We start from the raw sequence: 55,470 nt of genomic DNA on the forward strand, positions 1-55,470 counted from the left end.
CCCGGTTCGAGGCGCTCGACCTCGGCGACGATGCCGTGCGCGCCGACCTGCTCGCGCTATGCGCGCGCTGGTGCGACCGGCGGCGGCATGCGAGGGACGAGGCCGCGGACTATGACCGCGACGCGCTCGGCCGCTGCCTCGCAAGCTTCTCCCGGCACCTCTCGGCGTTCGGGCTCTACGTCGGGGACGAGCTCGCGGCGTTCTCGCTCACCGAGGACCTCGGCGACGGATACGCGATCCACCACTTCGAGAAGGCCGCGCATTGGAGCTACGCGGGCATCGTCCCGTTCTTCGATCGCGGCGTCGCGCGCCTCCTTCTTGCGCGCGGCTTCCGTTATCTCAATCTGGAGGAAGACTTAGGGCTCCTCGGGCTGCGGCAAGCCAAGCGCGCGCGCCGGCCCGTTTCGTATCTGCGAAAGTTCGAGGTCGTCCGGGCTCGCGGGCCGGGAACGCCGCCGCTCGCGTGAGGATGCCATGCAGCGCGCGCCGTTCCCGTTTCTCGCCGGCCTCGTCCTCGCCGTCGCCATGGCGACGCCCGCCGGCGCCGGCTGGCTCGCCGCGACGGCGACCGTCGCCACTGACTACCGGTTCCGCGGCGTCTCGCAGAGCGACGGTCATCCGGTGGCGCAGCTCACGCTCGAAGCCGACCTTGGCGGAGATCTCGCCGCCGGCGCGTTCGTTTCGCCCGTGGACTTCGACGACGGCAGCACCTCCTTCGAGACCGACCTCTACCTGATGAAGGGCTTTTCCATCGGCCGCACCGACCTCTCGCTCGCCGCCATCTACTACGCGTATCCCGACCATCGCCTGCGGGCCGGCGAAAGCCGGTACAGCGCGGCCGAGATCACGCTCGACGCAAGCCGAAGCTGGGGGCCGGCAACCGCTCATGCCTCGCTCGCATGGTCCCCCGCATATACAAGCGGCAAGGGAGAGGAGCTCTACGCAAGCGCCGGCCTCTCGCTCCGCCTCGCGCGAGAGGTCGTGGCGGACGCGAACGCCGGCTATCAGTGGACGGCGCGCATCGACCGCTTCACCCCCGCGAGCTCCGGCTACGAGCACTGGGACGCGGGCCTCCGGGCGGATTGGAATCCGTTTGCGGCGGACCTCCGCATCTTCGGAACGAGCCTCTCGGGGCCCGCATGCGCGGCGACACAGGGCGACGCGCGATGGTGCGGGACGACGGTTGTTCTTTCCGTTTCCTATGATCTGGCATCGCTCGCGCGGTAGCCGCCTGCGGTTCGGTCGAACCTCACGAGCAGGCGGAGTGTCCGCGCCACTCGCAACTACCACCCCCTAGAGGCTGGACTCTCGCTCTATCTGTTCTCTAAATGCTCTCACCGCCTTTGAGCAGGAGTTGGCCGTGTATGTGGCGTCTTTCAAAGCTGAGCAAAAGAAACCGGCCCCGCAGGGCCGGTTAGGTCAGGACTGATCGGTTCTCATCGCCAGATAGGCTAGGTGCTCGAACGCGTCCTGCGCCTTGCTCGCCGCTGTGAAGATCGCCTTGGGGTCGCGCTTCAGGACGGTGAGCCAGGACGAGACGTAGGCGGCATGATCCGGGCGGGGCTCGCTTTCGATCCCGAGCGCAGAGCACGCGAAGGCTGCTCCGATCTCGGCCACCAGCTCTTCCATGGCGTATCCGTCGTCTCCGAAGCGTTTGCCCATCGTGCGGGCGAGGCGGTGCGGCGCGCCCGTCCAGTGGGTGAGCTCGTGGAGGAGGACGCCGTAGTAGCTTTCGAGCGGCGAGCGGGTGTCCGTGCCGACGAACCAGGACCGGAGCGGCATCTCTATGTTGTCGAGATCGCGCCGGTAGCGGGCTTCTTGGAAGCCGTGCTCTATCCGGGCGCCTATGGCCCCGATGAATGCCTCGGCCTCCTGGTGCGCATGGAAAGCATTTGGCCGCTCGGGCGGAGCGGCCGCGAAGCCGTCCACCTGCGCCGCATTGAAGACGTGCGAGGCTCGCGCGACGTGCCGGAGACGGTTCTCGGTGTGGTCCTCGGGTTCGGTCGTCTCCTCCTCGATGCGCTTGTAGAAGACGATGAGGGTGCCGCGCTCGCCTTTGCGGACTTGGGCGCCGAGGTCTTGCCATTGCTTGTAGCTCGCCCATTCGCTCGTCGGATAGCTGCGATCCATTGCTTCTATCCAGAGCGCGAGCACATTCACGCCCCGATATAAGGCATCCGTGTTAGCGTTTCTCGGAGGGAGAAGGCCGGGCGCATGCCAGGGCCGTCTCGCTTCAATCGCGCCGGCTTCGACGGCGGCGACGATCTTGTCCGTGATGGATTGATAGAGGTCTTTCTGGTGGGAAGGTACATCGTGCTGCATTACTGCTCCTGCGCATGGGGAGCGTCGGACCATTCCGGCGCTCCGGGATGCGCGGGAGACGGTGAAGTGAGCGAAGCAGAGCGCAGCCCTCGCTATGGCCCGGCGCCGAAATACGTGAGCGCGCAAGCTGCGGCGCAGAACAGGGCCGCCGCCGAACGCTCGCCGACCCAAATCTGTTTGGGCTTAGGAAGACGGGGCCTGAGCACGCTCAAACAGTCAGCAACGGCAACAGCGACTTCATCCCGCGTGCGCGCCCCTTTGAGATATCGCGAGCTCGAAATCTCGGCGCGTGTGTAGCACCACACCCGGACATTTCTAATCTCCGCACACTTCATCACCGCGAGGTACAATCGACGTATCCGTTGGGAGCGCCGGACAGCTATGTCGTCGTGCCGCTCCATCGCGAGAACCTTTGGTCGATGCTTGTCGAGCAGCGACTCGATGCGGCTGAGCGCGATGGCGTTCTTATCTCGGCGGATGTCTACCGTTCCCCAATCGAGGAGTGAGAGGGTGTCCTCGAAGAGAGCCCACCCGAAACCTCGCGACGATGGATGCAAACCAAGAACAATCGTCCTCTTTGGCATCATTCGAGCGTGCTAGAACCTCCGATGCGGCTGATAACATCGGCAATGTGTGAAACCGCCGACTCTCGGTTCTGGCTTCCCGCCAGCTCCACCTTCAGCTTCCGGGCGCGTGCCAGCACGTCGCGCTCGATGAATTCGGTGAGATTGGGAAACAAATCGTGCAGGGACGCATCGAACAGGATGCAGCACGCAAGCGCCGTTCCGAGCGCCGGCCGCTTGAGGCCGAGCTCCACGTCCGAGTACGCGCGCTGCGACGCATACCCCACAAGCGTCGCTACCTCTCGCTGCGTGAGGTGAGCGGACTTTCTGAATTTGCGTAAGCGGAGGGAATTCATACGGCGCGGTAGGTCCATTCTCTCAATCGCGAGCGATACTGCTATGCCCGGAATTATCGCCGTAGGAGATATTGATTTTCTAAAGCGCAGTTCAAAAAAAGCTAAAGCCACCCGTGAGGGTGGCTTTAGCTTCTCCATTCATCGCTTCGATCCGACAGAGTTCTTTGCTGGTAATTCCCGAGAACGAACGCCAATAGGCGTTGCCCACGGGGTGCCCTAAAGCGAGTGAATGGGTCTTCGACCTTAGCGCTCCTGACTACAATTTTGTGATGCTGTGTTTCCTTTCTACCTCAGTGTTTCTGCCAATACATCCCGCACCCGCTTGCTTTTTGTCGAAGTTAGTCCGTTCGCACGCGCTGGTTCGATCCCTAGCGCGCGCACTAACATTCACGCCCCAAGCATCTGCCCGTCTTGCCAATATGATGGCCTAGATGGTTGGTTTTCTTGGGGTCCGCTGTCGAGGATAGGGTTTTGCAATCGCCGTTCTTGCCACCTGTTGCCCGCCGGTTGCCCAACATTCGCTGTACGGGCCGTCCGGGGGTTCGCGAGCTCGATTGCCGTCCGCAGCGCGGACGGCGCCACATGCGCGTAGCGCATCGTCGTGGTGATGCTCGCATGCCCAAGCAGGGCCTGCACGATGTTGAGAGGCGTGCCGTTCATCGAGAGGTGCGTCGCGAACGTGTGGCGCAACACATGCCAACCGATCTTGCGGAGCCCTGCACGGCGGCATGCTTCGGCAAGGGCCGCACTCACCTTTTTGTGGGTGAAGGGCTGTCCGCTCTCGTCCAAGAAGACGTAGCCCTCGGCTTGCTTGCGGGCGCCCAGCGCTTCGAAGAGGTCTATGTCGAGGGGGACGTGGCGTTCCCGGTTGCCTTTCGGTGTGCCCAGGGACTTAGTGATGTCGGACTGCGAATGGCGGATCGCCACACTGTTATTGTGCCAGTCGATTGACGTCCATTGCAGGCCCTTGATTTCACCTTGGCGCATTCCCGTTCGAAGGGCGGCGAGGATCATCTCCCGAATGACGCCGCTGGAATGCCGCAAGAGCAGCTCGCACTCCTCCGGCGTGAGGTAATCGGTGCGGGGCGAAGGGCACTTCAGCCATACGATCTTCGGCGGCGTGCCTTTGATGTCGAGCCATTCGTATGCCGTGTGGAGGCACTTCCGAAGCATCGTGAGGTGGTTATTGATCGTTTTGTGCGACTTTCCCTCCCGAACGAGTTTTGCCTTGAACTGCTCCACATCGCGCACTCCTATTGCGGAGATCGTCATGCGCCCGAAGAACGGCACCAGTGAGGCCGCGAAGGTATACCTCTTTATGCTTTGCTCTGACGGCTTGTTGTTGGGGACGACGTACTCCTCGAACCACTTTGGCACGAATGCCGCGAAGCTTAGCTGTTCCGCCAGTCGCTTCTTTCCGGCGATATCCTCGCCTTGAGCGAGGCGGTGCCTGAGCACGGCTTCGTATGCGTTCGCGCCGGCGCGCGTGTTTTCCGGACTTCGGATTCGATATCGCTTGTGATCGAAGCGAAAATCGACCCACCACGACTTTCGGATAAGTCGTGCTGACATTATGTTTTGTCTAGCCGATGGATTCGACACGCCGCTGCGCCAGGTATGCGGCGAGGTCGCTCTTGGCGAAACGCACGCAGCGTCCCACCTTGAAGAACGGCACCCGCCGCTCTTGTTGCAGACGCCGCATGCCTGACGCGGAAACGCCGAGCAGCTTTGCTGCTTCGGCGACCGTCAACAGCTCGATCGAGCCCGTCGGCTGTTTGTCAAAGAACCTGCCCGGATCGGGCGACGCCATTTTATCACGGCTAGGACTGGTCCCGCGAATCTATGCCGCGTCGTCCTCGCTTCGGGCGAGTTGCGCGTTGATGTCATCGAGGCGTTCGCCGATGCGGATGAGCTCGTTCGACGATATGTCGATGACATCGTGGATGTCGATGAGATGAGGCTCCAGCGCGCCGGTAAGAAGCGGAATGAGAACCTGCTCGCACAGTTCACGGAATTTTTGGGTATTCATATGGCGCCAGTGTGCGGCCGCGACGCTTCGGATTCTATGCCCTGAAATATCGCCCAGCGCGATGGACGAGATATTTCCGTGCATATTCGTCGGCACGTGCATGCGCCACACTGCAACGGATGAACTCCACTGGGATCTCATACTTCGCCCGCACCAACCACCGGAACTCCAACGTCCCCTTCGGCATCAAGCAGGCGGACCGCCTCTCGCACCTATACATCATCGGCAAGACAGGCACCGGCAAGTCCACGCTCATCGAGACCTTGGCGAAGCAAGACCTGGAAGCGGGGCGCGGCTTCGCCCTCATCGATCCCCATGGAGACCTCGTGGAGAGGGTCTCCGAGTATGCGCGCGATGAAGACCGCGTCGCATACCTCAATGCGCCAGATGGCGCGTGTCCCTTCGGCTATAACCCGCTGCGCCGCGTGCGGGACGATAAGATACCCTTGGCCGTCTCGGGCTTCATCGAGACGCTACGGAAGCTCTGGCCGGACGCCTGGGGCGTGCGCATGGAGCATGTGCTCCGTAACACCCTCTATGCCCTCTTGGAGCAGGACGACGCCCGCCTGCCGGACATCCTCAAGCTCTATTCCAACGAGACCTATAGGAAGGGCATCGCGCGGAAGATCAGGAACGAGACCGTCCGCCGGTTCTGGCGGCACGAGTTCGAGCAGTACCACTACCGCCAGAAGGCGGATGCCGTGGCCCCTATCCAGAACAAGCTCGGGGCCTTGCTTTCAGACCCCACGCTCTATCGCATCCTTGTTGAGCCGAAGATCGATCTGAAGTTTCGTTCCATGATGGACGAGGGGAAGGTGCTTCTGGTGAACGTCTCGAAGGGACGGCTCGGGGCCGATAGCTCCCTTATGCTCGGCGCCCTTGTCGTCTCGACGCTTTCGCTCGCCGCGCTCTCCCGCGCCGATAGCGATGCGCGCCGCCCCTTCTTCGTCTATGTGGACGAATTCCAGTCCTTCACCACCCTCATGCTCGCCACCATGCTCCCGGAGCTTCGGAAGTACGGCGTGGGGATGACCCTAGCGAACCAGCACCTCCACCAGCTCGATCCGGCCATCCGCTCGGCCGTGCTCGGCAATGCAGGGACGCTCATATCGTTCAGGGTGGGGGCCGAGGACGCGCCGTATCTGGCCCGCGAATTCCAGCCGACGTTCGACGAACCGGACCTACTTAACCTGCCGAACCACTCGATCTATCTGAAGCTGATGATCGATGGGGCACCGGGGAGGGGGTTTAGCGCGGCTGCAACGACGAAGGCGCTTCTGACGACCGCCCGACCGGCTGCAACAACTCGCTGAACTTCAAGTTCGAGAGATACGGCGCGTAGATTTTGTCCAGCGACGCGACGAGGCGACCGTGAATCCTGTCGCTCTCTCGCGGTGTTCCCTCCGCGTTGTCGCGCAACAAGCTGATAAACTCGATGACGATATGCTGGGCGGTATTCTCGCGCACGCCCTCGTCCGATTTCATGTCGCGCCACGTCTTCGCGGTCGTCTTGAGGACGACGCACAAATCCTTCTGGGACTTGAACAGCAACTCCATGTGCTCGGCGAGCTCGGGGGCCAGCTTGAACCGCGGCTGGCTAGGGCCGAATTCCTGCGCCAACGCGTCCTGCGCCTGCTGTACGACGCTCAGATGCTTTTGTTTCGCCAACTGCAACCTACCAGATATTGTGTTCATCTTGCGCCACGATACAATAATTTATTCCAGAATCTTTAACAAGATACTAATAGGCGCCACAAGGCTCTATCAGAATCTATTCCCTATACAGTCTACGTGATTTCTTGTGGGTGCTATTGGTTCCCTGTGTTATTGTAGTTGCAACGGTAGATGCCTTCTCTCCGATGTCTCCGAATCAGCCAACGACGCGAGGTCTTGGTGAACAGGGCGAGGAACTAGCAAAAATGAGGTGGGCCTCGCGATCGCCATCGCGAGGCCCTTCTCCAGCACATCGAGGTCAGAGACATGCTGAAGAATCCCTATGTGGTGCCCAATCTCCTGGTCGTGAACTTGCGCTACGCGGCCGATACCGCACATGCGGGTGGCTTGGCTCATGGTCTCGCGGTCGCAGCCCTAGCGTTCATGCAGACGGGCGAGGTCGCCTATGCGCTCTGGCTCGCCTCGCTGGGAGTCTTGTTCGCGACGGCCTTGCTCCGGGCGATATACGACGCATGGCGCGAGACTGTGCGCGAGTTCGCGGAGCCGCCGGTTGCTCCGGCGGTCCGCCGTAGGCGCACCGTAAAGCCGCCGACGCCCCCGCCGCCGAAAAGAAAGAGCAGGAAGGCCAAGGCGAGCCGCCGCTAAGCGTGGCTCCGCCAAGGCCGCCGATAAGCTGCTCGCAGCTTAGCACCCCCTTGGCAAAATCGAACAGCGCCGCAGAGGCGTCACCGCGAGCGTGCATTGTCAATTTCCGGCGAGGCATCTGACTTTGCATTCCCATTTCCCGATGGCCTCTCGCATCTCCGGCATGAAGTCATACCGCTGGTAGACGCCCACGATGCCGCCAAAGCTTCCAGAGACATGATTGAGCAGGCGTTCTATCACCGGCAACGCCACGCCTTCGGCCGCGAGGCCCGAGGCGAACGTCCGCCGCAGGTCATGGAGCGTCCAGCCTGAGACGCCGGCGCGCTTCGCGAGCTTGGGCGAGCATTTGGAGAAGCCGTTGAAGGGCGTCGCGAGGCCGAGGGCCGGAAAGTAGCAGGCGTCGGGATCGGCGGGAGGGCGGCCGAGGATGCTTTTCGCAAACGTCCCGAGCGGCACGACATGCTCGCGGCCGTTCTTCGCGAGCCACGCCGGGATGGTGATAACGTCATCGCCCACCATGCTCCCGGTGAGGCTCGTGATCTCGCCGCGCCGCTGTCCGGTGAGGATGAGGAGCTTCACGATGCGGCCGAAGGTGTCTTCCTCGCATGCGCGCCAGACCTTCTTGAGCTCGTCGTCCGTGAGGATACGGGCGCGGGCGACGTATGAGTGCGGGGCGCGCATGCGCTCCATGGGGCTCCTGTCCAGATAGTGCTTGCGGTGCGCCCAGCGGATGAACGCGCGGACCACCACGAACGCCCGCTGCTGCTCGGCGGGCGTCTCGCAGAGGCGGCCGAGGCTCTTTTGAAGGTCGTGCGGGGACACGTCCGCGAGCTTCGTCTCACCGTACTTGAAGTGACGCTTGAGGACATAGCCGTAGTTCTCGTGGGTGCGCCACTTGCACTCGCGCTTGACCTCCGAGAGGTATTCGTCGAGCGCGACCGTCCAGGCGACAGGCTTCGGCTTGTCCTTGCCGAGCGTGTACTCGGCAAGCCGCCGCTTGGCCTCTATGCGGGCGTCGTGCAGGCTCACGACGCCGACGCGACCCAAGGTCTCTCTTTGTCGGCGCGGGCCGTGCGTGAGGACGAAGCTCTTGGTGCCGCCTTCGCTCACGCGGACGCCGAAGCCCGGGATGAGGTCATCGGGGAAAATGACGGCGCCCTCGGAGGGCGCCTTGAGGGAACGGATGGTCGGATCGGTCAGTCGCATTTGTCTCGCCATTGTCTCGCGCGAGGGCCGCGATGCGGCGATCACGCATGATGCGCCGCGATACTCCGCCCGACCGGAATAGCAACGGCTCCAATGGCTTAGGTGCAGGTATGAGACGCTATGCGCCGCAATCAAATCTGCTTCGTAATGATGGGGTCGCGTGTTCGAGTCACGCAGGCGGCACCATTTTTTCTCGGCGCTACGCGCGGCGGCGCGGATCGTGAAAACGCCGTTGCTCCGGTGAAACGGTTCACGCACCGGTTGCCGAAGAAAACATTACGAGACCCCTTCCTTTTCGAAATGTTTTGTGGGACGCTGTAAGCGGATGGGGCGCGTTGTTTCCAACGCGTGGGGATTTTTGTGAAAAACTATCGCGTGCTGTGGCCGCTTGCGGCCGTGGGCATAGTTTTGCTCATTCTGCTGCTGTCCTATTGCACCCTCATTCGGCATCCGACGCCTCCCGAAAAGAGCGCCGTGCCGCTTTCGCTGGATGGCGGTCAGCTTCTGGCGCTCAACGATGCCGTCGTCACCGGTTTCGCCGGCACCGCGATCCGGACCGCGGAGCTGGCGTCCGCTCCGACCGGGCCGCAGGCCATCGAACAGACCTTTATCGATGTCGGCGGTCCCGCGGCCCGCTTCCTCAATGCGCGCGAACCGCGCCAGGTGTGGAACGGGACCATGTGGGTCGCGCCGCAGACCCGCGCGATCCCCGCCGCGCAAATCGGACAGGTCTTCGGTGTCGCGATCGACGACGCGTCCCATCCCAATGTCTATCTCGCGGCGACATCCGTGTACGGATTGAACCTGGTCGCGCGGCCCGAACGCGACGACGATGACGACGACAAGGACAAAGCCAAGGACGATGACGACGACGCGGTGCCGCATCGCCTCCACACCGGCGGTCCCGACGCGGCGTGGATGGCCGGCCAGTTCGGCCCCGGCGGCGGCCCCACGAGCATCTGGCGGGTCGACGGCCGCGGCGGTCAGGTCACCTTGTTCGCGACGCTCGATGGCGGCGGCCCGGCGGCGCTCGGCAACCTCGCTTACGATTCGGTGCACCGTCAGCTCTTCGTCTCCGATCTGTCGACGGGCCTGATCCACCGGCTCGATCTGGCCGGGCGCGACCTTGGCCGTTTCGACCACGGCGCCGACGGCCGCCGCGCCGCCGGCCTCGACGCGGTCGCCCACGATTCGTCGGGCGGCGTGCGCATGACCGACGCCGCGTTCGATCCGCAGAAGCCCGCCAGTTGGGGCTTCGCGCCCGCCGCGCGCCGCGTCTGGGGTTTGGCGGTGCATGCGAGCCGGCTCTATTACGCCACCGCCGACGGCCATGTCTGGTCGGTCGGCCTCAAGGACGACGGCGACTTCGCCGACGACGCGCGCAAGGAGATCGATCTTCCGGCCGGCGATCCGCCGGTCTCCGACATCGTGTTCAGCCATGAAGGCGCGATGATCGTGGCCGAGCGCGCCGTGATCGGCACGCATTTCGACTACAGCCCGCTGCCGCCGGCCGGTGTCGCCCATGTCTATCGCTTCTGGCCCGAAAAGCCGGACGATCCGAACACCGCCAGCGCTTGGTACCAGCAGCCCGAGGAATATGCGGTGGGCTATGCGAACGGCAACCGTGCCAGCGGCGGCGGCGTCGATCTCGGCTATGGCTACCGGATCGACGACAAGGGCGTCGTCAGCTTCGATATCGACGGCTGCGAGGACGCGATCCTCTTCACCGGCGACGATTTGCGCAGCTTCCACAAGACGGCGGACGGCTTCGCGCCCGACGGCGCGCTCCGGCTCAGCGGCCTGCAGATCAGCCCGGCGCGGCCGGTGCGCGGCTTCAACACGCCGCCGTCGATCAGCTATTTCGTCAATTACCTCGGCCAGATGGACAGCCGCGACCACCGCGGCGCCATCGGCGGGGTGCGCGTCTATCGGCTGCCCTGCACCGGCGCGTGCCCCATCCCGCGCGGCGAGGATTTCGCGGTCAACAGCGCTCCGCCGGCCCCGCCCGGTGCGCCGCCGCCGCCTCCGCCGCCGCCAAACCCGGCCGGCTGCACCGGCGCGGATTGCACGCCGCCCTGCACCGGTCCCGATTGCGGACCGCCCTGCACGGGACCCGATTGCGGGCCGCCTTGCACCGGACCCGATTGCACCGGCCCGAAGATCTGCATGGCGGTCCAGGGACGCGCGGTTTGCGATCCCGCCTCCGGCGGCTGGGTCTACAAGCTGACCGCGACCGATCCGCTCGGCCTCGGCATCGATATGGTGAGCGCCTATTCGCGCGTGCCGGGCGTGACGGTGTCGAACGGTCCGCAGATTTCGCTCAATCCGCCGCCGGGCGTGATCCAGCTCAGCGGCGCCTCGCCGGGACAGGTCGTGACGGTCGATATCTGCGGCTTCAACAGCGCCGATCCGAACTACAAGGCCGGCAAGCCTTATGATTGCTGCCGCCAGACGCTGCATGTGCGCGTGCCGCGCGGCGTGTGCAAGCCGAACGAAGGGGCTGCACAATGACCGGCTGGATGAAAGCGCTCCTGATCGCCGGCGGCACGGCCGCCGGCGCCGCCGTCATCGCCGCCGCGGTCTATTTCGGCCTGCCTTATCTTCAGCAGAAGGCACCGCCCGCGGCCCACGCCCCGGTGACATCGTCGACTTCGCCCGACTTCACCAAGACCGCCTATCAGGTGGATTCGAGCGGCAATCTGGTTCTCGATTCGAACGGCAATCCCGTTCCCTTCACGGGTTCGGTCCATGTCGGCGACGAGGTCGAATATGTGCTGACATATAAGGTGCCCACCACGGGCGCGACCGGGCCTGTCACCATCACCGACACGCTGAGCGCCAACCAGACCTATGTCGACCCCTCCATCCAGGCGCCGCCGGGATGGACCTACCCGACGAGCCCGGGTTATCCCGGCAACGCCGAAACCTACAGCAATCCCGGCATGGGGCCGGGCACCGGCTTCACGATGACCGTGGTGCCGATCGGCCCGGCCGTCGGTCTGGCCGGCAATTCCACCGGCGACGGCTTCCAGCCGATTCCGGTCGCCGCCGCCGGACATATCTACAGCGTGTGGCACCACATGCCCAATCCTCAGCCCGGTTCTTACGCGGGCGTGATGTGCTGGAACGCGTCCGATCTCAGCCCCTGCGTCGGCTATTCGAAGCTGATCAGCGCGGCCGGAGGCGGCAATATGATCACGCCCCATTGGCCGCATGCCGTGGTCGTGGGCACCAAGTTCTATTTCCCGGCCAGCCGCGAGCAGGCCAACAACACGACCGCCGATCTCGGCATCGGCTGCTGGGACACCGTGACCGAGGCGGCGTGTCCCTTTATCACGCTCCCCGGCAGCCCGACGTTCCCGTTCGTCTGGTCGTCGATCACGACGAGCCAGTATGGCGCCCACTCCACCAGCTATCTGGCCGGCGTGGTGACCGATCCGGCGCAGCCGACGCATCTGATCGTCAACGTGAACAACCAGCTCTATTGCATCGATGCGACGACGTCGGCGCCCTGTGCGGCTTGGGCGAGTTCGCCGCCGCTGGCCGGCGCCACGATGGCCGGCCAGTTTCGCGACATGATCGCGGAAGACTCCGGAGGCAGTCCGCGGGTGTTTGTCGAATACAATGGCGGCACGGCGTCGGCCCGCATTGCTTGCCGCGTTCTGGCGACGGGTGCGAACTGTCCGGGATGGGCCTTGGTCGGCGGATCGTCGGAAACCGTTCTGCCGCTCAAGACCGGAAACTACATGACGATATCGCCTGTTCCGGACGCCGGTCCGGGCTGGCTCGCGGTCTGCGCGCACCAGGCGCTGCAGGGTCCGCCGGCGTGCCTGAAGACGGCCGATGGGACGACCTATACGATGCCGGCGATCTTCGGCACGGCCGCCGGACCGTTCAACGGGACGGACAATAATTATGCGCCGGGCGGCAACGGCCGCTATGTGATCGCGGCGTTCCGTATCCCGGGCACACGGCAGGTTCTCTATCCCTATTATATCTCGCGGACGCAGCCCTTCTGTTTCGACTTCGCGACCTCGGCACCTTGCGCCGGCTTCAACGCCGCCTGGAATTCCGACAACGTCACGCCAAATTCCACGCTCGGCGCCGCCCGCGACTACGGCTACGCCGCCGATCCGACCGATCCCGAGCACTGCCTGCTGGGCCTCGGCGACCACGAGATTCTCTGGCGCTTCCGCCGTGACGGCGCGATGGGGCGCGGCGTGTGCAGCCAGCAGCACATGCAGCAGACGTTCAACATCGACGATCAGTTCTGCGCCAAGAAGCCGAAAGAGGCCAACTGGACGAATGTGGAGATCGTCGGGCGTCCACCGGAGCTCGTCGGCGGCACGATCACGATCACCAACTCCGCCGGCACGGTGGTGCAGACCATCGCGGTGACGAGCGCCAATTCCTATCCCGTCAATCTCGCGGCGACCGGAACGGACGCCACGCTCACGGTCGCCTTCACGCCGAATTACGGCACCAACACCCCGCCGACGGCCGCTTACCAGGTCAAGCTCGACTACACCGCCGATGTCGATCCGCAGATCTGCTACAAGGTGAAAGTCCTGGATTGCACCGAGGGCGCGCCGCAGATCGACGCCAGCAACCACGCCGTCTACACCGACGCGCTCGGCACCAAGGCCGCCGATGTCAATCTCGGCAAGGTCGTGGGCGGCCATTGCGGCCCGCCGCCCTGCCTGCTCGACCTGCAATCGTCGATCACGGTGAATCCGGACGGCACCGGAACGCTCGCGATCACCGGATCGGGGCCACCCGGATTCAATCCGACGATCCTCAACGTCCATACGACCACGGCCGGTGTCGGCATCGCGCCGCCGACGCGCACCGTGCCGCCGGGGCCGATCAACACGACCTTCGTCCTTACCGGCATCACGCCGGGCCAGAGTGTCGACATCCAGATCGACGCGGTCGATCCGGGCGCCGGCACCAACGGCAGCGACAAATGCTGCTCTTCCACGATCACCGTCATCGTGCCGCGCGACGACCATCATCATCACACCGATGTCGCAATCCAGAAGAGCGCCACGTCCGAAGGCCAGGGACCGGCCAATGGCAGCGGCTATATCTATACGCTGGCCGTATCCAACATCAGCGATCCGGTTCCCGGCAGCGCCATCGTCGTCACCGACGTGGTGCCCGCGGGCTTGAGCTTCGCCAGCGCGACCGGCACGAGCTGGAACTGCCAGGGACCGTTCCCCATCGCGGCCGGCGGCACGCTCACCTGCACCTATACCGGCGGGGGAATGATCGCGACGGGGCAGAACCTGCCGCCGATCACCATTGTCTCGACCAATGCGATCCCCGGCGCGCAGCTTCCGCAGGTGACGAACTGCGCCCGCATCGCCCTGGTGCCGGCAGCCGGACTGACCGACTACAATCCGTCGAACGACCAGAGCTGCGTCACCGGCGGAACGCAGGCCGGGACGCAGGACGATCTTGGCATCCACAAGACCGTCGCGACCCACGGCCATGGTCCCGACATTCTGGGCTACACCTACACGCTGGCGGTCACCAATCTCGGCGCGCCGGTCAACGGCCAGAACACGGTGACGGTCACCGATGTCGTCCCCGCCGGGATCAGCTTCGCCAGCGCCACCGGCACGAACTGGAACTGCCCCGGTCCCTTCCCCATCGCGGCCGGCGGCACGCTCACCTGCACCTATGCCGGCAGCGGCGCGCTGACGACCGGACAGCCCCTGCCGACCATCGCCGTGACCACCGGCAGTTTCGTGGCGGGCGCGGTGGCTCCGCCGATCACCAACTGCGCCGATGTGGCGTTCGCGGCGGGCAGCGGCCTCACCGACGGCAATGCATCGAACAACCATAGCTGCGCCAGCACCGGAACGGTGACGGTCATCAAGGTGGTCAAGCCCGCCCAGGGCCATGATGTTTCGACGGCGGAGTTCTATGCCAACGTGTCCTGCGCCCTGCCGGACGGAACCACCACCGCCTCGGGTTACGCCCTCAGCCCGGCCGACAACTACACGCAGGTGGTTTCGAACGTGCCCGCGAGCTCGGTCTGCACGATCTCCGAGACGACGCCGCTGCCCGCGACCGACGATCCGGCGAACTGCCATTGGGACACGACCTATCCCGACGGGCAGCAGGCGACCGTGACGGCCGGCAACGTCACCGCGCATATCGTCAACACCGAAACCTGCGGCACCAAGGGCGCGGAAGCCGTCCCCACCACCACCGTCACGATCGCGAAGGCGGTGGTGATCGACGGAAAGATCAGCCATGCGCCGCACGAGGCGTTCCCGATCCGGGCAAGCTGCGTCCAGCCGGACGGCAAGACGGTGAGCCTGAACTACACCGCGTCCGCGGCGCTGGGCTTCGACTCGGTCAAGCAGACCGTGCCGGCGGGGACCAAGTGCACGGTCCGCGAGCCTCCACCGCCGCCGCCGCCGGGCCGCCGCCTATGCCATTGGGAGACGACCTATCAGTTCAACGGCAAGCCGGTGCGCGCCTTCCCGGTGACGCTCGGCGGGCGCGCGGGCAACGTCATCGCGGTGCGCAACGAGCTTGTCTGCGAGGACCAGCCGACCGACGAATCCTGCGCCGGCACCGGCCATTGGAACGGCCGGCGCTGCGTGACGTGCGAGCGGGGCGAGACCTGGGACGACGCGAAACGGATCTGCACCGTGCCGCGCCTGATATGCCACGCCCCCATGGTCCTCAACGACGAGGGCACGGCGTGCGAATGCCCGGAAGGAACGACGCTGAAGAACGGCACCTGCCGCAAGCGCGGCTCGTTCCTCGACGACGTGCTCGGCCACACCCATTTCGGGATCGGCGGCGGCACGGGCGGGCATCGCGGCGGCGGCGACACCCAGCCGCCCGGAAAATAGCGCGCCGGGCGGTTCGGTCAGACGCGTTCGAGCAGCGCGACGGTGCCCTGGCCGCCATCGGCGCAGACCGAGACGATGCCGCGCGTGCCCGGCGGCATCGCCGTCATCTCCTTGGCCGCCTGGCTCAGGATGCGCGCCCCGGTCGCGGCGAAAGGATGGCCCAGCGCCAGCGAGCCGCCATGCGGATTGACGCGCTGCCAGGGAAACGCGCCGAGGTCGGCATCGACGCCCGCTCTGGTCCGGCGATAGTCGCCATCGGACGCCGCGCGGATATTCGCGATCACCTGCGCCGCGAACGCCTCATGGATGTTCCAGGAGCCGATATCCTCGAAGACCAGGCCGTGGCGCGCCAACAGCCGCGGGATCGCCCGCGCCGGCGACATCAGGATGCCTTCCGCCTCGTGGCGGAAATCCATCGCCGCCAGTTCCCAATCGACCAGCTTGACGCTCGGCGCGACGCCGAGCCGCGCGATGCCGTCGCGGTCGCCGACCCACAGCGACGCCGCGCCGTCGGTCAGGGGCGAGGAATTGCCGGCCGTCAGCGTGCCGTCCGCCGCGAAGGCCGGTTTCAGCCTGGCGAGCGCTTCGACCGAAGTGTCGCGCCGCGGGATCGCATCGCGTTCGACCCCGTCGAACGGCACGATCAGGTCGTCGAAGAAGCCGCTGTCCATCCCGTCGATGGCGCCCTGATGGCTTCTCAGCGCACGCTCGTCCTGGTCGGCGCGCGCGATGGAAAAGTATTTCACCGTGTCTTCGGTGTGTTCGCCCTGGCTGCGGCCGCTCTGCTTGTTCACCCAGCCGTGGATCGGCAGGTCGAAATCGCCGGCGGTCAGATGCGCCAGCATCGCGGCCGCGCCCGCGGGGTCCTTGCGGAACGTCGCCAGGATCGCATCGGCCTTCGCCATGGCGAGCGCGATGGGCACATGGCTCATCGTCTCCACGCCGCCGATGAGCGCCAGATGCGTGCCGCCGCGTCCGATCATCCCGGCCGCCTCGACCGCCGCCATGAAACTGGTCGAGCAGGCGAGCACGGTGGAGAAGGCCGGGATGCTCGGGTCCAGTCCCGCCTCGAACACCAGTTCGCGCGCGATGTTCGATACGGTGGGATCGGGGATGACCTGGCCCCAGGTCAAAAAGTCCGGCCGCGCCTTCGCCGCCATGGCCGATGCCACCGCGGACGACAGCGCGAGCGCGGAATGCTTGGCGAAAACGCCGCCGGCCTTCACGAAGGGGGTACGCAGGCCGGGGGCCAGGAAGATATCCGTCATCGCCGTTCCTTTGGTTCCGCGAGCGTCAAGCGGGCCGAAGCCTACGCGCAAATGCCCCGTCCCCGTCAGCCCCCGCCGTCATGGACGGTTCGGGCCGCCATGGTCCGCGGCTCAGGACGGGAACCGGTCGGAGAACATCGGCAGGCCGCCGACCGACTCCGCTCTTGTGGCTTCGTCCTGCAGCACGTCCCAATGCTCGGCGAGCTTGCCGTCTTCGATGCGCACGACGTCGGCGGCGATCCACGACGCCGGCCGGCCATGGCCGGAGAACCGGCCATGCGCGATGACGTAATCGCCCTCCGCCACGATCAACTGGTTCTCGTAGCGCAGCGTGGCGGGCTGGCCGCGCACGAGGTCGAACAGCCCGTCGCGCCCCGGCGCGATATGGGCGCTGTGCTGGATGTAGCGGTCCGACCAGAACCGCGCCGCGCCGGCGTAGTCGCGCTTGTTGAACAGCGTGTCGAAGGCCGCGAGCACGAGTGCCTTGTTGGCTTCGGCCCCGTCCGAAGCCGACGCGAGGCACGAGGGAAACGGCAGCCGCTCGGCCGGCGAAAGCCGGGCATCGTCCTGCAGCCGCGCGGTGAGGAACCGGTCGGCTTGCGCCACGAAAAGCTCGGGATATTGATAGAACGATCCGTGGTTGGAATCCGGATACAGCACGAGCTGCGCGTTCGGCAGGGTCTGCTGCAGGACGAAGGAATTCTTCGTCGGGATGATCACGTCGTCGCTGCCTTGCACGATCAGCGTCGGCTGGCGGATGTTCTTCAGATAGTCGAGGACGCCTTCGCCCGGCGCGGTGTATTTGCCGACCGCCTGGCGCTGCGCCGCGCCGGCCGCTTCGCTCACTTCGGGATCGCGATCCTTCCGCCGCAGCTTGCGCTCCAGGAAGGCGAGACCGGCCGCCCGGCCGGAGGCGGAGGGCGAGAAATGGACCGCGAGCCACAGATGCTCGGGCGGATCGTAGCGTCCGGCGAATATCTCCGCCGATTTGCTGGCCGACATGTCCGCGCCGCGCGGACCGGTGCCGACCAGGATGAGCCGGCGCACCAGGTCGGGCGCCTGGGCGGTGATCTCCTGGGCGACCATGCCGCCGATGGAGAAGCCGAGCACGTCCACTTCGGCGAGCCCGAGCGCCCCGATGAAGGCGATCGCGTTCCTGCCCATCTCCGGAAAGCTGGCCGGCACCGCGCCCGAACTGCTCGACACGCCGGCATTGTCGAACAGGATCACCTCGCGATTGCGCGCCAGGCCGTCGGTCACCGCCGGATCCCAGTAATCCATCGTGCCCGTGAAATGCTGGTTGAACACCAGCGGCACGCCGCCCGGCTTGCCGAAGCGGCGATAGGCGAAGCGGATGCCGTTGGTCTCGACGAACCTGGTCGGCGCCGTCTGATGGGTGTGCTCGCTCATGCGGTTCTCCGGTCGTGGCCTGCGTTCTCGCGACAGGATGGTTCTGCCATGATCGTCCGCCGCCGGATTTGATCGTCCCGGCACCAATTGGACGTTCCCGCCGCGTCTTGCGTGGCCGCTGTCCCGCCGGGCCGAACTGGTCTATGGTTGTTCGATGGCTCGCGAGACCGCCTATATCGTGCAAGCTTTCGTCGCCGGCCGCGGGGCGGGGCTGAAGGCCGAGAAGGCCGTGCCCTGCAAATCGGCCGATGCGGCGCGCCGCATGGCCGAACGCATGGCGGCCTCCAAGCTCGGTGTCGTCGCGTTCTCGACCACGGGCGACGCCGAGACCGGCGACTATGACGAGCAGCCGACGATTCTCTTCCAGGCGGGCCGCCTCTCGGCCCAATTCGAGGAATGACGGTACCTTCGCGTTGTCGCGAAATCTTTCACTTGGAACCTTAATCCAAAGCGCGCGTTTTCGGTTCGCGCGGTGGCTGCGGCGCTTTTTGTCATCCTGGATGCGTTCATGGCCGTCGTTCTCATCGTCGAAGACGAAGTATTCACGCGCGAAATCGCCGAGATGATGATCCGCGACTGGGGCCACCAGACCCTGTCGGCAGGCGACATCGACGAGGCGCTGTTTTACCTGCGCTCGGCCCGGCACATCGACGCGCTGTTCACCGACATCTATCTGCGGTCGGCGATCCTCGGCGGCTGCGATCTGGCGCGCGAGGCGGTCAAGCTGCGGCCGTCGCTGCGCGTCCTCTACACCACCGGCAATTTCGTCACCGAGAAGATGAAGGCGCTGTTCGTCGACGGCATGGGCTGCCTGAGCAAGCCCTATACCGAACAGCAGCTCCACGGCTCATTCGCGAACCTGCTCGCGGTCTGACGCCGCGAAGCGACGAGGGACCATGCCCGTATCCGACATTGCCGCGAGCGACATCGTGGAGACCGTGCCGAGCGCGCTGCTCGTGCTCGACCGCAACCTCAACATTACCTCGGCCAACCGCGCCTTCTACCAGACCTTCCGCACCAGCGCCGAAGAGACCGAGGGCTGCCTCATCTACGATCTCGGCAACCGCCAATGGGACATCCCCGCGCTGCGCACCTTGCTGGAGAGCGTGATCCCCCATCGCGCCTCGGTCGAGGGGTTCGAGGTCGAGCACGATTTCCCGACCATCGGCCGGCGCACCATGCTGGTCAATGCGCGCAAGATCTACCGACCGGGCGAGCATGACGGCTTCATCCTGCTCGCCATCGAGGATGTCAGTGAGGAGCGCGCGGCGCGCAAGGAAAGCAACCGCAACTGGCAATTGACGCAAAGCATCGTCGATACGATCCGCGATCCCCTGGTCGTGCTCGAAACCGACATGACGATCGTGACGGCGAGCAAGGCGTTCCTGACCATGTTCGGCATCACCCAGGCCGAGGCGCATGGCAGGCGCATTTCCGAGCTCGGCCAGCATCAATGGGACGTGCCGGCGCTGCGCCATCTGATGGACAAGGTGCTTCCGGAGAACAAGCCGATCGAGAATTTCGAGATCGAGGACGATTTCCCCGGCCTCGGCCTGCGCGTCTTCAACCTCAACGCCCGCAAGATCTCGCAGCCGGGAAACCACGCGCACCGCATGCTGCTGGTGTTCGAGGACATCACCGACCGCAAGCAGCGCGAGCGCGACGCCCAGATGCTCACCAACGAAATCTCCCACCGCATCAAGAACAATCTGCAGATCGTCGTCGGCCTGATCTCCTACGAGGCCAAATGGACGGCGGCGCCGTGCCTGCCGGGCTATATGGCGATGCAGGCGCGCATCGGCGCCATCGCCCAGCTCTACGACCTGATTTCCCAGTCGAGCCGCGGCCGCACCGTCGCCATCGACGCCTATCTGACCGAGATCGCCAAGGCGATGGCCGCGAGCCTGGGCGCGGATTCGGGGATCGCGATAAAGGTGAAGGCCGAGGCGCTGCAGATCGATCCGGACCGCGCCGTGCCCTTCGGGCTTCTGGTCAACGAGCTGGCGACCAACGCGATCAAGCACGCCTTTCCCGGCGGATCGGGGCAGGTCCTGCTGACGGTCGAACGGATCGGCGACGAGATCGAGCTGACGGTCGCCGATGACGGCGTCGGCATGAAGGACAAGGTGGTGGCGAAACTCCCGGAGAAGCGCGGCGCCGACTACGTCGCCATCTTCGTGCGCCAGTTGCACGGACGTCTCACCGTGTCGGGTCCGGGACAGCCCGGAACCGCGATCAAGATAAGCCTCCCGCTGCTTCTGCTCCCCTCCGGCGGCGCCGAACCCATCGCGGCATAGCCGCGCCTCAGGTCGCGGCGGTCGCCAGCAGGCCGATGGCGACCGAAGGGGCCGTCGTCTCGGGCTTTTCGCTTTCGCGCGCCGCGGGCCTCGGCGCGTGCCGCACCGATCCGTCGAGATGCGCACCGCGCTCGACCGTCAGGATGTCGTGAAAAAGCTCGCCCTCGACGCGCGCGCCGGCGCTGAGAACCGTGGTGCGCGATTGCAGGATGCCGCTGGCGCGTCCGCGAATCGTCAGCGCGTCGGCGACGATCTCGCCCTCGACCGAGGCGTTGTCGCCGATCACGATCTTGCGGCCGCGCACATTGCCCTCGACGCGGCCGTCGATCTGGATGTCGCCTTCGGACGTCATCGTGCCTTGCACGATGAGATCCGCGCCGATGAGCGACGGCGTCCCCACCGCTGGATTCGGTTGCTTCATAGCCATGTGCCCAAGCTCGCGCCTTCCACCCGAGACTAATGAAGTTGGAGCGGCCGCGCATGGGGATTCCGGCATCCTGCGTCACTGTCGCTTCACACGCCGACGCCAAACTACGTTTTGCAGCCTGTTTAAACGGCAATCCCGGCGCGGCGGCCGGGCCGGTGCCCGCGCTTCAATGCGCCGAAGACGCCAGCAATTCCGCCAGATAATCCTTCCACAGCGCCGCCCAGGTGTGCGTGCCATGGCCATGCGTCTGGTCGCTGATGGGGATCAACACAAAATGGGCATGCGCGATGTCCTTGACCTCGCGCTCCGCGATGCCGAGTTCCGGCGGATTGATGAAATCGTCCGCCGAGTTTACCCACATCACCGGCGCCTTGATCGTTCCCAGCTTCGCCTCGGGGTTGTAGTCGCGCGAGGAATCGACCTGATAGAGGAAATCGTTGGCGTCCAGGCTCGCGAGATCCTTGCCGATGACATCGGCGAGATAGGCGTCGGCCGCGTCGCGCGTCGGATAGGCCTTCTGCGCCACCAGCGGTGCGGTGCCGGCAATGACCAGGAAATCGGCCGCGGTGCGCAATCCCGCCAGCGGCTGGCTCTTGTAATCGCCGCCCTCCCAGGCCGGATCGTTCCTGATCGCGTCGATGATCATCTTGCGCCACAGCCGGTTGCGTCCCGCGATCTCGACCGGCAGGCAGGCGAGCGGCATCAGCGCGTCCATGAAATCGGGATAGGCCTCGCCCCACACGAAACTGTGCATGCAGCCCATCGAGGTGCCCAGCACCAGGCGCAGATGGTTCACATGCAGGCCCTTGGTCAGCAGCAGATAGTCCGCCTTCACCATGTCGTCGTAGTCGTAATGCGGAAACCGCGCGTGCAATCCGTCGCTCGGCTTGGACGATTTGCCGTGCCCGATGCCGTCGCGCAGCACGATGAAATATTTCGCCGGATCGAGCAGCCCGCCCGGCGCGAACAGAATATTGGCGAATTGCGGCCGCAGGAACTGGGTTCCGTCGCCGCCGGTGCCGTGCAGGATCAAGACCGCATTGGTCACGCGCCCCTTGGCGTCGCGCTTCGGCGTGCCGAGCGTCCGGTAGTGCAGGCGCAGATCCTTCAGCGTCTCGCCGGAGGCGAAGGCGAAATCATGCGCGATGAAATCGCCTTCGCGGGGCGCAAGGCTCGGCGGCGCATCCGCCGCGCGGGCGGGGACGGCCAGGAGAAGCGCCAGCGCGAGACCGGCCATCAGACGCGACATCGGTGATGCTCCTTCAACGGCGGAAGCGCAGGTTCAATCCCTGCTTCGCCCAGTTCGCCTCGACAGTGTCGAGATCGTGCACGCCGGCCGGATTGGCCTTGGACGGCGAATTGCCCAGATAGGGCGCGCGCTCGCGCCGCCACACGCCGAGCAGCCGGCGCAGTTCCGGCAAGGGCTCGGCGGCGTCGTCGACCCGGATGCTGAGATCGGGGAAGTCCTCCGTCGTCACCATCACCATGGCCGCCGATTGCCGCCCGCGCCGGTCGCCGCCTGCCGCCTCGCCGGTCTCGAGCGCGGCCAGCATCCGCTCGGGCAGGGGCGCGGACGGATCGGCCTTGAAGCCGTCCAGCGTCGCCCGCGCCACCTTGTCGTTGCTCAGCATGTTGCCGGCGATGCTGACGAAGGGCTCGCCCAGATGGCCCGCCCATTCGACGCAATGCCGGCCGGTCCACCCCGCGAAGCGGCCCTGGGCATCGACGGCGTGAATCTGCCGGACCTCGCGGCCTTCGTCACCCGCGACGGCGGCTTCGATGGCGAGCTTGGGCGACAGCCCGCGCGCCAGCCCGTCCAGGACGACGGGCGCCAGATAGCGGTTGGTGAGCGACTGGGTGCCGACCGCCCCGATGCCGGCGCGCACGAACGGCACGAAGGAGCCGCTGGCGAACGCCCTGGTCGCGACGGCGGCGCCGAACGCGCCGGTCTTCGCATCGAAGGCGACGATGGACCAGGTCATGGAAAATACCCCGCAACGAACGGCCAGAGCCTAGTCGCCGAAGCGCGGCGGAGCAATTTTACAGCGTCATCCCATTGGGGCGCGCCCGGCCGGAAATCGGTGCTAAGAAGACCGGAAAGAAGCGGGAGGAACGGATGAACGGCGCCGAAAGCCTGGTGCGCACGCTGGTGGCGTCGGGCGTCGAGGTCTGCTTCGCCAATCCCGGCACCTCGGAGATGCATTTCGTCGCCGCGCTCGACCGGGTGGACGGCATCCGCGCCGTGCTCGGCCTGTTCGAAGGCACCGTCACCGGCATGGCCGACGGCTATGGCCGCGTAGCGGAGAAGCCGGCCAGCACCCTGCTGCATCTGGGTCCGGGCCTGGCCAACGGCCTCGCCAACCTGCACAACGCCCGCCGCGCCGCGACGCCCATCGTGAACATCGTCGGCGACCACGCGACCTATCACGCGCAATATGACGCGCCGCTCGCCTCCGACATCATCGGCTTCGCGCGGCCTGTCTCGGCCTGGGTCCAATCCTCGCCGAGCGCGCTGACCGTCGCGGCCGACGGCGCCCGCGCGGTGCAGGCGGCGCTGTCGCCGCCCGGCCAGATCGCGACGCTCATCCTGCCCGCCGACACCGCCTGGAACGAAGCCGAAGGCGAAGCGCCCGCGCTGCCACGTCCGCTGCCGTCCGCGGTGTCGGACGAAGCGATCTATCGCGCGGTCGCCGCGCTGAAGAACGGCAAGCGCACGACGATCCTGATCCGTGGTCACGCCCTGAAGGCGCGCGGCCTCGCCGCCGCCGGCCGCATCGCCGCCGGGAGCGGCGCGCGCCTGGCCTGCGACACCTTCACCGCGCGGCTGCAGCGCGGCGCCGGCCGCGTCGCGCTGGCGCGCATTCCCTATTTCGCCGAGCAGATCGTCGAGTTCTTCGCCGATACCGAGCAGCTCGTCCTGGTCGGCGCCAAGCCGCCGGTCTCCTTCTTCGCCTATCCCGGCAAGCCGAGCTGGGGCTTGGCCGAAGGCTGCGTCATCCACTATCTCGCCCATGCCAATGAAGACGGCACCCAGGCGCTCGAAGCCCTCGCCGAAGCCCTGGGCGCGCCGGCCGCGCCGGCCCATGTCGCGCCGCTCAAGCGGCCCGACAGCATCGCCGACAAATTCGACCAATTCACCATCGGCCAGGTCATCGCCCGCCATCTGCCCGAGGGCGCGATCATCTCCGACGAAGGCGCCACCTCCGGCGCCGGCACCGCGCTCGCCACCGCCACGGCCGCGCCGCACGACATTCTCAGCTTGACCGGCGGCTCCATCGGCCAGGGCCTTCCCGTCGCGACCGGCGCGGCGGTCGGGGCGCCGGGCTCCAAGGTCGTCTGCATCCATGGCGATGGCGGGGCGATGTACACGCTCCAGGCCCTGTGGACGCAAGCGAGAGAAAAACTCGACGTCACGACGGTGATCTTCGCCAACCGGTCCTATGCGATCCTGAACATCGAGCTGGCCCGCGTCGGCGCCGGCAATCCGGGGCCCAAGGCGCTTTCCATGCTGGACCTGCACAATCCGGAGCTCGACTGGACCAAGCTCGCCAGCGGCATGGGCGTCGAGGCCTCGCGCGCCACGAACATCCGCGATTTCGAAAGCCAGTTCGAATCCGCGATGCGCGGCAAGGGGCCCAGGCTGATCGAAGCCATCCTCGGTTAGCGGCCGTCCCTCCCGGCGGGTGGTCTCGACAACCCCGCACCCCCGGCGCAATCCTAGCGCCATGAGCGATGCTCCCGCCGTCCTCTCCAAGGCGCCCGCCGCGCCGGCCCTGCCGTTCGAGCAGCTCCTGTTCGTGCGCTCGCCCTTGGGCACGTTCGGCACGACGCTCGTCGTCTTCGTCGGCCTGTTCGCGAGCTTCCTGCTCGCCGCCTCGGCGCAGGGCGTCGCCGCGATCCATCGCGTGGGCGAGCGGATCGCGTTTTCCGGCGCCGCCTGGCCGGCCTTCGTGCTGTCGCTGCTCTGCGCCACCGCGCTCGGGGCGCAGCGTTTTGCCCGGCTGGCGGAGGCCGGCGACACCGCCGACTACGCCAGGATCCTGACCGGCGGCATGGCGAGCGCGCTGGACGTCACCTCGGTGGCGCCGCGCGAGGCGCGCCTCGGGCGCGCCACGCTGATCGGCGTCGCGATCGGCCTGGTCGTGAGCAGCCTCATCCGGCTCAGCGAAGTCCGCGACGGCCATTTCGTCGCGACCCTGCCGATGGCGTGGTTCGCCGTCGTGACGACCTTCATGATCGTGATGTTCACCCGGGGCGTCGAACAGACCCGCGCCGGCAATCGCGGCTATGCCCGCACGCTCAACGCCGAACTGAAGATCGACCTGCTGCGCATCGACCAGCTTTCCGTGCTCGGCCGCTCGGCGGCGCGCACCGCGCTGATCTGGTTCGTGATCTCCGCCGTCGGCTGCCTGTTCTTCGTCGGCGGCGACCTGAACTGGCTGACGATCCTCCTGACCGCCGCCTGCGCCGCGATGGGCCTGGGCATGTTCGTGAGCATCGTGAGCCGCATTCACCGCCAGATCGTGGCCGCCAAACGGGCCGAACTCGAACGCATCCGGTGCCGGATCGACGACCTGCGCGATGCCTTGCACGAAGACGCCTTCGCCTCCGCCAAGCTGCATGGGCTGCTGGCGTACGAAAAGCGCATTTCCGACGCCCCGGAATGGCCGTTCGACCAGACCACGGCGGTGCGCGTCGTCGCATCGGCGCTGATCCTGACGGTGCCGTGGTTCGGCCAGGCCGTCGCGGCCTATCTGGTGGAGCATCTCGGCCATATCGCGGGCTAGATCGGACGATTGGGGGAAGCCATGAGCGATATTGCTGTCGTCGTTGCCGGGGCTGGTGGCCGCATGGGCCATCAGATTCTGCGCGCCGTTTCCGAAGCGCCCGGCATGACCGTGACCGGTGCGCTGGAGGCGCAAGGCCATCCCGATCTCGGCCAGGATGCCGGGACCCAGGCGGGGCTCAGGCCGCTGGGCATTCCCTTGACCGACGATCCGCTGCCGCTCCTGGCCAAGGCGCAGGCGCTGATCGATTTCACGATCCCGCGCGTCTCGGTTGAACTGGCGGCGCTGTCGGCGCAGGCGCGCATCGTCCATGTGATCGGCACGACGGGATGCTCGGCGCAGGACGACGCGAAGATCCGCGCTGCTTCGCGCCATGCGGTGATCGTCAAGTCGGGCAATATGAGTCTCGGCGTCAACCTTCTCGCCAAGCTGGTCGCCGAGGCCGCGAGGGCACTTCCGGCCTATGACATCGAGATCGTGGAGATGCACCACCGCCGCAAGGTCGACGCGCCGAGCGGCACGGCGCTGATGCTCGGCGAAGCGGCGGCGCAGGCGCGGGGGATTTCGCTGGCGGAGAATTCGGATCGCGGCCGCGACGGCCAGACCGGGGCGCGCAAGGACGACGTCATCGGCTTCGCCAGCCTGCGCGGCGGCACGGTGATCGGCGAGCACCAGGTGATCCTGGCCGGCCCGAACGAGCGGATCGTGCTCGGCCACATCGCCGAGGATCGCGCCATGTTCGCGTCGGGCGCCGTGGCGGCGGCCCGGTGGGGCCAGGGCAGGAAGCCCGGCCTCTATGCGATGGCGGACGTGCTCGCCGCCGACTGACGCTTAGCTTGGCGCGCCGCCTCGACCGCGAGCATCGCGCGCTTGCGCTCGACGCCCCAATGATAGCCGGTCAGCGCCCCGGTGCTGCCGAGCACCCGGTGGCATGGGATGATCCAGGAGATCGGATTGCGCCCGACCGCGGCGCCGACCGCGCGCGACGCGGTGCTCTTTCCGACATGCGCCGCGATGGCGCCGTAGCTCGACATCCGGCCCTCGGGGATCGCCAGCAGCGCCGCCCACACCTTGATCTGCCACGGCGTGCCCAGCAGGTGCAGGCGCAGATCGCCTCTCTTGTTCGCGCCGAAAATCTCCGCCGCATATTTCGCCGTGCGCTCGGGCGCTTTCGCATAGGCGGCGCGCGGCCAGCGCGCCTGCATGTCGGCGAGCATCTTCGCCTCCTCGCCCTCGTCGCCGAAGGCGAGGCCGCAGAGGCCCTTTGCCGTCGCCATCACGAGCGCGACCCCGAAGGGGCACGGATGAAAGCCGTAATCGATGACCAAGCCGTCGCCGCCCTTGGCATATTCGCCCGGCGTCATCGCCTCGATCTTCAGGCAGAGATCGTGCAGCCGCGACGGACCGGAGAGTCCCGCGTCGAGCGCGGTGTCGAGCAGGCTCTTGCCGTCGACCAGATTGGCCCTGGCGTGATCGAGCGTCAGATGGCCGACGAAATTCTTCGGGCTGACCCCGACATAGCGGGTGAACAGGCGCTGGAAATGGAACGGCGACAGGCCGACCGCGCCGGCGGCGTCCTCCAGCGACGGGTGGTCGAGATAGTTGGCGGCGAGGAAGCGGATGGCGCGGCCCATGCGGCGCCAATTCGCGTCGTTCTCGTCGAAGGAGATCACGTTGCTCATGGGCGGAAGATGGCCCCGGCGCCGGCCGATTGCGACCCGTTTCTTGCGCGCCGTCAGCGCGGTTCCACCATGACCTTGCACTGGGTGGTGCGCTTTTTCAGGCCCTCGAAGGCCTTGGGCATGTCCGCGAGCGCCACCGTGTCGCTGATCATGGCGTGCGGCGGCGCCTGGCCGCCGTCCAGCATGTCCAGCGCCGCCTGGTACTCGCCCATGTTGAAGAAGGCGGAGGTCAGGATGCGCGCCTCCTTGGACACCGCCGCGAAGGGCACGAAACTGTCCAGCGCCGTGCACAGTCCCATCATCACGATGATGCCGCGCGGCCGCACATAGTCCAGCGCCTGGGCGATGGCGCCGGGCCGTCCGACGCATTCGAACACGATGTCGGGCGCGCCGCCCAGCGCCGCCGTCACCTTCGCCTTGGCGTCGTCCTTCACCGTCACGAAGGAGGTCGCGCCGAGGGTGTGGGCGAGATCGGTTTGCAGGTCGTTGAGGTCGCACACCGAGACCTTGGCGGCGCCGAGCCGGCGCGCCCAGAAGGCGACGCCGAGCCCGATCGGCCCCGCGCCCATCACCAGCACGCGGGCGCCCGCCGTCAGCCCCGACAGCGCCACGCCGTGCAGCGCCACCGCCAGCGGCTCGACCAGCGCGCCGTCGGCCAGCGAGGTCGTGCCCGGCAGGACGCGGCACTGTCCGGCGCTGGCGACCGCCAACTCGGCATAGCCGCCGCCTTGCAGCATGAATTTGTGGCACCAGGCCGTCTCGCCCGCGAGGCAGGCGGGGCAGCGGCCGCAGCCGCGCAGCGGCGCCACCGCGACCCGATCGCCTTTGCGCAGGCCTTCGACGTCCTTGCCGGTCTCGAGGATCTCGCCGGCGAATTCATGGCCGAGCACCGTGCCGGCGGCGATGCCGAAGGCGGGTTCCTCGGTCATGTGCAGATCGCTGCCGCAGATGCCGCAGCGCCCGACCCGGATCAGCACCTCGTCGGCGGCGGGCTTGGGATCGGCGACGTTCTCGACCGCAAGCGGCTGATGCAGGGCATGGAAGACGGCGGCTTTCATGATGGGCCTTTCAAGGGTTGTCGTCTTGGGTTGCTTCACCCATCAACCTCAAATGTCATGGCCCGCGAATGCGGGCCACCCAGGTGATCTCAGTCCAAGTCCTTCAAATCCGAGCCGGACAGCACGTCGCTCACATCGAGCCCAATTTGATTTCAACTGGGTGGTCCGCATTCGCGGGCCATGACATCCCCGTTTTTGATTCAACCCAAATCAAATCCGCCGCGCAAGAAAAAGGGCGGCCCGAAGCCGCCCTTTTCCCTTATCGAACGATCGCGTTTCGCTGTGCGACGCTTATTCCGCCGCGAGCAGCGAGGCGCCGAGCTTGGTGCCGCCGTTGAGCTGGATCAGGTATTTGATGCCTTCCTCGGCGATGGCGTCGCCGACCATGCGGTCGCCTTCGGCATAGAGCTCGGCCATGTCGATATAGGCGGCATAGACCGGCTTGGTGCGCTCGGTGATGATGCCGGCCTTCAGCAGCGTCTTGATCAGCACGCGGAAGATGTTGGTGGCGTCGGCCATCTCCTCGCGGATCGCCGCGTCGGTGATCGCTTCCATGAAGGCCTGCTGACACCACACGGGGTCGAGGCCGACCTCGCGATAGATCCACGCCTTCTGGTCCGGCGAGCCCAGATTGTAGAGCAGCACCTGGAACACCTGCGCCGCCCAGTCCTCGATCAGCTCGTGCTCGGACTTCGACAGATGCGGGATGGTGCGGTCGGCCCAGATCTTGCCGAATTTGTGATGGAACGCCTCGTCGGTCATGACCATCTGCATCAGGTGGCGCATGAGCGGATCGCGCGCTTCCTTGAAGAACGTGGCGAAGGCGCCCATGGCGAGGCCTTCGACCAGCATCTGCATGCCGACGATTTTCTTCCACACCAGCGGCGAGGACACCATGTCGTTGAGCAGGTTGCCCAGCGCCGGTCCCACCTGGCACGGCGCGCCCCAACGGGTCTGGATGTATTTGGAGAACGCGGTGACATGGCGCGCTTCCTCACGCGTCTGGTTGGCGGCGTATTCCTGGGCGCCGGGATCGCGCAGGATGTGGCAGAGCGAGGCGGACAGCGACAGCGCGCCCTGCTCGCCATGCAGGATCGAGGACAGCGACCACAGCGTGTCGAGATTGGCGAGCTTGATCTTCTGCTTCTCGTCCAGCTTGTCGCCGATCGCGGTCTTCAGATCGCCATTGAGCTGCGGATTGACGAGATAGTCGTTCTCCAGGTCGAAGGGCGCCGAGAAGTCGATGTACTTCTTGTCGAGCGGATCCCAGAAATGGTCGTGGGTGGCGCTGATGATCTTGTCGAACGCGCCGGAGCGCTCGCCATAGCGCTTGGTGTCCAGCATCGCCGGAAAATCGTTCGGATCGACCGCGTTATAGGCGGGGTCCTTGGTGATGTTGTCCATGTGCCGCACTCCCTCATTCCGTCTGGGTTATTGCCCTTGATGGAAGGATACGCCGCTGCGCTTCCAGCGCAAGAAAAAATGACGGCGCCGTCAAGAAATTGAACGGATATTATAAACAACACGATAACAACGACTTATATGGCGGTCCGGGTCGAAATCAGGCGGCGGCCGGGCCGGCGATGCGCCCAGGGTGGCGGATCGCGCGCCGCGCCGGTTAAGCGATCGCGGCGCCGTCGGTTGCGGTGCCGCGAATCTTCCGCGATGACACGTGTTAGGATTCGTTCTTCGCCATACCAAGGTCCGGCATGAATTTTCAGGGCAGACCGCTCGCCATCTGGGCGCTTCCCGGCCTCGTGCTTGCCGCCACGCTGTTCCTGCTCGGCAGCGACGCCGGCGCGGTGGCCTCGCGGCTGCGCGGCGTGCTGTTCGATTCCTATCAGCGGGCCCAGCCGCGGCTCTATCAGGATACGTTGCCGCGCACCGGCTTCGCGGTGCGCATCCTCGATGCCGACGGCCCCAGTCTGAGGCGCTTCGGCAAATGGCCCTGGCCGCACGGCGTGCTCGCCAAGCTGGTCGGCGAATTGAAGGCGCAAGGCGCCGTCCTGGCGGTTCTCGGCTTTCCGCTGGACACGCCCGATCCGGCCTCGCCGAAGAACCTGGTCTCGCTGGTGCCGGCGGGAACGCAGAGCGACGCGTTGCGCGCCGCGCTGGCGCAGATGCCCTCGCCCGACGCCGCGCTGGCCCAGGCGATGACGACGCTGCCGACCGTGACCGGCCTCATGCTGCAGGACGAGGCCGGCGCCCGCGCGCCCAAGTTCAACGCGACGCTGCGGTTCATCGGCGCCAAGAACCCGTTCGGCCACGCGCCGAATTTTCCGGCGGCGTCCGGCGCGGTCCAGGAGATCGAGCATGCGAGCCAGGGCGACGGTGCGCTGAACCTGGAGGCCGATGCCGACGGCACGATGCGGCGGCTGCCGCTGGTGTTCCGCCTGAACGGCGTGGCGGTACCGGCGCTGACGGCGGAAATCCTGCGCGTCGTCCAGAACAAGAAGTACCTGTCGTTCCGCGGCGACGACGGCGACATCGGTCTGTTCGGCTCGCAGCCCGGCGTCGCGGCGGTCGAGACGCCCAATGGCGAAGTGGCGACGGCGGCCGACGGATCGATCTGGATCGCCTATGCCGGCGAGAACCAGGCGCGCAACGTCTCCGCCGCGGCGCTGGATGGCGGCACGCTCGCCCCCGGCCGGCTGGCGCACGCCATCGTCGTTCTCGCTCCGCCGGGGGACAGTTTCGCGACGCCCAGCGGCCTGCGCGGCACCGCCGCGATCTATGCCGAGGGCCTGGAGAACATCCTGACCGGCACGCCGCTGCGCCGGCCGGCCTCGGCCATCGAGGCGGAGCTGGTCTGCCTTGCCATCTTCGGCCTGGCGGCGATCATCCTGTTCGCGCGCTTCGGGCTCGTCTGGTCGGGACTCTTCACGGCCGCCAGCATCCTGGGCGCCTTCTTCATATCGTGGCGGCTCTATTCGGCGGATCGCACTTTGTTCGATGCCCTGGGGCCCGGCATCGCGTTGGCGCTTACCTATGCGACGGCGACCATCGTGCGCGGCGCCGGCGTGGCGAGCGCGCGGGCCCGCGTCCGCAGCGCCTTCGCCGAGTCGCTGCCGCCCGCGGTGATCGAGCAGATCGCGCGCCGCCCCGAACTGCTGAGGCTCGAAGGCACCAGCCGCACCGTCACCTATCTGCACTGCGGCGTGCGCGAATTCGGCGGCCTGGCCGATTCCTTCAAGGACGATCCGGCCGCCTTTACCCGGCTGATGCAGCGCGTGCTGGTGCCGCTGATGGACGTCGCCCTGGCGCGCGGCGGCACCATCGACCGGCTGACCGCCGATGGATTCTCCGCCTTCTGGAACGCGCCGCTCGACGATCCGGAGCACGCGATCCACGCCTGCGAGGCGGCGAACGCGATGATGGAAGCCATCGCCAAGAGCAACGAGGTCATCACCCATGAGCGGCGGAACGACGGCGTCGCCTTCGCGCCAGTGGAGATCGGCATCGGCCTCTCGACCAGCCAGGCGATCGCCGGCGGCTTCTCGGCGCATGGCCGCACCGCCTATTCGATCACCGGCGATTGCGCGGTCGAGGCCGAGCGCATCCAGGAATTGTCGGCGGGGTACGGCCCCGCCGTGATCGTCGCCGAGGTCACGCGCAAGGCGGCCGAGCGCGGTTTCGCCTTCCTGGAAGTCGACTACATCGCGGCCGGCGCGCATGACGCGCCGATGAAGCTCTACGCCATGCTCGGCAGTCCCGTGATGCGCGCCAGTCCGAAATTCCGCGCCTTGCTGACCTTCCACGAGCACATCTTCCAATCGCTGCGCACCCAGCAATGGGACAAGGCGCGCGAGCTGATCGAGCAGTGCCGGAAGCTTTCCGGCGCCAGCCAGAAGCTCTACGACCTGCATCTGGCGCGCATCGCCTATTTCCAGGACAACCCGCCCGGCGAAGCCTGGGACGGCGCGTTCCGGCCGATTCTCAAGTGACTCACCTCCCCGCAAGGGGGGGTGATTAGTTAGAACGTCGCCTCGCCATAATGCGCCGCATCCGCGCCGCTCAGCTTCGCCCACATTTGATCGCCCCAGGAGAAATGCCACCATTCGTCGGGATGGCCGGCGAAATCCTCTTCCGCCATGACCCAGTGCAACAGGCGCCGGTTGGCGCGGGCCTCCTCGTCGGAGAAGGACATTGCATCGGCGCGCAGGTTTTCGAACCGGTCGCGATGGGCCAGCGCCGTCGCATCGTCGAAGATCGAACCCATCCACAGCGCCTCGCCGTCCTTCCAGCGGATCGTGAGATCGACCGCCGCCCCCGTCGCATGCGGCGCCGGCGAATCGGCGTCGCCGCTCGGCGCCGCCCAATAGCGCTCGACTTCCCGCGTCAGCGCCGCGCCGGCAAGCGACGGATCGCGCCGCCGGATCTCCGCCGGCATCCACACATCGTGGAAATAAGCCTGCACCGCTCTCGGCCGCCAGGCATCGAACAGGAAGAGTTCGAGCCCCGCATCGCCCAGCCGCGCGTCGATCCGCGCCAGCTTCTCGCCCACCGCGCGGCGGACCAGAAGGTCGGGGATGGCGCCGTCGATCCGGCGCCAATAGGGCGGGTTGCGGGTCGAATGGTAGTAGTTCTCCCCGGCGATGCCGAAATCGCGGACATCCGCTAGCCCTTCCGAGAAATGCACGTTGGACCGCGCGATCGGCTGGGCGCGAAAGCCTTCCTTGCGCGCCCGCGCTTCCGACAGCGCGCCGATCGGGCGCGTACGAAATTCCTCCAGGCGCCCGAAGACCGACATTCGAAAAATCCCGGAACTGACGTTAGACTATAGCCATGACCACCGACCCGTCCGAACATTTTCCCGCCGATTACCGCCAGGGCCGCCACGCTTTCGTCCACGCCTGCGAGCAGGCCGGCATCGACGTCGTCAGCCGCGTCCATCCCGGCGTCGAGGGCCGCGACGGCAAGCCATTGTTCCTCGACACCGCCATGATCGGGCCGCGCGAGGCGACCAAGGCGCTGCTGCTGATTTCCGCCACGCATGGCGTGGAGGGCTATTTCGGTTCCGGCGTGCAGACCGGGCTGATGCGCGAGGGGCTGGCGCGCCGCGCGCCGGCGGACACCAAGATCGTTCTCCTCCACGCGCTCAACCCCTACGGCTTTTCCTGGGACCGCCGCGTCAACGAGGACAATGCCGACATCAACCGCAACTGCGTCGACTTCGCCCATCCGCCGGCCAACGAGCCCTATGACGAGCTCGCCGCCGCGATCTCCCCGCGCGACATCTCCGACGCGGCGATGAAGACCGCCAACGCCAGGCTCGTCGAATTTCTCAAGAGCCACGGCGTCTTCGCGCTGCAGGAGGCGATCTCCAAGGGCCAGTACAAATATCCCGACGGCGTCTATTACGGCGGCGCGAAGGAGAGCTGGTCGATCAAGATGCTGAAGGACGTGTTCGTCGAGACGCTGGCGCATGTGAAGAAACTGACCGTGATCGATTTCCACACCGGCCTCGGCGAATTCGGCGCCGGCGAGATGATCACCGAGGATCTGCCCGGCAGCCCGGCCTACAGGCGCGCCACGGCGATGTGGGGCAAGCGCGTCGCCTCCAGCGAGGCGGGCGAATCGGTCTCCGCGCCGCTCTCCGGCACGATCGACAAGGCGGTGGCGAAATGGCTGAAGGCGGTGGAGCTGACCTTCGCGGCGCTGGAGGTCGGCACGCGCGACACCCGCGCGGTGTTCAACGCGCTGCGCAAGGACAATTGGCTGCACTGCTTCGCGCCGGGCCGCTTCCGGCACAAGGATGCGCCGGCGATCCGCCAGGAATTGCGCGACGCCTTCTATCCCGACACGGCGGAGTGGAAGCGCAGGGTGTGGGGCCATGCCGGCGAGGCGGTCGCCGCAGCGCTCCAGGCGCTCGGCTGATGGCCGCGCCGGACGGGATCGAGGCCAATCCGAATTTCACCGTGGCCGGAAGGCTGAAGAGCGTGCGCCACGCGCTGGCCGGCATCGTCGTCATGCTGCGCACCCAGCACAATGCCTGGCTTCACCTGGCCGCGACGCTGGCCGTGGTCGTTGCGGGAACCGTCCTGAAGATCGATGCCGATGACTGGCGCTGGCTCCTGGTCGCCATCGTGCTGGTCTGGGTGTCGGAGGGCATGAACACCGCCTTCGAGCATCTGTGCGACGTGGTCTCGCCGGATTTCCACGCCTCGGTGAAGGTCTCCAAGGACATCGCGGCCGGCGCGGTCCTGATCACGGCCATCGGGGCGGTCGTTCTGGGGCTGATGATCTTCCTGCCTTATCTGGTCCGCTGAGGCCGCGTTTGCGGCGGGCGGGCCGCCTGAGCTATAGAGGCCGGCGCAGGCACCCGTAGCTCAGCTGGATAGAGTGTCGCCCTCCGAAGGCGAAGGTCACAGGTTCGAATCCTGTCGGGTGCGCCATTTTTTTGGCGGGCGGGCAAAGCAGCCGCCACGCCAACCCTGCTTTGCCCGCCCGCCTTGTTGTCCATCGCGTATCGATGGCTATTCGCCGTCATAAGGGCCGGAGAAGGTCAGCCGGAGCGCCCCGCCGCCGCGGCATTCGCGCCGGGCGAAGCGGAGCGCGGCCTCGCGCTGGAAAAAGGTGCCGCAGACCATTCCGTCGGCCCGGCGGGCGCACCACCGCCCGATCCGGTTGCGGAATATTTGAAACACCGTCTCGCCGCCCTCGCTCATGACGGCCGCCGCGCGATCAGGAGCAGATGCGTCGCGTGGTCGATGAACCGCGCGTCCCGGCAATAGCTTTTCTCCAGGCGGTCGAGTTCGCGGACGAAGCCGTCCTCGGCGCGGGCCGGCGCGTTCCAGCGTGGATCGTCCGCGAAGCGTCCGTGGAAAAGATCCAGCCCCGCCAGATCCTCGATCTTGAGGTGCGGCGACACCAGGCCGGCCAGTTCCGACGAACCGAACAGATGCGACGGCAGCGTGATGCGGCGGCCGTCATCGAGCTCGGCGTCCAGCCGGTCGGCATCGTTGTCCTGCCGGAACCGGCGGGCGTGCTCCATCGCGTCGACATAGAGCGTCGGCGTGCTGCCGGCGGCGCGCACTGAACTGATGAAGACGCCCGACGTCACGCGGCCGATCTCGGCCATGATGGCGGGCAATTGCGCGGCCGGCAGGTGATTGAGAACGCCGCACAGGCACAGGACGATATCGACGCTGCCGTCGACCTCGGGAAGCGGCCGCAGGATATCGCCGACCTCGAAATTCAGCGCGACGCCCGGAAGGCCGGCCAGATCGGCCGACAGCTCCCGCGCCCGTCGCACCTGGGCATCGGCGATGTCGAAGCCGCGCGCCACGATGTCATCGAAGCCGATCGCGCGTGCCCGCGTCACCATGCGGCGCAGCCAGGTGCCCGGGCCGCATCCCAGGTCCAGGACGCGCAGCGAACGCTTGCCGGTGGCGCGCAGGGCGCAGAGCTTGGAAAAGAGGACCTCCCAGATTCGGCCATCGCCATAGGCGTATTGGCCGGCGAAGGCGTAGAGCTTCCTGGCATCGCCGTCGGCATAGGCAAGGTAGTTGTCGCCGGCCTGGTTGTAGGCCGCCGCGATGGCGCGACCGCCGTGCGGTTGCGAAGGGATGATCGCGATACGACGTCTGGCGCTGGCACCCAATTTCTTCTCCATCTTGAAGCCGCCGTCCCGATCGCAGGACCGGGCCGTTCGCCTTCGAAGATGGGCCCGGCCTCATAAGGCTTCGAGCCGGATTGGCCCCGCCCGGCATAAAGCCGGCATCAAGGTCGCGCGGCCGCCACTTCGCGGTTCTGGACGGTCCCTTGCGCTGATATGCTGGCCGGCGCGTCCGCACAGGCCAGGCCATGATCGTCCATCCCACCGGCAAGTTCGACAACCGCGCCAGGCGCTACGACCATATCGAGGCGCGGCCGCTGGCGGCGGCGATGGGGGCCGAGATTCGCGGCGTGCGGATCGGCAAACTCTCCGACGCGCAATTCGCCGAGATTCGCGACGCGCTGTTCCGCCACAAGATGATCTATTTCCGCGACCAGGACATGCGCCATGCCGACCAGGAGGCGTTCAGCCTGCGTTTCGGGCCCTTCGCGGAAGACGCCTATACCAAGGGCATCGCGGGCCATGCGAACGTCCAGCCGCTGATCAAGGAAGCCGACACGCGGACCGGCATGGTGTTCGGCTCGGGCTGGCACACCGATTCGCCGTTCCTGGAGAAGCCGCCGGCGATCAGCATGCTCTACGGCGTCGACATTCCGCCCTTTGGCGGCGACACGATCTGGGCCAATGCCGTGCTCGCCTATGCGATGCTGAGCGGGACGATGCAGCGGATGCTGGCGCCGCTGCGGGTGCACATGTCGATGGCGCGCGTGCTCGAATCGGCGCAGACCTACGGCAAGGTCGACGCTTCGCCGGTCGGCCGGCTCGCCGCGACGCGCGGCACCGGCGCGCTGCCCGACGATGTCGTGCGCAAGGTCCAGGGCGCGATGCACCCGCTGGTGCGCACCCATCCGGTCAGCGGCGAGAAATCGCTCTTTTGCGACGGCTCCTACGCGGTCGGGATCGAAGGCCTGACCGAGCCCGAGGCGGAGGCGCTGCTGCGCTTCCTGGCCGCGCACATGACGCAGCCCGCCTTCACCTGCCGGCTGCGCTGGGAGCCGAAGACCTTCGCGCTGTGGGACAACCGGATCTGCATCCACCAGGCCTTCAACGATTACGACGGCTATCGCCGCGAGCTCTATCGCACCACGGTCGCCGGCGAAGTTCCGCGCTAGCGCAATTTCGCCTTGGCGCGGCTATGGCGCGTCGGTGACGGTGATCACGCCCTGCGCGATCATGTCGTCGAGGAAGGACTGGGTGTCGGCGCCGCACTGGAGCGCGTCGACCACGAAGGCTTTCTGCAGAGCCTCGACCAGCGACGGCAGGCTGCGCGGCACGTCCAGCAGCGCCCAGATCGCGGTCCCCACGGGATCGAATTCGAGATAGGCCCAGGTAACCGTATCAAAAAGCAAGACCTCACCCTGTATTTCGGCGGCGATGACGTCGCGGGATCGTGCATAGACGAGAGTACTGGCCATGTCGGACGGCTCCGTTGCCTTTATGATATGCCGGCTATTTTCGAACGACAACGAACGGTTGCAGCCTTCCCTGGTGCTGCCTTGTCGTTTATTCAATCGGCATGGGTTTTTCAGGACCGGTTCCCGGCATCCCGGACGCGGTGATCCGGGTCGTCAACGCGCTGTCGGCCACGCTTGACGGCGCCGAGCCCGCCGGACCCCAGGCCCAGGCCAGGGCCGGCGCGCTGTTGCTGGTGTCTCCCGGCATCGGGCGCTTCCTGGTGCGTGGCGGCTTGACCATCGACCTGGCGGCGGACCCCGGTGCCGATCCCGGCGCGGTTTCGCTGGTGCTGCACGGCTCCGCCCGCGGCGCGCTGATCCATCAGCGCGGCGAGCTGCCCCTGCATGCCGCCACGCTCGTTCCGCCGGGCGGCGACGCGGCCTGCGCGATCTGCGGACCGTCGGGCGCGGGCAAGTCGACCCTGGCCGCCGAGCTCAGCCGTCGGGGATGGACGCTGGTCGCCGACGACACCACCCGCGTCACCTGGACCGCAGCGGGCCCGCTCGCCTGGCCGAGCCGCGACAGCATCAAGCTGTGGCGCGATGCCTGCGAGGCCAAGGGGATCGAGGTGGCCCGGTTGGAACAAGTGTGCGCCGGGTTGGACAAGCACTATTTGCGCGTGCCCGCGCGCGATGAGCCCGCCAGGCTCGCCGCCGTATTCGAGCTGCTGATCGATGGCGCGGACGACGTGTTTTTCGCGGCCAACAAGGAGAAAATGGCGCTTCTCACCCGCCACACCTATCGCCAGGCGCAGATCCGGCCGCTCGGCCGCATCGCGGACTATGTGCGTATCGTGGCGAATGTCGCCGGCGCGTGCCGCTTTCAGGGTCTAGGCGGCGCCCGCATCCGTCCGGTGACGGTGCTGGCCGATGCCGTCGAAAGCGCTATGGTCTGAAATGTCCGCGCTCGCCGGGATTTGGAATTTCGACGGCAGGCCCGGCGCGGCCCGCGACTGCGCGCGGATGCTGGCCGCGCAATCGATCTATGGGCCGCATGACGTGTCCCAATGGGACGACGGATCGCTGGCGCTCGGCCGAAGGCTTTTCCGCACCCTGCCGGAAGACATCCACGACGCCCAGCCGCTCGCCGGCGGCGGCGGACGCTTTACGCTCATCGCCGATCTCAGGCTCGACAACCGCGACGACCTGATCGGCGCGCTGCGGATACCGGACGCCGCCCGGCGGGCGGACAGCGTGATCCTCATGGCGGCGTGGGAGCGCTGGGGCGAGGGCTGTGTCGACCGGCTGGTGGGCGATTATGCCTTTGCGCTGTGGGACGCGGGCGAGCGTCGCCTGGTCCTGGCGCGCGATCCGCTCGGCATGCGGCCGCTGCATTATCACCGCGGACGGGATTTCTTCGCCCTCGCCTCCATGCCGAAGGGCCTGCACACACTGGCCGATGTTCCGCGCGCCCCTGACGAGGAGCGCGCCGCCGAGTTTCTCGCGCTGCTTCCGGAATACGGCTCCAAGAGCTTCTTCAAGGATGTGGAGCGCGTGGAAGCCGGACATCTGGCCGTGGTCACGCCGAACGGGATCGCCGCGCGCCGGCACTGGGAGCCGCAGCGCCGGACGCTGAAGCTGGCGCGCGCCGAGGACTATGCCGAAGCGCTGCGGCATCACCTGGATCAGGCCGTGCGCGCGCAATTGCGAGGCGCGGACGGCACGGTGGGCGCGCATCTGAGCTCCGGCTTCGACAGTTCGGCGGTGGCGGCGACCGCGGCGCGATTGCTGGCGCCGGCCGGCGGCAAGGTGGTCGCCTTCACCTCGGTTCCGCGCGAAGGCTATGACGGTCCGTCGCCGCGCGGCCGCTTGGGCGACGAAGGCCCGATCGCGGCGAAGACCGCGGCGCTGTACCCGAACATGGAGCATGTGCCGATCCGCACCGGGGATCGCACGCCGCTCGACAATCTCGATCGCAATTTCCACATATATGAGCGGCCCGTGCTCAATCTGTGCAATGCGATCTGGGTCGATGCCATCAACGACGCCGCGCGCGCGCGCAAGCTCACGGTGCTGCTGACGGGTCAGATGGGAAATATGAGCATCAGCTATGGCGGCGAAACGCTGCTGCCGCAATTGATCCGCGGCGGCCGATGGCTCAAATGGCTGCGCGAAGGCGTCGGTGTCGTGCGCAAGGGCCATCTGCGCTGGCGCGGCATGCTGAACGCCACGTTCGGCCCCTATACCCCGCTGCTGCTTTGGGTCTGGGCCAATCGCGTGTTCGAGAACAGGAAGGTCGGGATCAGTGCCTATTCGGCGATCCGGCCGGCACGATTGGCGCAGCTCGACATCGCGGGCCGGGCGCGCGCGAACGCGGTCGATCTCGCCTATCGCCCGCGCAAGGACGGTTTCGAGACCCGGCTCTGGGTGATGCGCCGGGTGGACCTTGGAAATTACAACAAAGGAACGCTCGGCGGCTGGGGTCTCGATCAGCGCGACCCGACCGCGGACCGGCGTCTGATCGAATTCTGCCTGTCGGTTCCGGAGGATCAGGTTCTGGTGAACGGCGAGACCAAGGCGTTGGCGCGGCGGGCCTTCGCCGACCGCCTGCCGCCCGAAGTGGTCGCCATGCGGGGCAAGGGCTATCAGGCAGTCGACTGGCATGAGGGGCTGACCGCCGGGCGCGCCGGGGTCCGCGAGGAAATCGCGCGGCTGGAAGCGTGCGGCTCCGCCGCCGAAGCGCTCGACCTGCCGCGCCTGAGCGCCCTGGCGGAAAATTGGCCCGAGGGCGGATGGGAGACCGACGATCGCGTGCTGACCTACCGCACGGCGCTGCTGCGGGCGCTTTCGACGGGCCATTTCCTGAGACGGGCCGGCGGGAGCAACGCCTGAAGCGCGAAAGTTCCCTTCTAAGGCCCAGCCAGCCGGTATTCTAAAGATGTGCAGTAGCGGCTTTCGCGCCGCGACAACTTCTGTTATTCTGTCATTATATTGTTGGATGTAAATTAAGTTCTTCCAGGGTTTTGGGGGTAATATGAGCGAGCGTAAACAACACGATACCACGCATGGCGAGCAGTCCGCCCCGGCGGCACCTGCCCGCGCAGCGTGGCAGCGCCCGAAACTACACCGGCTCGACGCCCGCGAGGCGAAGCTCGGCGGCAGTACGCAACAGGACGTGCTCAGCAGCCAGTCCTGATCGCCGGCGCCTTCGCGCGCCGCCGAGATTCTGGATAGCGTGAGCCTCTTCGCTTGTGGCGTTATTGGTCGCCACGGCTGTGTTTCGACACATATCGAAATAGTCGCGCGGTTCGGCGCCGTTCGGGCCGCGCCATCGGCACGACGCCTTCGGATATGTCGGTTGCCCGCGCCACCGGTTTTTGGACCAAAGGCTCCGGACGGCGACGCCGTCCGGAGCTTGAACTGCAGCGCGCCCTCAATGCAGCGGGATCGTGCCCGGCAAGGTGTTGGTCGTGTTCGCGTCTATTTTGTTGTCGCCATAAGATGAGACCGTGCCGCCGGCCCCCAGCACGCTCGTGGCGTTGCCGGTGATGGTGGAATTGCCGACGCGGATGGTGCCGCCCAGGGCCAGCAGGCCATAGCCGCCGCTGTTGGTGATGGCCGTATGATCGACCATCACGTTCACCGGCGTCGTGCCGGTCGCCAGGACGCCGACATAGCCGCCGGAACTGACGCTGTCGGTGATCGTCGCATTGATCCCGGCCCCCGTCGTCGCGGTCGTATCGGCATAGAATCCGTTTGTATTGGCTTCCATCCTGACGCGGTCGAGCACCACATTGGCGCTGCCGCCGGCCGGCAGCACGATTCCGATCGCCGCCCCCGTCGCCGTGCCGCCGCTGCCACTGCCATTGTCGGCGATGATGGTATCGGCGACATAGAGCGAAGCCGCCGTGGCGGGCGCGAACCTGATGCCGTAGCCGACCGTGCTGCCGGCGGCGTTGTTTCCCCGTATCTTGCAGTGTTCGACATGCAGGACGGCGCCCTGGATGAAGTTGATGCCGTTGGTGCCGGCGGCGATGCCTTCAATGTCGAGGCCGGTCAGGTAAACGATCGCGCCCGCGGCATTGACGGTGATGCCCGGCGTGCTGGGATTGGTGATGCCGCCCTCGGTGAAGTCGCAGACGAGCGCGATCGACTTGGTGATGGTCACCGAGCCGAACCCGCCCGGATCGAGGCAGTTGATCTCGCCATTGACCGCGGTCTTGGAGATCGCGCCGGCGAAGGTCTTGCACGGCGCCGTGCGGCTGCACGGATTGGCGTCGTCGCCGACGCCCGAAACCCAGGTACGCGTCGCTTGCGCGTTCGCCGGCGCGGCGAACAGCAAGGCGAGGAGCAGCGCCGCGAAGACTCCGGCGTATCGGTTGAGATGCGTCATGAACACTCTCCCTCCAAAGACGCACGACCATCGTGCGTCAAATTTAGAAATCTTATTATTTGGAGTGATCCAAGAATTCAGAATCACCCCCAAAATGATCCAAAGAATTCACTGCCGTCATTACTAGCACGAGACCGTCGCGGACGCCAGCAAAGACGGCCGGCAAGGCTGGGACGCGGTTCGATTCCGCGTGCGAAGACTGCTAGCGTCGCGTTCCCCGCTTGGAATGTTCGCAGATGCGTTTTGTCAGCCTGATCGCCGCGGCCTTGCTCTGGTCGGGCGCCGCCCTGGCGCAGGAGGCGCCGCCGGCGCCAGCCGCCGCACCCGCCGGGCCGAAGGTCGTGATCTCCACCGACATGGGCGATATCGTGCTGCGGCTCGACGCGGTGCACGCGCCGGCGACGGTGGCGAATTTCCTGCGCTATGCCCAGGAAGGCCATTTCGACGGCACCATCGTCTATCGTGTCGTGCCCGGCTTCGTGATCCAGGCCGGAAGCTGGGAGGCGGACCTGCAGACGCGGCCCGTCTATCCGCCGATCCCGCTCGAGGCCGGCCTTCCCAATCTGCGCGGCACGGTGGCGATGGCGCGGGGCGACACGCCGGTCAGCGCCACGGCGGAATTCTTCATCAACCTCGCCGACAACCCGGCGCTCGATCGCCAGCCGGGCGATACCGCCGGCACGACGGGCTACGCCGTGTTCGGCCAGGTCGTCGACGGGATGGACGTAGCCGACAAGATCGCGGCCGTGCCGCTCGGCGACCACGGACCGTTCGCCGGCGCCGCGCCGGTCACGCCGATCGTGATCAGCCATGTCACCGTCGTGCCGGATACCGCGCCATGACGCCGGCCGAGGCCGGCTACAAGGCGGTCTCCAAGCTTTACAACGCGCTGATGACGGGCCTCGTGCTCACATTGGTCGCGCACCGGGACGCCGAGGCCGCGCGCCGTTTCGTGTTCGCCCATTTCCGCCGCCAGCATCTGGAGAAATTCCGCGACGGGCTGACGAAGCTCGGGCTCGACAAATTGCCGGACGCGGTGGCCTGCGCCCAGTACCACTATTTCTCCAACGCGCTGGGCGGGGTGAAGACCGAATATATGCGGGAGAGCGATTGCAAAGCCTGGGTGCGCTATCCGCCGCCGCGCTGGATCTGGTCGGGCGCCGCGATCTGCGCCATCCCGCGCGCGGTCAACGAGGCGATGCTGCATGGCTGGCACGGCCATAACGGCGTGACGCTGGGCAATCCCCGGCTCGGCTTCGTCTGCACCGGCCAGACGGTGAACGGCGATCCGGGGCTCGAAGGCTATTACCGCGAATATGACCGCGACCTCGCGCCGGAGGAGCGCGTGCGGTTCGTCTCCGGCGAGCAGGCGCCGCCCTTCGATCCGGCGCGCGCGCCGAAACTGGACTCGGCCGATTGGCCACCCGAGCGCCTCGCCAAGGTCGAGCGCTCCTACGCGATGGAGTATGTGCGCTCGCTGCTGCCGACGATGCTCGAACTGTTCGGCGCGGAGGACGCCTCGGCGCTGGTCGGTCGCACCTCCCGGCTCATCGGCCTGCAATATTACGACGAGGTCGCCGCGCTGCTGGAGGTTCGGGCCAGGGACGCGCACGCCTTCGCCGAGCTTCTCGCCGCGCTGGCATCGGCGCAGGGCGAGCGGGTGGAGGTCCATCGCGACGGCGAGGCATACGTCGTCGTGCAATCCGGCTGGCGGCTGATGCACGGCATCGCGGCGGGCGGGCCGCTGTTTCCCGCTTGGAACACGCTTTGGGAAGGCGCGCTGGCGGTGCATAATCGGGCGTTGAGGCTGACGGCGGAACGGCGCGGCGAATCCATCGCCTGGCGCATCGGCTCCGCGAACGCGGAATAGATACTATATTAATGCGGCCGGTCCTACTCGGTGGCGGCGCTGCCGCGCCCCGGCGGTATTGCGGTTGACGGACCATAAGGAGAAGAAGGCGCCATGAGCGAACCCCAGGAAGGCACCCGTCTGGTCGCGCGCGCCGGCGCCAGGTTGGCCGAGGCGCGCTATCGCACCGACATCCGCGCCGGCCATCACGCGCTGATCGCCGACGAGTCGGTATCCGCCGGCGGCGCCGATGCCGGGCCTTCGCCCTTCGCCTATGTGCTCGCGGGCCTGGGCGCCTGCACCGCGATCACGCTGCGCATGTATGCCGAACACAAGAAATGGCCGCTGACCGGGCTCGGCGTCGATCTGGAATATTACCGCGACGACAAGGCGTTCCGCGTCGAGCGCATGCTGCACATCGAAGGGGCGCTCGATGCCGAGCAGCGCGCCCGCCTCGCCGACATCGCCGAGCGCACGCCGGTGACGCTGGCGCTGAAGGCCGGCGCCACGATCAACACGAAGGTCGGCTGATGGGCGAGCTCGGAATCGGCGAACCCTATGCGACGCTGACCCTGAAGGACGGGCGCAGGCTCGGCTATCTCGATGTCGGCAAGGCCGGCGGGCCGGTCGTGTTCCATTTCCATGGCCACGGCTCCTCGCGGCTGGAAGCCCTGATGCTGGAGGAGGCGGCGAACAAGCTCGGTCTGCGCGTCATCGCGTTCGACCGGCCGGGCGTCGGCTATTCCGACCCCAAGGAGGGCGACCGCCTGCTCGACTGGCCGGACGACGTGGCGCAGGCCGCCGACCAGCTCGGCATCGAACGCTTCGCGGTGCAGGGCATGTCGGCCGGCGGGCCCTATGCGCTGGCCTGCGCCGAACGGCTCGGCGACCGCGTCACCGCCTGCTCGCTGGTCAGCGCCGTGCCGCCGCCGGAGATCGCGCGCCGCACCGGACCGCGCGTGCGCCGCCTCGCCTGGTGGGTCGCCCATCGCTATCCCAAATATCTGCGCCGCCGCCTGATGCAGTTCCGGCCCGACGGGCCGCCGCGCGAGGACGCGGTGCGCCAGCGCATGCTGCGCGTCGCGCAATGGCTGGGCGGCGAGGACCTCCGCCTGATGCAGATGGCGGAGATGCGCGAGATCCTCGCCCGCACCATGATGGAGACCGCGCGGCAGAGCGGCGCCGGCAACCGCGCCGAGATCGAACGGCTGGTGCGGCCCTGGGGCTTCGACATCGCGCGCCTGACCGGCCCGCGCTTCTTCGTGTGGCATGGCGACGAGGACCGCATCATGCCGATCGGCCCGGCCCGCGTCATGGCGCGGCGGCTCAGGAACGCGACCGCGACCTTCTACGCCGGCGAGGGCCATTTCTCGGTCCTGGTCAACCGGGCCCACGACCTGCTCGCTGTCTTGCGGCCGTAACCGAAGACCCGCATCTTCGCGGGCGGTATTGCTGACGGGGCGGAGCCGCAATGAAGCGCCGATACTGGGCCGCGTCGTGTCTGGCGCTTCTCGCCGCCGCGCCGGCGCTGGCCGACGACGCGGTGCCCGAGACCTGGTCGCTGCACGGGCAGGCGACGTTCGTGTGGCAATTCCAGCCGGCGTTCCGTTCGCCGTTCCAGGGCGCCAACAGCCTTAATCCCGTCGCCAATGGCCGCGAGACGTTCGACCTCACGCTGTTCGCCGGCGCGCGGCTCTGGGACGGCGGCGAGGCTTACGTCAATCCGGAGATCGACCAGGGCTTCGGCCTGTCGAACACGCTGGGCGCCGCCGGCTTTCCCAGCGGCGAGGCCTATAAGGTCGGCAAGGCGGCGCCTTACTTCCGGCTGCAGCGGCTGTTCTTCCGCCAGACCTTCGACCTCGGCGGCGACAGCCAGGCGGTCGCGCCGGGCGCCAACCAACTCGGCGGCGCGCGCGGCGCCGACAACCTCGTCCTCACCGCCGGCAAGTTCTCCGTCACCGATATCTTCGACACCAACTCCCTGGCGCATGATCCGAAATCCGATTTCCTGAACTGGTCGCTGATCGACACCGGCGCGTTCGACTACGCGGCCGACGCCTGGGGCTACAGCTACGGCTTCGCGGCGGAATGGACGCAGGATTGGTGGACGCTGCGCGCCGGCCTGTTCGACCTGTCGCGGGTACCCAACACGACGCAACTGGTGCGCGGCTTCGGGCAATATGAGGCGATGTCGGAACTGGAGATACGCCAAACACTGTTCGGTCCGCCGGGCACCGTGAAGCTGCTCGCCTGGGTCAATCGCGGCCGCATGGGATCCTACCGGGATGCGGTGGCGCTCGGCCTTGCGACGCACAGCGCGCCCGACACGGCGCTGGTCCGCCGCCCGGCCGACCGTGGCGGCTTCGTGCTGAACGTCGAACAGCAGATCGACGGCAACTGGTCCGCTTTCCTGCGCTTCGGCTTCGACGACGGCAGCACGGAGGCATTCGAATTCACCGAGATCAACCGCACGGTGGCGCTCGGCCTCGCGCTCAAGGGCGGCGCCTGGGGGCGGGCGGACGATACGGTCGGCCTTGCCGGCGTCGACAACACGCTCTCGCGTTCCGCCCAGGATTATTTCGCGGCCGGCGGGCTCGGCATCCTGATCGGCGACGGCGCGCTGCCGCGCTATCGCGACGAGTTCGTCCTGGAGGCCTATTACAGCGCCGCGGCGACCGACTGGCTGTCGCTCAGCCTCGACTATCAGTGGATCGCGAACCCCGCCTACAACGCCGAACGCGGCCCCATCTCGGTCTTCGGCCTGCGCCTGCATGCCGCCGCGTGACCCAAGACAGCACCTCGACCGCGCGGCATAAGAAGGCATGAGCGAGCATCACGACGCCGTGGTCCACGATGCGGTCGGCCCCGATCTTCCCTTGCGCGAAGCCGTCGCCGCGCTGGCGCTGGGGGTGATCGCGCTGCTGTTCGCCGGCGTGTTGCCGGCATTGCTCGGCGCGCTCGGCGACGAGCACCGCCTGTCCGCGTCCGGCTTCGGCCTGACCGCGACTGCCGAGGGCCTGGCGATGGGACTTGCCACCGCCGCCGCCGGCATCGTCCTGCCGCCGCGCCATCTGAAGCTCATCGGCGGAGGCGCCGCCCTGGCGCTGGCGGCGCTCGATTTCTCGACCCTGCACGCCGCCGGCACGGCGATCATGGCGATCCGCGCCTTGGCCGGCGCCGCGGAGGGCATCCTGCTGTGGATCGTCACCGGCATGATCGCGCGCACCGCGACGCCGGAGCGCTGGGCGGGCATCTACTTCACCGCGCTCTGCGCCGGCCAGATGGTGGCGGCGCTTCTGTTCGCGCTGTGGATCCTGCCGGCCTTCGGCGCCGATGGCGGCTTCGCGTTCCTGGGCCTGGCCAGCGCCGCCGGTATCGCCGCCGCGTTCTTTCTGCCCGAGCGTTTCGCGCCCCTGATGAAGGACGAGAGCCGGAGCGGTTCGCCGCCGCCGCGCGGCTGGTTCGCCCTGTTCGCCACGCTGATCTACATCGGCGCCACCGCCACGGTCGGGGTCTATCTCCAGCCGCTCGCCACCGAAGCGGGGTTGAGCCCCGAAGTGGCGCGCACCGCGGTGTGGACCTCGCTGGCGGCGCAGATCGCCGGCGGCGCCTTCTCGACCGTGCTGGCCGGCCATGTCCGCTGGCTGACGGTGTTCGTCAGCTCGACCATCGCCTTCCTGGTCAATTGGGGCGTCTTCCTGCTGCATGCGCCGGGCTGGGCCTTCATCGCCGCCAACGCGCTGGGCGGCTTCGTCAGCATCGTCGTCGCCGCCTTCATCGTGCCGATGACCATCGAGGCCGATCCCTCGCGCCGCGCCGCGGTGCTCGGCGGCAGCACGCAGGTGCTGGCCGGCGCGCTCGGTCCCTTCGCCGCGTCTTTCGTCGTCGCCGATGACGACGTGCATGGCGCGATCCTTCTGGGCACAGTATCGTTGTTCGCCGGCCTTGCGCTGATTGCAGGACTGCACATCACCGCGCCGAGGGGATCGGCACGCTGAACCAACTCGCGGCATGGCCGTTCCCTCGGCTCCAGTCGCGCGAAACAAGGAGACGGACATGGCCGCGAAGAAGAAGAAGCGGAAGAAGACGACGAAGATCATCGCCAAGAAGAAGGCGCCGGCGAAACGCAAGGTCGCCAAGGCCGTGAAGGCCGCCCCCAAGAAGAAGACGGCGCCCAAGAAGAAGGTCGCGGTCAAGGCCAAGGTGAAAGTGAAGACCAAGGCCAAGAAGGTCGCCAAGCGCGCGCCGAATCGCGAATTCGGCGAGGGCAATTACAAGGCCTCCAAGCGCTTCCGCAAAAGCGAGGAAGCTTTCGTGAAGGCGAACAAGGCGAAGATCCCGGCGCTGGGCAAGGCGGCCGAAGCGGCGCTCGAAGGACCGGAAGGCGATTCCCTGCGGGCTGCCGAAGCGGAAGCCGCCAGCCACGCCGCCGGCCAGGACTGACGTCAGACCGGATCGCTCGCCGCGACCCAGAGCGCGGCGAGCGCTTCCAGCCCCTTGGCGTCCTCGGCGTCGAACCGTCCCGGGACGGGACTGTCGAGGTCGAGCACGCCGATCAGGCGGCCGTCGCGCAGCAGCGGCACCACGATCTCCGAACGCGACGCCGCATCGCAGGCGATGTGCCCGGGAAACTCTTCGACGTCGGGCACCACCACCGTTTCCCGCCGGGCCGCGGCCGTGCCGCAGACGCCCCGGCCGATCTCGATCCGCACGCAGGCCGGCTTGCCCTGGAACGGGCCGAGCACCAGTCCCGGTCCGCGCAGGAAATAGAACCCGGCCCAGTTGAGGTCCGCGAGGCCCATATAAAGGAGCCCCGCGAGATTGGCGGCATTGGCGATGCCGTCGCGCTCGCCGGCGAACAGGCCCTCAGCCATCAGCGCGAGCTGGCGATGGATTTCGGGCTTGGTCCCGGTCGGGCGCTCGGCGTCGAACATCAATGCATGGCCCTTTTGGGTGGAACCGATTCCAGGCTGTCATTCCCGCGCAAGCGGGAATCCAGGCTTGGCAACGCGTCCGGTCGCTGGATGCCCGCCTGCGCGGGCATGACAGCAATTTGTAGGCGATGGACGATCATGCTTCAGGACTTCGGCTCGAATTTCAGCGCCGTGCCGTTCATGCAATAGCGCAGCCCGGTCGGGCGCGGTCCGTCGGGAAAGACATGGCCGAGATGGCCGCCGCAATTGGCGCAGGTGACCTCGTCCCGCACCATGCCGAAGCTGGCATCGGTCCTGGTCGCGACCGCGCCCTCCTTGGCCTTGTAGAAACTCGGCCAGCCCGAGCCGCTCTCATATTTGGTCGCGGAGTCGTAAAGCGCCGCGCCGCAGCCGGCGCAGAGAAATTCGCCGTCCCGCTTCTCGCGGTTGAGCGGGCTCGATCCGGCGGGCTCTGTCCCGTGCTCGCGCAGCACGCGGTACGCCGCCGGGCTGAGTTCGCTGCGCCATTCCTGTTCGGTCTTCTTGATGGTCATGGTCTACTCCTGTCGTCGCGGCTTAGTTCGCGCCAGGTCCCTTTCCGGTTACTGGAAATGGATGACCTGGCCGAGCGTCTCGCTCAACCGGCCCTTATTGCCGAAATCCCAACTGCCGCCATAGCCGATATCGTCCACCCGCCAGCCTTCCGGCGTGTTCACCAGATAGACCGTGTCGGTCCAGCGCGTGGGATTGCCCCCCGGCGGCGCGTAGCTCAGCGAAGCGGTGCAACTTCCCGCGGATCCGGCGGCGGTGCAGGCGCCCACCGCGACCGTGCTCGCGCCCTCGAACAGCGAGGTGAAGAGATCGCCCTCGACCAAAGGCGGCGCGGCCTTGTTCGCGGCCGCGAAGCGCTTGTCCGCGTCGCCGGCCTGGGCGAGCAGGGCGTCGAGCCGCGCCGACAGGAACGGGCGATAGCGCGCCCGGCCGGCCTCGTCGGGAATCCCGTCCGAGGGATGGAAGGTCTTGTAGACGCCATAAAAACCGTCCGCCGCCGCGCGCAGCGCGGCGGCGTCGTCCGCGGCGGCCCGTCCCGCGAAGACCGCCAGCGCCAGGGCAAACAGGATCGGCCGTCTCATTTCGCTCCCGATTTCAGCGCGTCGCGGATCTCGCGCAGCAGCTTGATGTCTTCCGGCGGCTCGACGGGAAGAGTCTCCGGCGGCGGCGTCTTCAGCTTGTTGATCTGGCGCAGCAGCAAGAACAGCACGAAGGCGACGATCAGGAAGTTCAGGATCGTGTTGACGAACAATCCGTAGTTGAGCGTCACGTCGCCGGCATCGGTCGCGGCCTTGATCGACGCCACCGCGTGGTTGCCCTTCAGCACGACGAAGAAGTTCGAAAAATCGATGCCGCCCAGGACCAGCCCGATCGGCGGCATCAGGATGTCCTTGACCAGCGAATTGACGATGCCGGTGAAGGATGCGCCGATGATCACGCCGACCGCCAGGTCGATCACATTGCCGCGCATCACGAAGGTGCGGAATTCCTTGAACATGGGGTCCTCCGGTTCGGTCAGGTCCGCGCCGATTGTACCGGCTCCTTGGCGCCGCTTCATCTCTTGCGCCGGCCTAGCCGTCGGACGGGGCCGCCTCGTCCGCCACGACCTTGCGCGCCTTCAGCACGGCGATGCCCGCCCAGCCGAGCCCGAGCCCCGCGAGCACGCCCAGCGTGTTGGCGAGTTCGTCGAAAATGTCAGCGTCGCGGCCGGTCATGCCCTGGACGATCTCCAGCCCGCCGCCCAGCGCCACCAGTCCCAGGGCCCACCACAGCGCCCGGCGGTCGGCGCGCACCGCGATGGTGGTCATCAGCGCCAGCCCGAAATAGGCCGTGAAGTGCAGCGCCTTGTCCCAGACGTCGATTTCGAGTTCCTGGGTCAGGGAGGAATGGGTCAGCTCCCCGAACACGACCACGGCGATCGCGGGCGCGATCAGCCAGGTGTCGATCTGGCGCAACCAATGAAGAAACTTGCGGGCGGACATGTTCGCGGGCGGAAGTGGCGCAGCATTAAGACGTTTTTTCGGCAGGCGAGGCCAGACGCACATTCCCGCAGGCCCCGTGCTCCGACCCGCCGCGGGGATAATGGCTTGAAAACAATGGCTTGCTCCCGGGCCCGGACCGGGCTCAGGCGCCGCCGGGCGGCGACATCCGCCTTGCAATCCGAAGAACTCCCCTTTATGACGCGCGCTCTTTCGTGAGCGGCCAGGCAGGGCATGCCTTGGCGGCTCGTAAAGCGAACCGGCTCATCCGAGCCAAGGAGACCCGCGAAATGCCCAAGATGAAGACCAAATCGGGCGCCAAGAAGCGCTTCAAGTTCACCGCGAACGGCAAGATCAAGACCCATCAGGTCGGCAAGCGCCATCGCCTGATCAACAACTCGCCGGCGCGCACGCGCAATCTGCGCGGCATGGCGGTGCTGTCGGAATCCGAAACCCAGCGCGTCAAGCGCTGGATGCCGTATGGCGGAGGGATCTGAGCCATGTCGCGCGCCCCCCGTTCCGTACCCAGCCACGCCCGCCGCAAGAAGGTCCTGAAAGCCGCCAAGGGCTTTTATGGCCGCCGCAAGAACACCATCACCTCGGCCAATGCCGCGGTCGATCGTTCGCTGCAGCACAACTATATCGGCCGCAAGGAGAAGAAGCGCAATTTCCGCGCCCTCTGGATCCAGCGCATCAACGCCGGCTGCCGCCTCTATGGCCTCACCTACAGCCGATTTATCAGCGGGCTCGCCAAGGCGGGCATCGAGATCGACCGCAAGGTCCTCTCCGATCTCGCGACGCACGAGCCCGAGGCCTTCAAGGCCCTGGTGGATCAGGCCGGCGGCGCCAGCGCGTAGTCAGCTTCGCGTCCACCCTCTGCAATTGTCGTCGTCGCCGGCCTTGTGCCGGCGACCCATAAATACCTCCGCCGATCGTGTTCATGGGTGGCCGCCACAAGGGTGGCCATGACGGATGGGAAAGTGGATTCGATCATGACCGACATTCGAACTCTCGAACGCGACGTCCTCGCCGCCATCGCCGCCGCGCCGGACGAAGCCGCGCTCGAACATGTCCGCGTTTCCGCCCTCGGCAAGAAGGGCTCGATCAGCGAGCTCCTGAAGACGCTCGGCGGCATGACCGCGGATGAGCGCAAGGTCAACGGCCCGCTGTTCAACGGCCTGCGCGACAAGGCCGGCGCCGCCATCGCCGCGCGCAAGATCGAACTCGGCGACGCCGCGCTGAACGCGCGCCTGGCCGGCGAGACGGTCGATGTCACCCTGCCGCCGCGCCCGAGCCCGCAAGGCTCCATCCATCCCGTCTCCCAGGTGTTCGACGAGATCACCACCATCCTCGGCGATCTCGGCTTCACCGTCGGCGAAGGCCCCGATGTCGAATACGACGACTACAATTTCACCAAGCTGAACATCCCGCCCGATCACCCGGCGCGGCAGATGCAGGACACGTTCTATCTGGCGAAGCAGGCGGACGGCAGCCAGCACATCCTGCGCACCCACACCTCGCCGGTGCAGGTGCGCACCATGCTCAAGCAGAAGCCGCCGATCCGCGTCGTCGCGCCCGGGCGCACCTATCGCGTCGATTCCGATGCCACGCATTCGCCGATGTTCCACCAGTTCGAGCTCTTGGTGATCGACAAGGACATCCATCTGGGTCATCTCAAATGGACCATCGAGGAGTTCTGCAAGGCGTTCTTCGAGGTCGACAAGGTCGAGCTGCGCGCCCGGCCGAGCTTCTTTCCCTTCACCGAACCCTCGGTGGAATGGGACCTGCGCTGCGACCGCTCGGTGCCGGGCAGGATCACCTTCGGCCAGGGCAATGACTGGCTGGAGCTCGGCGGCTCCGGCATGGTGAACCCCAAGGTGCTGGAGATGTGCGGCCTCGATCCCGACGTGCACCAGGGCTTCGCCTTCGGCGGCGGCATCGACCGGCTCGGCATGCTGAAATATGGCATCCCCGACATCCGCTCCTTCTTCGAATCCGATTTGCGCTGGCTGCGCCATTACGGCTTCGCGGCGCTCGACATGCCGACCCTCGACGGAGGGCTCAGCCGATGAAATTCACCCTCTCCTGGCTCAAGGAGCATCTTGCGACCGACGCCGACGCGGCGACGATCGCCGACAAGCTCACCTCGATCGGCCTCGAAGTGGAATCGGTGGAAGACGCCGGCGCGCGGCTGAAGGATTTCGTCGTCGGCGAGGTCCTCACCGCCGAGAAGCATCCCAATGCCGACAAGCTGCGCCTCTGCACCGTGAACGCGGGCGACGCCGCGCCGCTGCAGATCGTTTGCGGCGCGCCGAATGCGCGGGCGGGGATCAAGGTCGTGCTGGCGCGCCCGGGAACGGTGATCCCGGTGACCGGCGAGGCACTCAAGGTCGGCACCATCCGCGGCGTCGAATCGCGCGGCATGATGTGCTCCGCGCGCGAGCTTCTGCTCGGCGAGGATCACGACGGCATCATCGAACTGCCGGCCGACGCCAAGGTCGGCGAGCCGGTGGCGAAGGCGCTCGGCCTCACCGATCCGGTGATCGACGTCAACCTGACGCCCAATCGGGGCGACGCGGCCGGGGTCTACGGCATCGCGCGCGATCTCGCCGCGTCGGGCCTGGGCACGCTCAAGGACGGCTCGGTCGCGCCGGTGCCGGGCGCATTCCCCGCGCCCAAGACCATCACGCTCGATTTCGATGCCGCGAGCAAGGACGCCTGCCCGCTCTTCGCCGGCCGGCTGGTGCGCGGCGTCAAGAACGGCCCCTCGCCCAAATGGGTGCAGGACCGCCTGAAGGCCGTGGGCCTTCGGCCGATCTCGGCGCTGGTCGATGTCACCAATCTCTTGTCGCTCGACCGCGCCAGGCCGCTGCATGTGTTCGACGCCGACAAGCTGACCGGCAATCTCCACGCCCGCCTCGCGAAAGACGGCGAGCAATTGGAAGCGCTGGACGGCAAGACCTACACGCTCGATCCGCAAATGACCGTCATCGCCGACGACGCGGCGGCGCGCGGCATCGCCGGCGTGATGGGCGGCGAGGACAGCGGCTGTTCGGAAACGACGGTCAATGTCTTCATCGAATCGGCCTATTTCGATCCGATCCGCACCGCGCGGACCGGTCGCAAGCTCGGCATCGTGTCGGATGCGCGCTACCGCTTCGAACGCGGTGTCGATCCGCAATTCGTCGTGCCGGGCCTCGAACTCGCCACGCGGCTCATCCTCGACTGGTGCGGCGGCGAGCCGTCGGACATCGTCGTCGCCGGCGAAGTGCCGGCGTGGCAGCGGACCATCGCGTTCGACCCCGCCTATGTCGCGCGCCTCGGCGGCATCGACGTGTCCAAGGCGGAAACGGTTTCGATCCTGACCCGCCTCGGCTTCGCGGTCGAAGACGGCGCACCGCTGAAGGTCACGCCGCCGTCCTGGCGCGGCGATGTTCACGGCAAGGCCGATCTGGTGGAAGAGGTCGTGCGCATCCACGGCCTCAACAAGGTGCCGTCGGCGCCGCTCTCCCGCGCCAATCCCGTCGCCAAGCCGACGCTGACGCCGGCCCAGCGCCGCACCCGCATCGTGCGTCGCACGCTGGCGGCGCGCGGCTTCAACGAGACGATCGGCTTCTCGTTCATTCCGCGCGCCCATGCCGCGCTGTTCGGCGGCGGCGACGCCGCGCGCCAGGTGGAGAACCCGATCGCCGCCGATCTCGACGCGCTGCGCCCCAGCGTGCTGCCCTCGCTGCTGGCCGCCGCCCAGCGCAATGTCGCGCGGGGATTCCACGATTTGATGCTGTTCGAGGTCGGCGCCCAGTTCGACAGCGGCATGCCCGAGGCCCAGGCCACGGTCGCGGCCGGCATCCGCACCGGCGAAGGCGTGCGGAGCTGGACCAGGTCCGCCCATCCCGCCGACGCGTTCGATGTGAAGGCCGACATGCTGGCCGTGCTCGAAGCCGCCATGGGCGCGGCGATGACCGCGCCGGTGAAGGCGAACGCGCCGTCCTGGTATCATCCGGGCCGCTCCGGCACGCTGGCGCTGGGGCCGAAAGTGCTCGCCACCTTCGGCGAGGTCCATCCCAAGGTCCTGGCGGCGTTCGACCTCAAGGGCCCGGTCGCGGCGTTCGAGGTCATCCTCGACGCCATCCCGGAGTCCAAGGCGAAGGGCAAGGCCCGCGCCGTGTTCGCGCCCTCGCCCTATCAGGCGATCGAGCGCGATTTTGCGTTCCTGGTGGACGCGAAGGTCAGCGCCGACGAAGTCCTGCGCGCCGCTAGGGGCGCCGAGCGCAACCTGATCGAGCAGGCGACGCTCTTCGACGTCTATGAAGGCAAGGGCGTGCCGGACGGCCAGAAATCGCTGGCCATCGCCATCCGCATCCAGCCCAGGGACAAGACGCTGACCGATCCCGAGATCGAGGCGCTGGCGCAGAAGATCGTCGCCGCCGTCGCCAAGGCCACCGGCGCGGTGCTGCGGACATAAGTTTCCGCGCGGGGAACCGCACATTGCGGCGCCGTGCCCGGCCGATTGCCGATTCAGGGCCAATTGTGGCGGGTTTGCCGCATTCCTGCCGCGATCCCGCTTAACTACATTTTTACCATGTCTCGGCGTGGGGACACTCTCGCGCGCCGACGCTGCTGGGGGCCATGATGGTCGCTTATCTTCCGAAAAACGACGACACCTATGCCGTG

56 protein-coding genes and 1 tRNA gene (2 of these 57 running past the window's edge) are annotated in these 55,470 nt (G+C 66.9%); 32 read left to right on the forward strand and 25 right to left on the reverse strand.

Annotated features, from left to right (window positions below):
• On the forward strand, window positions 1-467 hold the final stretch of the coding sequence (locus WDM86_11170) for a phosphatidylglycerol lysyltransferase domain-containing protein (GenBank protein ID MEI9990589.1). Its footprint begins 487 nt before the window's first position; the window shows 467 of its 954 coding nt (coding positions 488-954); its start codon lies beyond the left edge, outside the window; the stop codon is at window positions 465-467.
• Window positions 468-474: 7 nt separating this feature from the next.
• The gene (locus WDM86_11175) at window positions 475-1,227 is read left to right on the forward strand and encodes a TorF family putative porin (protein ID MEI9990590.1); all 753 of its coding nucleotides are present in this window, start codon (window positions 475-477) and stop codon (window positions 1,225-1,227) included.
• A gap of 192 nt (window positions 1,228-1,419) precedes the next feature.
• On the opposite strand, the gene WDM86_11180 is transcribed toward WDM86_11175, so the two are convergent.
• From WDM86_11180 to WDM86_11200, 5 genes are all read right to left on the reverse strand, one after another.
• Entirely contained in the window at window positions 1,420-2,322 is a 903-nt protein-coding gene (locus tag WDM86_11180) for a zincin-like metallopeptidase domain-containing protein (protein ID MEI9990591.1), read from the reverse strand.
• A gap of 583 nt (window positions 2,323-2,905) precedes the next feature.
• Complete coding sequence (locus tag WDM86_11185; protein ID MEI9990592.1) at window positions 2,906-3,379, reverse strand: helix-turn-helix transcriptional regulator; 474 nt, start codon at window positions 3,377-3,379, stop codon at window positions 2,906-2,908.
• A gap of 249 nt (window positions 3,380-3,628) precedes the next feature.
• Window positions 3,629-4,813: a tyrosine-type recombinase/integrase gene (locus WDM86_11190; GenBank protein MEI9990593.1), complete on the reverse strand. Its 1,185-nt coding sequence runs from the start codon at window positions 4,811-4,813 to the stop codon at window positions 3,629-3,631.
• A 10-nt stretch (window positions 4,814-4,823) separates the two neighbouring features.
• A complete protein-coding gene (locus WDM86_11195) occupies window positions 4,824-5,051 on the reverse strand; it encodes a helix-turn-helix domain-containing protein (protein MEI9990594.1) in 228 nt (75 codons plus the stop codon).
• Window positions 5,052-5,081: 30 nt separating this feature from the next.
• On the reverse strand, window positions 5,082-5,372 hold the full coding sequence (locus tag WDM86_11200) for a hypothetical protein (GenBank protein ID MEI9990595.1): 291 nt from the start codon (window positions 5,370-5,372) through the stop codon (window positions 5,082-5,084).
• 17 nt (window positions 5,373-5,389) lie between these two features.
• On the opposite strand from WDM86_11200, the gene WDM86_11205 reads away from it, so the two are divergent.
• Window positions 5,390-6,583 carry a type IV secretion system DNA-binding domain-containing protein gene (locus tag WDM86_11205; protein MEI9990596.1) on the forward strand — a complete coding sequence of 398 codons (1,194 nt, stop codon included), beginning with the start codon at window positions 5,390-5,392 and terminating at the stop codon, window positions 6,581-6,583.
• Here WDM86_11205 and WDM86_11210 read toward each other — a convergent pair.
• Window positions 6,519-6,938 (reverse strand): hypothetical protein, encoded by a 420-nt coding sequence (locus tag WDM86_11210; GenBank protein MEI9990597.1) that lies wholly within the window; start codon window positions 6,936-6,938, stop codon window positions 6,519-6,521. The genes WDM86_11205 and WDM86_11210 overlap by 65 nt on opposite strands.
• Before the next feature lie 312 nt (window positions 6,939-7,250).
• On the opposite strand from WDM86_11210, the gene WDM86_11215 reads away from it, so the two are divergent.
• Entirely contained in the window at window positions 7,251-7,589 is a 339-nt protein-coding gene (locus tag WDM86_11215) for a hypothetical protein (GenBank protein ID MEI9990598.1), read from the forward strand.
• A gap of 99 nt (window positions 7,590-7,688) precedes the next feature.
• On the opposite strand, the gene WDM86_11220 is transcribed toward WDM86_11215, so the two are convergent.
• The gene (locus WDM86_11220; GenBank protein MEI9990599.1) at window positions 7,689-8,795 is read right to left on the reverse strand and encodes a tyrosine-type recombinase/integrase; all 1,107 of its coding nucleotides are present in this window, start codon (window positions 8,793-8,795) and stop codon (window positions 7,689-7,691) included.
• Between the two features lie 474 nt (window positions 8,796-9,269).
• On the opposite strand from WDM86_11220, the gene WDM86_11225 reads away from it, so the two are divergent.
• Together WDM86_11225 and WDM86_11230 are read left to right on the forward strand one after the other, a co-directional pair.
• Entirely contained in the window at window positions 9,270-11,306 is a 2,037-nt protein-coding gene (locus tag WDM86_11225) for a hypothetical protein (GenBank protein MEI9990600.1), read from the forward strand.
• Window positions 11,303-15,670: a DUF5979 domain-containing protein gene (locus WDM86_11230; protein ID MEI9990601.1), complete on the forward strand. Its 4,368-nt coding sequence runs from the start codon at window positions 11,303-11,305 to the stop codon at window positions 15,668-15,670. The genes WDM86_11225 and WDM86_11230 overlap by 4 nt, the downstream gene beginning before the upstream one ends.
• 17 nt (window positions 15,671-15,687) lie before the next feature.
• Here WDM86_11230 and WDM86_11235 read toward each other — a convergent pair whose 3' ends face one another.
• Both WDM86_11235 and WDM86_11240 read right to left on the reverse strand, forming a co-directional pair.
• Window positions 15,688-16,938: an acetyl-CoA C-acyltransferase gene (locus WDM86_11235; protein ID MEI9990602.1), complete on the reverse strand. Its 1,251-nt coding sequence runs from the start codon at window positions 16,936-16,938 to the stop codon at window positions 15,688-15,690.
• A 111-nt stretch (window positions 16,939-17,049) separates the two neighbouring features.
• Window positions 17,050-18,348 (reverse strand): alpha/beta fold hydrolase, encoded by a 1,299-nt coding sequence (locus tag WDM86_11240; protein ID MEI9990603.1) that lies wholly within the window; start codon window positions 18,346-18,348, stop codon window positions 17,050-17,052.
• A gap of 154 nt (window positions 18,349-18,502) precedes the next feature.
• On the opposite strand from WDM86_11240, the gene WDM86_11245 reads away from it, so the two are divergent.
• The 3 genes from WDM86_11245 (at window position 18,503) to WDM86_11255 (ending at window position 20,645) form a co-directional block, all read left to right on the forward strand.
• A complete protein-coding gene (locus WDM86_11245; GenBank protein MEI9990604.1) occupies window positions 18,503-18,748 on the forward strand; it encodes a hypothetical protein in 246 nt (81 codons plus the stop codon).
• Window positions 18,749-18,856: 108 nt separating this feature from the next.
• Window positions 18,857-19,222 (forward strand): response regulator, encoded by a 366-nt coding sequence (locus WDM86_11250; protein MEI9990605.1) that lies wholly within the window; start codon window positions 18,857-18,859, stop codon window positions 19,220-19,222.
• A gap of 22 nt (window positions 19,223-19,244) precedes the next feature.
• A complete protein-coding gene (locus WDM86_11255) occupies window positions 19,245-20,645 on the forward strand; it encodes a PAS domain-containing protein (GenBank protein MEI9990606.1) in 1,401 nt (466 codons plus the stop codon).
• A gap of 7 nt (window positions 20,646-20,652) precedes the next feature.
• Here the strand turns inward: WDM86_11255 and WDM86_11260 are convergent, their stop codons facing one another.
• The 3 genes from WDM86_11260 to WDM86_11270 form a co-directional block, all read right to left on the reverse strand.
• Complete coding sequence (locus WDM86_11260) at window positions 20,653-21,066, reverse strand: polymer-forming cytoskeletal protein (protein MEI9990607.1); 414 nt, start codon at window positions 21,064-21,066, stop codon at window positions 20,653-20,655.
• Window positions 21,067-21,238: 172 nt separating this feature from the next.
• Window positions 21,239-22,321, reverse strand: coding sequence for an alpha/beta fold hydrolase (locus WDM86_11265; GenBank protein ID MEI9990608.1), 1,083 nt, complete (start codon window positions 22,319-22,321; stop codon window positions 21,239-21,241).
• Window positions 22,322-22,334: 13 nt separating this feature from the next.
• Window positions 22,335-23,054 (reverse strand): DUF1028 domain-containing protein, encoded by a 720-nt coding sequence (locus WDM86_11270; GenBank protein ID MEI9990609.1) that lies wholly within the window; start codon window positions 23,052-23,054, stop codon window positions 22,335-22,337.
• Between the two features lie 134 nt (window positions 23,055-23,188).
• Between WDM86_11270 and WDM86_11275 the strand changes: the two genes are divergently transcribed.
• From WDM86_11275 to dapB, 3 genes are all read left to right on the forward strand, one after another.
• Window positions 23,189-24,736: an acetolactate synthase large subunit gene (locus WDM86_11275; GenBank protein ID MEI9990610.1), complete on the forward strand. Its 1,548-nt coding sequence runs from the start codon at window positions 23,189-23,191 to the stop codon at window positions 24,734-24,736.
• Between the two features lie 61 nt (window positions 24,737-24,797).
• On the forward strand, window positions 24,798-25,859 hold the full coding sequence (locus WDM86_11280) for a hypothetical protein (protein ID MEI9990611.1): 1,062 nt from the start codon (window positions 24,798-24,800) through the stop codon (window positions 25,857-25,859).
• Between the two features lie 21 nt (window positions 25,860-25,880).
• A complete protein-coding gene (gene dapB / locus WDM86_11285) occupies window positions 25,881-26,687 on the forward strand; it encodes a 4-hydroxy-tetrahydrodipicolinate reductase (protein ID MEI9990612.1) in 807 nt (268 codons plus the stop codon).
• On the opposite strand, the gene WDM86_11290 is transcribed toward dapB, so the two are convergent.
• From WDM86_11290 to WDM86_11300, 3 genes are all read right to left on the reverse strand, one after another.
• Window positions 26,654-27,541: a methylated-DNA--[protein]-cysteine S-methyltransferase gene (locus WDM86_11290; protein MEI9990613.1), complete on the reverse strand. Its 888-nt coding sequence runs from the start codon at window positions 27,539-27,541 to the stop codon at window positions 26,654-26,656. The genes dapB and WDM86_11290 overlap by 34 nt on opposite strands.
• A gap of 53 nt (window positions 27,542-27,594) precedes the next feature.
• Complete coding sequence (locus WDM86_11295) at window positions 27,595-28,599, reverse strand: alcohol dehydrogenase catalytic domain-containing protein (protein ID MEI9990614.1); 1,005 nt, start codon at window positions 28,597-28,599, stop codon at window positions 27,595-27,597.
• A gap of 291 nt (window positions 28,600-28,890) precedes the next feature.
• Complete coding sequence (locus WDM86_11300; GenBank protein MEI9990615.1) at window positions 28,891-30,003, reverse strand: ferritin-like domain-containing protein; 1,113 nt, start codon at window positions 30,001-30,003, stop codon at window positions 28,891-28,893.
• A 305-nt stretch (window positions 30,004-30,308) separates the two neighbouring features.
• On the opposite strand from WDM86_11300, the gene WDM86_11305 reads away from it, so the two are divergent.
• Window positions 30,309-32,543: an adenylate/guanylate cyclase domain-containing protein gene (locus WDM86_11305; GenBank protein ID MEI9990616.1), complete on the forward strand. Its 2,235-nt coding sequence runs from the start codon at window positions 30,309-30,311 to the stop codon at window positions 32,541-32,543.
• 29 nt (window positions 32,544-32,572) lie between these two features.
• On the opposite strand, the gene WDM86_11310 is transcribed toward WDM86_11305, so the two are convergent.
• The gene (locus WDM86_11310) at window positions 32,573-33,349 is read right to left on the reverse strand and encodes a M15 family metallopeptidase (protein MEI9990617.1); all 777 of its coding nucleotides are present in this window, start codon (window positions 33,347-33,349) and stop codon (window positions 32,573-32,575) included.
• Between the two features lie 35 nt (window positions 33,350-33,384).
• On the opposite strand from WDM86_11310, the gene WDM86_11315 reads away from it, so the two are divergent.
• The 3 genes from WDM86_11315 (at window position 33,385) to WDM86_11325 (ending at window position 34,994) form a co-directional block, all read left to right on the forward strand.
• On the forward strand, window positions 33,385-34,476 hold the full coding sequence (locus WDM86_11315; protein ID MEI9990618.1) for a M14 family metallopeptidase: 1,092 nt from the start codon (window positions 33,385-33,387) through the stop codon (window positions 34,474-34,476).
• Window positions 34,476-34,868 (forward strand): diacylglycerol kinase family protein, encoded by a 393-nt coding sequence (locus WDM86_11320; GenBank protein ID MEI9990619.1) that lies wholly within the window; start codon window positions 34,476-34,478, stop codon window positions 34,866-34,868. Before WDM86_11315 ends, WDM86_11320 begins: the two co-directional genes overlap by 1 nt.
• 49 nt (window positions 34,869-34,917) lie before the next feature.
• Window positions 34,918-34,994 (forward strand) — tRNA-Arg (locus WDM86_11325).
• A gap of 81 nt (window positions 34,995-35,075) precedes the next feature.
• On the opposite strand, the gene WDM86_11330 is transcribed toward WDM86_11325, so the two are convergent.
• Both WDM86_11330 and WDM86_11335 read right to left on the reverse strand, forming a co-directional pair.
• Window positions 35,076-35,267: a hypothetical protein gene (locus tag WDM86_11330; GenBank protein ID MEI9990620.1), complete on the reverse strand. Its 192-nt coding sequence runs from the start codon at window positions 35,265-35,267 to the stop codon at window positions 35,076-35,078.
• On the reverse strand, window positions 35,264-36,214 hold the full coding sequence (locus tag WDM86_11335; protein MEI9990621.1) for a class I SAM-dependent methyltransferase: 951 nt from the start codon (window positions 36,212-36,214) through the stop codon (window positions 35,264-35,266). The genes WDM86_11330 and WDM86_11335 overlap by 4 nt, the downstream gene beginning before the upstream one ends.
• Before the next feature lie 191 nt (window positions 36,215-36,405).
• Here WDM86_11335 and WDM86_11340 point away from each other — a divergent pair, with 191 nt between their 5' ends.
• Entirely contained in the window at window positions 36,406-37,329 is a 924-nt protein-coding gene (locus tag WDM86_11340; protein MEI9990622.1) for a TauD/TfdA family dioxygenase, read from the forward strand.
• Between the two features lie 21 nt (window positions 37,330-37,350).
• Here WDM86_11340 and WDM86_11345 read toward each other — a convergent pair whose 3' ends face one another.
• Window positions 37,351-37,632 carry a PqqD family protein gene (locus WDM86_11345; GenBank protein ID MEI9990623.1) on the reverse strand — a complete coding sequence of 94 codons (282 nt, stop codon included), beginning with the start codon at window positions 37,630-37,632 and terminating at the stop codon, window positions 37,351-37,353.
• A gap of 101 nt (window positions 37,633-37,733) precedes the next feature.
• On the opposite strand from WDM86_11345, the gene WDM86_11350 reads away from it, so the two are divergent.
• From WDM86_11350 to WDM86_11360, 3 genes are all read left to right on the forward strand, one after another.
• Entirely contained in the window at window positions 37,734-38,567 is an 834-nt protein-coding gene (locus WDM86_11350; protein MEI9990624.1) for a hypothetical protein, read from the forward strand.
• A gap of 1 nt (window position 38,568) precedes the next feature.
• Window positions 38,569-40,503, forward strand: a complete 1,935-nt coding sequence (locus tag WDM86_11355) for an asparagine synthase-related protein (GenBank protein MEI9990625.1) — start codon at window positions 38,569-38,571, stop codon at window positions 40,501-40,503.
• 142 nt (window positions 40,504-40,645) lie between these two features.
• Window positions 40,646-40,807, forward strand: a complete 162-nt coding sequence (locus WDM86_11360; protein MEI9990626.1) for a hypothetical protein — start codon at window positions 40,646-40,648, stop codon at window positions 40,805-40,807.
• A gap of 237 nt (window positions 40,808-41,044) precedes the next feature.
• Here WDM86_11360 and WDM86_11365 read toward each other — a convergent pair whose 3' ends face one another.
• Window positions 41,045-42,004 carry a hypothetical protein gene (locus tag WDM86_11365; protein ID MEI9990627.1) on the reverse strand — a complete coding sequence of 320 codons (960 nt, stop codon included), beginning with the start codon at window positions 42,002-42,004 and terminating at the stop codon, window positions 41,045-41,047.
• 236 nt (window positions 42,005-42,240) lie between these two features.
• Here WDM86_11365 and WDM86_11370 point away from each other — a divergent pair, with 236 nt between their 5' ends.
• From WDM86_11370 to WDM86_11400, 7 genes are all read left to right on the forward strand, one after another.
• On the forward strand, window positions 42,241-42,846 hold the full coding sequence (locus tag WDM86_11370) for a peptidylprolyl isomerase (GenBank protein ID MEI9990628.1): 606 nt from the start codon (window positions 42,241-42,243) through the stop codon (window positions 42,844-42,846).
• Window positions 42,843-43,874, forward strand: coding sequence for a hypothetical protein (locus WDM86_11375; GenBank protein MEI9990629.1), 1,032 nt, complete (start codon window positions 42,843-42,845; stop codon window positions 43,872-43,874). Before WDM86_11370 ends, WDM86_11375 begins: the two co-directional genes overlap by 4 nt.
• Before the next feature lie 93 nt (window positions 43,875-43,967).
• Window positions 43,968-44,384 (forward strand): OsmC family protein, encoded by a 417-nt coding sequence (locus WDM86_11380; protein MEI9990630.1) that lies wholly within the window; start codon window positions 43,968-43,970, stop codon window positions 44,382-44,384.
• Window positions 44,384-45,274 carry an alpha/beta hydrolase gene (locus WDM86_11385; protein MEI9990631.1) on the forward strand — a complete coding sequence of 297 codons (891 nt, stop codon included), beginning with the start codon at window positions 44,384-44,386 and terminating at the stop codon, window positions 45,272-45,274. Before WDM86_11380 ends, WDM86_11385 begins: the two co-directional genes overlap by 1 nt.
• Before the next feature lie 50 nt (window positions 45,275-45,324).
• Window positions 45,325-46,638, forward strand: a complete 1,314-nt coding sequence (locus WDM86_11390) for a carbohydrate porin (protein ID MEI9990632.1) — start codon at window positions 45,325-45,327, stop codon at window positions 46,636-46,638.
• Window positions 46,639-46,675: 37 nt separating this feature from the next.
• A complete protein-coding gene (locus WDM86_11395; GenBank protein MEI9990633.1) occupies window positions 46,676-47,851 on the forward strand; it encodes a hypothetical protein in 1,176 nt (391 codons plus the stop codon).
• Window positions 47,852-47,909: 58 nt separating this feature from the next.
• A complete protein-coding gene (locus WDM86_11400; protein ID MEI9990634.1) occupies window positions 47,910-48,296 on the forward strand; it encodes a hypothetical protein in 387 nt (128 codons plus the stop codon).
• A 2-nt stretch (window positions 48,297-48,298) separates the two neighbouring features.
• On the opposite strand, the gene WDM86_11405 is transcribed toward WDM86_11400, so the two are convergent.
• The 5 genes from WDM86_11405 to WDM86_11425 all read right to left on the reverse strand — a co-directional run bounded on the left by WDM86_11405 (window position 48,299) and on the right by WDM86_11425 (window position 50,772).
• Entirely contained in the window at window positions 48,299-48,787 is a 489-nt protein-coding gene (locus WDM86_11405; GenBank protein ID MEI9990635.1) for a GAF domain-containing protein, read from the reverse strand.
• A 143-nt stretch (window positions 48,788-48,930) separates the two neighbouring features.
• Window positions 48,931-49,320 carry a peptide-methionine (R)-S-oxide reductase MsrB gene (gene msrB, locus WDM86_11410; GenBank protein MEI9990636.1) on the reverse strand — a complete coding sequence of 130 codons (390 nt, stop codon included), beginning with the start codon at window positions 49,318-49,320 and terminating at the stop codon, window positions 48,931-48,933.
• A gap of 48 nt (window positions 49,321-49,368) precedes the next feature.
• The gene (locus WDM86_11415; GenBank protein ID MEI9990637.1) at window positions 49,369-49,899 is read right to left on the reverse strand and encodes a hypothetical protein; all 531 of its coding nucleotides are present in this window, start codon (window positions 49,897-49,899) and stop codon (window positions 49,369-49,371) included.
• A complete protein-coding gene (mscL, locus tag WDM86_11420) occupies window positions 49,896-50,315 on the reverse strand; it encodes a large conductance mechanosensitive channel protein MscL (GenBank protein MEI9990638.1) in 420 nt (139 codons plus the stop codon). Before mscL ends, WDM86_11415 begins: the two co-directional genes overlap by 4 nt.
• A 73-nt stretch (window positions 50,316-50,388) precedes the next feature.
• On the reverse strand, window positions 50,389-50,772 hold the full coding sequence (locus tag WDM86_11425) for a VanZ family protein (GenBank protein ID MEI9990639.1): 384 nt from the start codon (window positions 50,770-50,772) through the stop codon (window positions 50,389-50,391).
• 314 nt (window positions 50,773-51,086) lie between these two features.
• On the opposite strand from WDM86_11425, the gene rpmI reads away from it, so the two are divergent.
• The 5 genes from rpmI to WDM86_11450 form a co-directional block, all read left to right on the forward strand.
• The gene (rpmI, locus tag WDM86_11430; GenBank protein MEI9990640.1) at window positions 51,087-51,293 is read left to right on the forward strand and encodes a 50S ribosomal protein L35; all 207 of its coding nucleotides are present in this window, start codon (window positions 51,087-51,089) and stop codon (window positions 51,291-51,293) included.
• A 3-nt stretch (window positions 51,294-51,296) separates the two neighbouring features.
• A complete protein-coding gene (gene rplT / locus WDM86_11435) occupies window positions 51,297-51,653 on the forward strand; it encodes a 50S ribosomal protein L20 (protein ID MEI9990641.1) in 357 nt (118 codons plus the stop codon).
• A 135-nt stretch (window positions 51,654-51,788) separates the two neighbouring features.
• Window positions 51,789-52,868: a phenylalanine--tRNA ligase subunit alpha gene (pheS, locus tag WDM86_11440; GenBank protein MEI9990642.1), complete on the forward strand. Its 1,080-nt coding sequence runs from the start codon at window positions 51,789-51,791 to the stop codon at window positions 52,866-52,868.
• Window positions 52,865-55,261: a phenylalanine--tRNA ligase subunit beta gene (pheT, locus tag WDM86_11445; GenBank protein ID MEI9990643.1), complete on the forward strand. Its 2,397-nt coding sequence runs from the start codon at window positions 52,865-52,867 to the stop codon at window positions 55,259-55,261. The genes pheS and pheT overlap by 4 nt, the downstream gene beginning before the upstream one ends.
• 167 nt (window positions 55,262-55,428) lie before the next feature.
• Window positions 55,429-55,470, forward strand: the 5' end (the start) of a protein-coding gene (locus tag WDM86_11450; GenBank protein ID MEI9990644.1) for a hypothetical protein. Its footprint extends 1,080 nt past the window's final position; only the first 42 of its 1,122 coding nucleotides appear in the window; its start codon is at window positions 55,429-55,431; its stop codon lies off the right edge, out of view.

The organism is Rhizomicrobium sp., from assembly GCA_037200045.1.
GTDB lineage: Bacteria > Pseudomonadota > Alphaproteobacteria > Micropepsales > Micropepsaceae > Rhizomicrobium.

Coding starts and splice junctions, on each gene's coding strand:
- WDM86_11175 (MEI9990590.1), top strand. CDS start 475: ATGCAGCGCGCGCCGTTCCCGTTTCTCGCCGGCCTCGTCCTCGCCGTC.
- WDM86_11180 (MEI9990591.1), bottom strand. CDS start 2,322: ATGCAGCACGATGTACCTTCCCACCAGAAAGACCTCTATCAATCCATC.
- WDM86_11185 (MEI9990592.1), bottom strand. CDS start 3,379: ATGGAGAAGCTAAAGCCACCCTCACGGGTGGCTTTAGCTTTTTTTGAA.
- WDM86_11190 (MEI9990593.1), bottom strand. CDS start 4,813: ATGTCAGCACGACTTATCCGAAAGTCGTGGTGGGTCGATTTTCGCTTC.
- WDM86_11195 (MEI9990594.1), bottom strand. CDS start 5,051: ATGGCGTCGCCCGATCCGGGCAGGTTCTTTGACAAACAGCCGACGGGC.
- WDM86_11200 (MEI9990595.1), bottom strand. CDS start 5,372: ATGCACGTGCCGACGAATATGCACGGAAATATCTCGTCCATCGCGCTG.
- WDM86_11205 (MEI9990596.1), top strand. CDS start 5,390: ATGAACTCCACTGGGATCTCATACTTCGCCCGCACCAACCACCGGAAC.
- WDM86_11215 (MEI9990598.1), top strand. CDS start 7,251: ATGCTGAAGAATCCCTATGTGGTGCCCAATCTCCTGGTCGTGAACTTG.
- WDM86_11220 (MEI9990599.1), bottom strand. CDS start 8,795: ATGCGACTGACCGATCCGACCATCCGTTCCCTCAAGGCGCCCTCCGAG.
- WDM86_11230 (MEI9990601.1), top strand. CDS start 11,303: ATGACCGGCTGGATGAAAGCGCTCCTGATCGCCGGCGGCACGGCCGCC.
- WDM86_11235 (MEI9990602.1), bottom strand. CDS start 16,938: ATGACGGATATCTTCCTGGCCCCCGGCCTGCGTACCCCCTTCGTGAAG.
- WDM86_11240 (MEI9990603.1), bottom strand. CDS start 18,348: ATGAGCGAGCACACCCATCAGACGGCGCCGACCAGGTTCGTCGAGACC.
- WDM86_11245 (MEI9990604.1), top strand. CDS start 18,503: ATGGCTCGCGAGACCGCCTATATCGTGCAAGCTTTCGTCGCCGGCCGC.
- WDM86_11250 (MEI9990605.1), top strand. CDS start 18,857: ATGGCCGTCGTTCTCATCGTCGAAGACGAAGTATTCACGCGCGAAATC.
- WDM86_11255 (MEI9990606.1), top strand. CDS start 19,245: ATGCCCGTATCCGACATTGCCGCGAGCGACATCGTGGAGACCGTGCCG.
- WDM86_11260 (MEI9990607.1), bottom strand. CDS start 21,066: ATGAAGCAACCGAATCCAGCGGTGGGGACGCCGTCGCTCATCGGCGCG.
- WDM86_11265 (MEI9990608.1), bottom strand. CDS start 22,321: ATGTCGCGTCTGATGGCCGGTCTCGCGCTGGCGCTTCTCCTGGCCGTC.
- WDM86_11270 (MEI9990609.1), bottom strand. CDS start 23,054: ATGACCTGGTCCATCGTCGCCTTCGATGCGAAGACCGGCGCGTTCGGC.
- WDM86_11275 (MEI9990610.1), top strand. CDS start 23,189: ATGAACGGCGCCGAAAGCCTGGTGCGCACGCTGGTGGCGTCGGGCGTC.
- WDM86_11280 (MEI9990611.1), top strand. CDS start 24,798: ATGAGCGATGCTCCCGCCGTCCTCTCCAAGGCGCCCGCCGCGCCGGCC.
- dapB (MEI9990612.1), top strand. CDS start 25,881: ATGAGCGATATTGCTGTCGTCGTTGCCGGGGCTGGTGGCCGCATGGGC.
- WDM86_11290 (MEI9990613.1), bottom strand. CDS start 27,541: ATGAGCAACGTGATCTCCTTCGACGAGAACGACGCGAATTGGCGCCGC.
- WDM86_11295 (MEI9990614.1), bottom strand. CDS start 28,599: ATGAAAGCCGCCGTCTTCCATGCCCTGCATCAGCCGCTTGCGGTCGAG.
- WDM86_11300 (MEI9990615.1), bottom strand. CDS start 30,003: ATGGACAACATCACCAAGGACCCCGCCTATAACGCGGTCGATCCGAAC.
- WDM86_11305 (MEI9990616.1), top strand. CDS start 30,309: ATGAATTTTCAGGGCAGACCGCTCGCCATCTGGGCGCTTCCCGGCCTC.
- WDM86_11310 (MEI9990617.1), bottom strand. CDS start 33,349: ATGTCGGTCTTCGGGCGCCTGGAGGAATTTCGTACGCGCCCGATCGGC.
- WDM86_11315 (MEI9990618.1), top strand. CDS start 33,385: ATGACCACCGACCCGTCCGAACATTTTCCCGCCGATTACCGCCAGGGC.
- WDM86_11320 (MEI9990619.1), top strand. CDS start 34,476: ATGGCCGCGCCGGACGGGATCGAGGCCAATCCGAATTTCACCGTGGCC.
- WDM86_11330 (MEI9990620.1), bottom strand. CDS start 35,267: ATGAGCGAGGGCGGCGAGACGGTGTTTCAAATATTCCGCAACCGGATC.
- WDM86_11335 (MEI9990621.1), bottom strand. CDS start 36,214: ATGGAGAAGAAATTGGGTGCCAGCGCCAGACGTCGTATCGCGATCATC.
- WDM86_11340 (MEI9990622.1), top strand. CDS start 36,406: ATGATCGTCCATCCCACCGGCAAGTTCGACAACCGCGCCAGGCGCTAC.
- WDM86_11345 (MEI9990623.1), bottom strand. CDS start 37,632: ATGGCCAGTACTCTCGTCTATGCACGATCCCGCGACGTCATCGCCGCC.
- WDM86_11350 (MEI9990624.1), top strand. CDS start 37,734: ATGGGTTTTTCAGGACCGGTTCCCGGCATCCCGGACGCGGTGATCCGG.
- WDM86_11355 (MEI9990625.1), top strand. CDS start 38,569: ATGTCCGCGCTCGCCGGGATTTGGAATTTCGACGGCAGGCCCGGCGCG.
- WDM86_11360 (MEI9990626.1), top strand. CDS start 40,646: ATGAGCGAGCGTAAACAACACGATACCACGCATGGCGAGCAGTCCGCC.
- WDM86_11365 (MEI9990627.1), bottom strand. CDS start 42,004: ATGACGCATCTCAACCGATACGCCGGAGTCTTCGCGGCGCTGCTCCTC.
- WDM86_11370 (MEI9990628.1), top strand. CDS start 42,241: ATGCGTTTTGTCAGCCTGATCGCCGCGGCCTTGCTCTGGTCGGGCGCC.
- WDM86_11375 (MEI9990629.1), top strand. CDS start 42,843: ATGACGCCGGCCGAGGCCGGCTACAAGGCGGTCTCCAAGCTTTACAAC.
- WDM86_11380 (MEI9990630.1), top strand. CDS start 43,968: ATGAGCGAACCCCAGGAAGGCACCCGTCTGGTCGCGCGCGCCGGCGCC.
- WDM86_11385 (MEI9990631.1), top strand. CDS start 44,384: ATGGGCGAGCTCGGAATCGGCGAACCCTATGCGACGCTGACCCTGAAG.
- WDM86_11390 (MEI9990632.1), top strand. CDS start 45,325: ATGAAGCGCCGATACTGGGCCGCGTCGTGTCTGGCGCTTCTCGCCGCC.
- WDM86_11395 (MEI9990633.1), top strand. CDS start 46,676: ATGAGCGAGCATCACGACGCCGTGGTCCACGATGCGGTCGGCCCCGAT.
- WDM86_11400 (MEI9990634.1), top strand. CDS start 47,910: ATGGCCGCGAAGAAGAAGAAGCGGAAGAAGACGACGAAGATCATCGCC.
- WDM86_11405 (MEI9990635.1), bottom strand. CDS start 48,787: ATGTTCGACGCCGAGCGCCCGACCGGGACCAAGCCCGAAATCCATCGC.
- msrB (MEI9990636.1), bottom strand. CDS start 49,320: ATGACCATCAAGAAGACCGAACAGGAATGGCGCAGCGAACTCAGCCCG.
- WDM86_11415 (MEI9990637.1), bottom strand. CDS start 49,899: ATGAGACGGCCGATCCTGTTTGCCCTGGCGCTGGCGGTCTTCGCGGGA.
- mscL (MEI9990638.1), bottom strand. CDS start 50,315: ATGTTCAAGGAATTCCGCACCTTCGTGATGCGCGGCAATGTGATCGAC.
- rpmI (MEI9990640.1), top strand. CDS start 51,087: ATGCCCAAGATGAAGACCAAATCGGGCGCCAAGAAGCGCTTCAAGTTC.
- rplT (MEI9990641.1), top strand. CDS start 51,297: ATGTCGCGCGCCCCCCGTTCCGTACCCAGCCACGCCCGCCGCAAGAAG.
- pheS (MEI9990642.1), top strand. CDS start 51,789: ATGACCGACATTCGAACTCTCGAACGCGACGTCCTCGCCGCCATCGCC.
- pheT (MEI9990643.1), top strand. CDS start 52,865: ATGAAATTCACCCTCTCCTGGCTCAAGGAGCATCTTGCGACCGACGCC.